This window comes from Cellulosimicrobium cellulans, from assembly GCF_042723955.1.
Classification (GTDB): Bacteria; Actinomycetota; Actinomycetes; order Actinomycetales; family Cellulomonadaceae; genus Cellulosimicrobium; species Cellulosimicrobium cellulans_H.
The window spans coordinates 1-56,929 of record NZ_JBHXIC010000009.1 but is presented as its reverse complement, the minus strand read 5'-3'; the positions used below and the strand labels follow the sequence as shown (position 1 = coordinate 56,929).

The window sequence follows — 56,929 nt, the reverse complement described above, 5'->3', positions numbered from 1 at the left end:
CGGACGGTGCAGCGGCGTGCTGGGTGGCTCACCACGGCGCACCCGCTCGCCGACGCCGTCCGTCGCGCCTGCACGCACGCAGAGGGGCGCGTGGTCGTGGGCGGTGTCGGGTGCGGGCAGTGCTGGGAGGACGCGATCCGTGGGGACGAGCTGGTGCGTCGCGCGGTTGGGCGGGCACAACCCGGACCAGCGGGCCTGGAGATGCAGGTTGCGGGCGCGAACCCGGACGACGGTGGGGCCGCGTGAACTACGACTCGGAGCCGACCTCGCGAAGGACCTCCCACGACCGTCGACCCATCGACGTCATCGACCAGAGCTGGTTCTGCCCACTCTTCACGTCCGCGAACGTCGGGTCCTCGCGAGGACGCTCGCGGATCAACCCTTCCCGCTCGAGACCTGCAAGTAGCCGTGGCAGCGCGTCTCGCCACCCGTCGTCCAGGTACGCCGCAATGTTGAGTTCCGTCTGTCGGCCCGGCCCGTCGGCCATCACCTGCAACACACGTACATGCGGCGGCGTGAGACTGGCGAGCGCCTCGATCACCATCCGGCTCTCTTCCAGCTTCGTGCCGTCAGCGAGAAGGCCGTTCGCGAGCGCTCGGCCCATGGCGATCACGGCCTCGGGGACGCGGGATTGGGCAGCGCGCTCGGCGGTGTCGAACGCGAGCTCCTGCGTCTCCTCGGATGCTGCGATCGCGTCGGCAAGGGTCTCTTCAGAGCCCGCCGCCTCGGTCGCTGCAGCGAGCATCGACCCGACGCGGCGAAGGCGGACACCGAAGAGTTCCCGCGCCGACGCGTCCAGAGCGCGGGCGGCGAACGGGGCGATCGCTGTGAGGAGTGCATGCGAGGGTGCGGCGCCGAAAGCCAGCGCAAGCGCGCCCTGCGTCAGCATCTCCGCGCCGACACCGCGCGTCTCGAGGGCTACTGGCTCGTCGTCGTGCTCGCGGGCGTCCTCATCCATGCGCGGATGTTCCCACGTCGGCGAGGTCGGGGCGCGGCCGCGCCGTCGTCCGCCGCCGTGACGTGTCCGGATGTCCCGACATGAGCCCGAGCCGGATATCCCGACATCTAACCGCCCACCTGGACGAACACGCATCAAGGGAGCCCCCGCCGTGACCCACCCCGACACCTGCGCCGCCCACGACTGGACCGCCACCGCTCCGCACGACGACGCCCACCCCATCTACGTCTGCACCAGCTGCGGCACGACGACGGCCGGGTGCCGAGACTGCGCCCGCCCCCTCGACGGCACCGCCCTCCCGGTCTGCGAACGCTGTCTCGACCGGGCGCGCGGCCTGCTCGACGACATCGCCGGGTACCTCGCCGAGATGACGGACGTCGCGAAGGTCGCCGTCGGGCTCCGCGCCATCCGGTACGACCTCACCGGCACCCCCTCCGCCGCGAACGCAGCCCGGCTGCCGCACGGCCTGGACGCCGCGTACCGCGAGGACGTCCCCGTCTCCGGCCCGGGGTCGATCCGCACGCGGGGCGGCGCCATGGACCTGCTGGAGGCGTGGGTCGACGACTGGGCGGAGCGCTGCGGCGACGACGAGGGCGCGTGGGACACGCTCGCGTACCTGCGCACGCACACGCTGTGGGCCGCCCTCAACCACCCCGCCTGGGACGACTACCTGTCCGAGTTACGCACCACCCGGGCCGTCGTGCGCCGCCTCGCCGGCCTCGCCCCGGAGCGCGAGCCGGCCCCGTGCGTGCACTGCGGCGGGACGATCGTGCGGGACTGGACGACGTGGGAGGGCCTGTCCGACGTCGCTCGCTGCACGGGGTGCGGGACGACGTGGGGGTCGCGTGCGCACCTCGCCCTGGCGGAGCGGTGGCACGTGCGGGCGTTGCCGGCGGAGCGGCCCGACGCGCTCGTGACGGCGGAGCAGGCGCGCGCGATCTGGCCCGGCCTCAACCCTGCGACGTGGCGGTCCTGGGTGCACCGCGGGGTCCTGGCCGCCGTCGGGACGGACGGCCGCGGCCGGGCGCTGTTCGAGCTGGGTGCGGTGGCCGCGCGGGTGGAGGCGGTCCCGGCCTGACGGGGCGTGGCCGACAGCACCGTGCCACGCTCGACGGCATGACCCGTAGACGCGTCGTCGAGTGGGCCCTCGTTGCCGTGCTGGTGTGCGCGTGGCTCGCCTGGATGATCGTCCGGATGGTGAACGGGGAGTCGTGGGGCTGGATGGCGGGCACCCTGGTCGGGACCGTCGCCGGGGCGCTGCTCGGGGCGTGGGCGAGGCGCCGGCAGGAACGGCGCGACCGCCCGTGGCCGAACGATGTGACCAGGCCATAGGTTGCGGCTATAGTCGGGTGCAACGCTTCCGGGGTTCCAGCACGCCCCGAACCAGGACCGCCCGGTCGAGCACACCGCTCCCGGGCGGTCCTGCCATGTACGCCCTGCCTCGTCGACGAGCCCGCGACCCCTCACACGCGAGCGCGGTGAGCCCGACCCGGCAGGGACCCACGTCCCCGGTACGCTCCCGGCCATGACAGGGTTCTGGGCCTGGTTTCACGACGGCTGGGAGATCGTCGGCGCGCTAGCTTCTGCGTTCGCTGCCGGCGTCGCGCTCTGGCTCGCATCGCGCGAACGCGCCGACCGACAAGCGGCGGAGAAGGATCGCGACGAGGCGCGTGAGGCGCAACGTCGGGCCGAGATGGCCGAGGCCCGCCGCGAGCGGGAAGCCCAGGCGCGGCAGGTCGTAGTCATGGTGGAGCGGTATCACGAGGGAAGCCAGCCCTCCTCCTTGCTGATCACTGTCGGCAACTACTCGGGGATCCCAGTGACCGACCTCAACGTTCGGATCCGAGTTGGCGACAGTTCTCACTCTGTCGGGTTCAACTTCGCGCTCAAGGCCCCGGTGACGGAATGGCCGATGCGCGTCGAGGCGCCGATTGCCACCATGCGCCCGTACAACTCACAGATCTACGTAGAGTTCACGGACGCCACGGGCACCCGTTGGAACCGCTTCGCTGATGGAGGGCTCGAAGAGCTCGCGCTCAAGGACGAGCATTCCGTGATCCGTCGATAGACCGCCCGGCGCGGTGAGGCATCCGCGAGGGCAGGTGAACACCACGTGCCCGCACCCCGCTATACGCCCGAAGACGACGCGCTCCTGCGCGAACGCCTCACCGCTGGCGTCTCGCAGCGGGCGGTCGCGGAGGAGCTCGGGCGGACGCCGGGGTCGGTGGCGTCGCGGGCGCACAAGCTCGGCATCCGGTCCGACCGCACGGCGACGGTCGCCGCGACGCAGGCCGTCGTGATCGACGCGAAGGCGCGCCGTGCCGGCCTCGAGGTCGCGCTCCTCGAGGACGCCGAACGGCTGCGCGCGCAGCTGTGGAAGCCGCACACGTACTTCGACTGGGGCGGCAAGGACCACGACTTCGACGAGCACACCGTCGACGAGCCGACGCCGTCGGACAAGCTGAAGCTCGTGCAGGCAGCGGGCGCGGCGATCGACCGGGCGCTCAAGCTCGCGCTGCACGACGCCGACGGCGGGCACACCGAGGCCGTCGGGATGCTCGACGGGATCGCCGCCGCGATCGCCGCGGCCGCGGACCGGATGCCGGCGCAGGACGAGTCGTGACCGCCGTCGTCGTCACTCAGGCCGTCATCGCCGCGGTCCTCGCCGGCCTGTCCCCCAGGCAGGTCTGGTCGATCGCCCGCGCGACCGCGCGCGTGAATCTGTGGACCGGGTCGATCCGGTCCGGGAAGACGATCGCATCCCTGCTCGCGTGGCTGATCTTCGTGGCGCACGCGCCGCGCGGCGGCGAGCTCGTCGTCGTCGGCCGCACCCGCGAGTCGATCGCGCGCAACGTATTCGGCCCGCTCAAGGACCCGTCGCTGTTCGGGCTGCTCGCCCGGCACGTGTCGTACACGGCCGGCGCCCCGACCGCGATCATCCTGGGCCGCACCGTGCACGTCCTCGGCGCGTCCGACTCCCGCGCCGAAGCCGTGCTCCGCGGCCTGACCGTCGCCGGCGCGTACGTCGACGAGGCGACCCTCGTCGCGGAAGCGTTCTGGACGCAGCTCATCGGCCGCATGAGCGTGCCCGGGGCGCGCCTGTTCGCGACGACGAACCCGGACGGGCCCGCGCACTGGCTGCGCAAGCAGGTCATCCTGCGCGCGACCGAGCTCGGCTACAAGATCTTCCAGTTCCGCCTCGCCGACAACACCCACCTCGACCCCGCGTACGTCGCCCAGATCACCCGCGAGTACGTCGGGCTCTGGTACCGCCGCTTCATCCTCGGCGACTGGGTCCAGGCCGCCGGCGCCGTGTACGAGCAGTGGGACCCCGACCGGCACGTCATGGCCGCGGGCGAGCTGCCGGCCATGGACCGGGTGCTCGCGCTCGGCATCGACTATGGCGACGTGCACGCCTCGCGCGGGTACCTGCTCGGCATCGGCCCGGACACCCGGGACGGGCACGCGGGCGAGGACCGGCTGTACGTGCTGGATGAGTGGCGGCCGGGGCACATGACCGTCGGGGAGCACTCGACGGACCTGCGCACGTGGCTCGCGGCCCGGCCGGTGGCGGCGTGGCGCACGCCGGAGTGGGTACCCGTCGACAGTGCGGCCGCGTCGTTCCGGCACCAGCTGTTCCACGACGGCGTGCCCGGCGTGACGAACGCGCACAAGGCCGTCCTGCCCGGCATCCAGACCGTCGCGTCCCTCCTCGCGGTGGACCGGCTCGTGGTGTCCGACGCGTGCACGGAGCTGGTCGACAAGATCCCCGGGTACGTGTGGGACGACAAGGCGACGAAGCGCGGCGAGACGGCGCCCGTGAAGGCGGACGACGACGAGGTCGACGCGCTGCGCTACGCGATCTACACGACCCGCCTGTCCTGGCGGGAGACCATCCCGATCGCCCCCGCCATGGACGGCGCGCCCGGCGACGACACCGACTGAGAGGAGGGCGTCGTGCCGCTGCCCACCGCACGTGACCTCGCCTGGCCGCCGAAGCAGCTCGCCGAGATCACGCCCGTCCTCGAGACGTGGTCGGCCTGGTACGAAGGCACCCCCGACGCGCTCGTCCGCGCCTACGGCGGCAACACCAGCACCTCGACGGAGCCGTCGACCCGGCCCGCGCAGCGCCGCGGCGGCGTCGTCGGGGCCCTGGCCCGGTTCTGGTGGGGCCGCCCCGTCGACGACGCGTCGCAGCGCCGCGACCAGCTGCACGTCCCGGTCGCCGCCGACCTGGCGCGCGTGTCCGCGGACCTGCTGTACGCCGAGCCGCCGACCCTCACCCTCGCCGCCGACGCGCAGCGAGAGCGTCAGGACGCACAGGCGGGCGGCGAGACGCAGACGCGGGAGCCGTCGGTCACGCAGCAGCGCCTGGACGAGTACGTCGACGACGGGTTCCACACGGTGCTCGCCACGGGCGCGGAGATCGGCGCGATCCTCGGCGGCCGGTACCAGCGCGTCACCTGGGACCCCGCGGTCATCGGGAAGCCGTTCCTCACGACCGTGGACGCGGACGCCGCGCTCCCGGAGTTCCGGTGGGGGCGCCTGGTCGCGGTCACGTTCTGGCACGTGGTCGACCGGCAGGGCGGCACCGTGTGGCGCCACCTCGAGCGGCACGAGCTCGACAACGATGGCCGCGGCCTGATCTTCCACGGCCTGTACGAGGGCACCGGGGCGACGCTCGGTGTGCAGCGCGAGCTGACCGCGCACAAGGCGACTGAGCCGCTGGCGGCCCAGGTCGACGACCAGGGCGCGCTCGTGACCGGGCGCACGCCGGGCCTGTGCGTGGAGTACATCCCGAACCAGCTACCGCAGCGACGGTGGCGCAAGGACCCGATCGGGCGCAACCTCGGCCGGTCCGACCTCGACGGCGTCGAGCAGCTCATGGACGCCCTGGACGAGGCGTACTCCTCGCTGTGGCGCGACATCCGCCTCGCGAAGGGCCGGATCGTCGTCGCCTCCCAGCTGCTCGAGTCCTCGGGCCCCGGGCAGGGCGCCGAGTTCAACCTCGACCGCGAGGTGTACGAGGCCGTGAAGGGCATGGCACCCGAGAACGGTGCCCTGCCGATCACGCCCCACCAGTTCGAGATCCGCGTCGATGAGCACCTGCGGGCGTGCGACGACGCGACGGCGCGCATCATCTCGACGGCCGGCTACTCGGCGCAGACCCTGTCCGACGGGGTCGAGGGCGGGCAGATGACCGCGACGGAGGTGCACGCGCGGGAGCGGCGGTCGTACTCGACGCGGGACCGGAAGATCCGTGCGGAGCGGCCCGCGATCGCGCGCCTGGCGGAGAAGATGCTCACGATCGACGCCGAGGTGTTCGGGACGCGCGGGCTCGAGCCGGGAACGGTGCACGTCGAGTTCGGTGAGACGGTGCAGGACGGGCTGATCACCCTCGCGTCGACGGCGCAGCTGCTGTCGGCGGCGCGGGCGGCGTCGACGCAGACGAAGGTCGAGCTGGTGCACCCGGACTGGTCGCCGGACCAGGTGAAGGCCGAGGTCGGGCGGATCCTCGCGGAGGATGCCGGCGAGGTCCTCGCGTCGCCGGACGACGTGCCGCCGACGGCTCAGGCCGACCCGACGAAGGTCAAGGCGCAGTTCGACGCGCTCGGTGTCGGCGTCCGTGCCGGCGTCGATCCGGCCGACGTTGCGGAGAAGGTCGGGCTCGCAGGCGTCGAGTTCACGGGCGCAGTGCCAACATCGCTGCGCCTGCCTGAGTCCGAGGCCGCGTCGCTCGAGCAGGCGTAGGCGTGTCGGTCTGACCTGGGAGGCTGGTTCGCGTGCCGATCGACCCCGGGTTCGGTGAGCGCCTCGCGCGCCGCGTCGCCGAGCTGTTCGCTGAGGCGGAGCTCGCCGTGCTGCGCCGTCTCGCGTCCGCGCTCGCGCGCGGCGTCGACGAGCCAACGTGGGCGACGTCCCGGCTGACGGAGCTGGAGTGGGTGCGTGCGCAGATCGCGCGCGACCTCGCGAGCCTGGACGAGCAGGCCGCGGCCGCGGTCGGGCAGGTGATCGGGCAGGCGTACACGGCCGGGCGCGCGCTCGCCGTACGCGACCTGGACAGGCTCGGCCTCGAGGTCGTGATGCCGCCGGCGACGCTGCGCGCGGTGGAGGCGATCGCCGCCGAGACCATCGAGCGCGTCGGGCTGTGGGCTCCGCGCATCCTCCGCGCCGCGCAGGACGTGTACCAGCGCACGGTGGCGGACGCGTCGGCGACGGTGTTGCTCGGGACGCAGACCCGGCGGGAGGCCGCGCAGCAGGTCCTAGATCGGCTGACCGAGCGTGGTATCGGGACGTTCCGGGATCGGTCGGGGCGCAGGTGGGCGCTGGAGTCGTACGTCGAGATGGCGGTGCGCACTGGGGCCGGGAAGGCCGCGGTCGACGGGCACACGACGCAGCTAGTCGCCGCCGGCGTGGACCTGGTCGTGGTGTCGGACGCGCCACGTGAGTGCCCGCTGTGTCGCCCGTGGGAGGGCAAGGTCTTGTCGATCACGGGCGGCGTCACCGGCGCCGTCGACGTGCCGTCCACGACCGGTGCCGGCACGGTGTCCGTGCGGGTCGCGGGGACGGTGGATGAGGCGCGCGCGGCAGGGTTCCAGCACCCGAACTGCCGACACTCCCTGTCGGCGTACCTGCCCGGCGCGACCCGCGTCGCCGCGGCGAAGGCCGAGCGGGCCGGTTACGAGGATCAGCAGCGGCAGCGCGCGATCGAGCGCGGGATCCGGAAGTGGAAGCTGCGCGAGGCCGCGGCCATGGACGACGAGGCCGCGGCCCGCGCGCGGGCGAAGGTCCGCGAGTGGCAGGGCGCGATGCGCGAGCACCTGGCCGAGCACCCGGCGCTGAAGCGGCAGACCGCTCGGGAGCAGGTCGGCCGAGCCCGCTAGCTCAGTGAGGCTGCGTCGCCGAGCCCAGCCACGCGTACGCCTCCGCGAGGTTGTTCGCCGCGCTGGCCCTCGCCTCGAGCGACGTCGCGTTGTTGCGCGTCGGGTCGACGTCCGTGGCGATCCGGTGGATCGCGTCCAGCAGCGCCTGCCTCGTCTCGTCCTCGCTCGCCATCAAGCACTCCCCTCGTCTTGCCGTCGCGCCTGGTGCGCGCCGGTACGCCGCGAACCGTAGCGGCACCCACCCACACGACCCGGACCCAGGAGGCCCAGTCATGACCACCGAGACCACCAGCACGGACACCACCACCACCACCACCCAGGACGCGCAGGCGACCGCCCAGGACGCGACCAGCACCCAGGACGCCCACACGTCCACGGGCGACGCGAACGGCGCTCAGAACGCCACCAGCGCGACCGGGACCGAGACGTCGCCGTGGGACGACCCCGCGAAGGCGAAGGCCGAGATCGAGCGCCTGCGCCGCGAGAACGCGTCCGCGCGCACCATCGCGAAGCAGACCGCCGCCGACGAGGCCCGCACCGCGCTCGTCCAGGACCTCGGCAAGGCCCTCGGCCTCGTCAAGGACGGCGACTCCGCACCGACCCCGGAGCAGCTCACCGAGCAGGCCACGGCCGCCCGGGACGAGGCCCGGGTCGCGCGCGTCGAGCTCGCCGTCTACCAGCGCGCCGGCACCCACCAGGGCGACCCGGCCGCGCTCCTCGACTCCCGCGCCTTCCTGGCGAAGGTCGCGGATCTCGACCCCACCGCCGACGACTTCGGCGACAAGGTCGACGCCGCCATCACGGCGGCCATCGACACCAACCCGAAGCTCAAGGCGGCCCCGGTCCAGGCGTCCGGCCCCTCGAGCGTGGACCACGCCGGCGGGACCGGCGAGGGCGCTGTCACCAAGGAGCAGTTCGCCGCCATGAGCCCGGCGGAGAAGAACGCGCTCTACGTCAAGAACCCGACCCTGTACCGCCAGCTCACCGGCCGCGAGTAGGCCGGAGAACGGAGACGCCATCATGGCGCAGACCCTGTCCAGCGACCTGTACCGCCCGGAGGTGTGGGCGGACCTGGCCGCCGAGTCGTTCGTCGGGAAGGCCGTCGTCGCGACGTCGTCCGCGACGGTGAACGACGACACGCTCGCCGGCCAGCCCGGCGACACCGTCAACTTCCCGAAGTGGATGACGCTCGGCGAGCTCGATGACCTCGCCGAGGGCACCGCGATCACGCCGGTGAAGCTCACGCAGAAGTCCTCGAAGGCCACCATCAAGGAGGCCGGGAAGGGCGTCGAGATCACCGACAAGGCGAAGCTGACCGGCATCGGCAACGCGCAGGACGAGGCGATCCGCCAGTTCGGCCAGCTCGCCGCGCGCAAGGTCGACGCCGACCTCATCACCGCCGCGGTGACGACGATCCCCAACGGGGTCACGTACGCCGACGGATCGACCGCGACGGCGTCCGCCCCGCTGTCGCACACGATCGTCGGGTCCGCGACGCTCACGCTCACGTGGGACGCGCTCGTGGACGCGTTCGAGAAGGCCGGCGACGACTTCGAGCCCGACGAGTGGGCCGGCCTGTACATCCGCGCCGAGCAGCGCTCCCAGGTGTGGAAGGACGACGACTTCATCCGCGCCTCGGAGATCTCCGCGGGCGGTGGCGGGTCGGTCGTCGGGCGCGGCTTCATCGGCACGATCGGCGGCCTGAACGTCTTCGTGACGAACCGGCTCGCGTCGAACAAGGCCGTCATCCTCAAGCGCAACGCGCTGGGGCTGCTGTGGAAGCGTCGTCCGATCGTCGAGCAGGACCGGGACATCCTGGCCCGCTCCACGATCGTCACGACGAACCTGCACTACGCGACGAAGCGCCTGGACGACAAGGGCGTCATCTACGTCCAGGCGTCGGCGTCCTGATGGGTATCGGGATGCTGCGCCGGCACTACCCGGAACGGGACGTCGCGGCGTTCCCCGACGGCGTGCCGGACGAGTCGTGGAAGGTCGACCAGCTGCGCGCGTTCGCGCGCGCACGCGACGTCGACCTGAAGGGCGCGACGAAGAAGGCCGACATCCTGGCCGCCCTCGCCGCCGCCAAGCCGGACCCGGTGCCGTTCGACCCGGGCGACCACGAGCCGGACGAGGTGCTCGAGTACCTCACCGGCCTGGATGACACGGACGCCGACGCGCGCGACGCGGAGGTGGCCCGGGTCGTCGAGGCCGAGAAGGCGGGGAAGAACCGGGCGGACGTCCTCGAGCTGATCGAGGGCACGCCCGCGGGCCCGCCGCCCCCGGCGGACTGACCGGTGCCAGGCGGGACGCGCCCCCGTCCTGCCCGGCACCCCTCGTACCCGTGGTGGGTGCGCCAACACGGGCCCGGCGACGGCCACCCGCACCGTGCTACGACCGTGAAGGCCGTTCGGGGCCGACAACGCCGGGTGCCTCCGGCCCTGCCATGAACGCGTCCTGCGCACCCACCACGCCCCCACCAGGAGGTGCCCACCGTGCTCGTCTACGCCACCGCCGCCGACCTCGCCGAACCGCCTTGGTCCATCCAGTCCCCACCCTCGAACGTCGACCAGCTGCTCGCGTCGGCGTCCCTGCTCGTGCTCGGCGCGACCCGGCCCGCCGTCTACGACACCAACCCGGAGGGTTACCCGACCGACGACGTCGTGCGGGAAGCGTTCCGGGACGCGACGTGCTCGCAGGTGACGACGTGGATCGCGCTCGGCATCGACCCGGCCGCGGCCGGCGCGGACGCCGCGACGTCGTCCGGGCGCGTCGCCGCGTCGAAGAGCTTCGGGCCGGCGTCGGTGTCGTACGTCGGCGTGGAGGGCGCCGTCGCCGCCCGTGCGCGCCTCGCGACGGGCCTCACGGACGCCGCGACGCTGATCCTGTCGACCGCGGGCCTGGACACTCGGGTGCGGGTGACGGGGTGAGCGCCGCGGACGAGCTCGACGACTTCCTTGTCCACGCCGTGACGGTCGTCCCGCTGGTCGGGTCGGGCGGCATGGGCGACGTCTACGGGCCCCCCGTCGCGGGCGTGCCGTGCCTGGTGGACGAGACGACGCGCATGGTGCGTGACCGGAGCGGGGCGCAGGTCGTGTCGTCCGCGACCGTGTACGCGCGCACGACCGCACCGGGCGCTCCCCCGGGGTCGTTGCTCACGCTGCCGTCCGGCCGGACCGCGGTCGTGCTCGCCGAGGCGCGCCGCACGTCGGGGCCGCTGGACCTTCCCGACCACGTGGAGTGGGCGGTCGAGTGACACGTCAGTGACGCGTCCGTGACACATCGAGACCGAGCGTTTCCGCAGGTCGTGACACGTTGTGACAGGTGTGACACGTTTTCTCGGGTTCCCCCTATACGCGCGCACGCGCATGCGCACGCAGGCGCGCATGGCCCACGAACCTCGCAGAACCTGTCACGTGTCACCACCTGCGGAAACGCACCCGACGATCCGTCACGGAGGGGGTGAACGCCGTGCCGATCCTCCCCCTCGCGCAGATCACCGCCCAGCTCCGCACCGGGGAGACCCGCGGCGCCGTCCTCGCCGCCGAACAGGTCCTCACGACCGCGCGCCAGCGCGTCCCGCACGAGGAGGGCACGCTCGAACGCTCCGGCGCCGTATCCGCGCCCCACGAGACCGGCGACGGCGTGGTCGTCGGGATCAGCTTCAACACCCCGTACGCGGTGCGCCAGCACGAGGAGCTCGACTGGCGGCACGACGACGGCCGGCAGGCGAAGTACCTCGAGACCGCGAAGGCCGACGACGCCGACACCGCCAAGGCGCTCATCGCGCAGGCGATCCGCGGCGCGCTCGGCTGACAGGAGGACCCCCGTGGGATGGACCACCGACCTGCTCGTCGGGCTCGCCGAGCACCTCGCCGACGTCGTGCCCAACCTCGAGTGGCGCCCGTCCGGGCCCGCGTACACCGCGGCCGAGGTCGGTGTCGTGTTCGGCGCGATGCCGGCCGACCCGGACCGGGTCGTCGTGCTCACCGCGTACCCGGTGTCCGGGTCGGGCCTGTCCGACGTCGTGCAGGGCGTGCAGGTGCGGTGCCGCGGCACCCGCGGCTCCCCCACCTCCCCGTGCGACCTCGACGACGCCGTGTACGCCGTCCTGCACGGGGCGGAGAACCTGCGCCTGGGCGGCGTCCTCGTCGCTCACACGCGACGCGCCAGCGCCGCACAGCTCGGGCCCGACGCGAACCGCCGGTCCGAGACCACCAGCAACTACTACCTCACGACGGCGCACCCCTCCGCGCACGTCACCGACTGACCGACGCACCGGAAGGAACACCCCATGTCCGTCGAGACCCTCAACCCGACCGTCAACAGCATCTGGCGCCTGGACGTCGACACGTCCGCCACCGGAACCCCCAGCTGGGTGCAGGCGCGCGCGATGCAGAACTTCGTGCCCGGCATCAACTCCACCGTGCAGGACTCCTCGGACTACGACTCCGAGGGGTGGGGCTCGGACGCCGTCACGCTCCGCAAGGCCCAGCCCACCGCGACGTTCCTGCGCAAGGAGTCCCCCACGACCGGGGCGTACGACCCGGGCCAGGAGGCGCTGCGCGAGGCCGCGTCGAACCTCGAGCTCGCGCACATCCGCTGGTACGAGCGCAAGGCCGGCGGCGAGGCGTGGGAGGGGTACGCGCTCGTGCAGTGGGCCCCACAGGGCGGCGCCGTCGAGGGCCTGCAGGCCGTGAACGTCACCCTGCTCGTGCAGGGCAAGCCGGAGGCGATCGCGAACCCGACCGTCGCAACCACGGTCCCGGTCGTGACGTCGGTCCTGCCCTCGGGTGCCGCGGCCGGGTCGCAGGTCACGATCAAGGGCGCCGGGTTCACCGGGGTCACGGGTGCGGCCGGGGTGAAGTTCGGTGCGACGAACGCGACCGCGTACACCGTCGTCGACAACTCGACGATCGTCGCGACCCTGCCCGCCGGGTCGGCCGGGTCCGCCGCCGTCGTCGTCACCAACGGGGTCGGCGCCTCCGCGGCGTTCCCGTACACGCGCGGCGCCTGATGCCCGAGCTCGAGGACCTCGGCGACCTGCTGTCACCGACCCTCGACCTGCCCGTGGCGGGGAAGGTCTACCACGTGCCTTCCCCGCCCGCGCTGGTCGGGCTCCGACTCCAGGCCGCCTGGGCCGTCACGCACGCACGCCGCGCCGGCACGACCCCGAAGTCCCGGTACCTCGAGCTCCTCGCCGACGACGACGGCGCGACGACGCTCGAGCAGGACGCGCTCGGGCCGGTGCACGACGAGCTGCTCGCCGACGGCGTCAGCGTGGACGTGCTGAACCACGCCGGGTTCACCGCGTACCTGTGGGTCGTCGCCGGTGAGCAGGCCGCCCGGGCGTACTGGGCGGCCCCGCTGGGAAAAGCCCTTACGCGCCCGCTGCCGTCGACATCGACCAGTACGGGCGCGGCGAGTACGACCCGGTCACGGGCCTCTTCGAGTGGTACGAGGTCCCGCCGGAGCAGCAAGCGCGGATCGAAGCCACCGGCGAACGGGTGACCTGGGGGCGCCTGCTCGACCTGTGGGGCCTCGTCGAGGCCGACCTGCAGGACCGCGGCATCGACGTCGACGACCCCGCGCTCATGGGTGCGCGGTCGTGGCGGTGGCTCCGGACCCGGATCCGGGGCCTGCTCTCGACGGACTCGCGCACCGCCCGCGCCCTGGCACCACGACGGAGGTGACCCCGTGACCGTTCTCGACCTGGGACCGCTGCGCGCGAGCGTCGAGCTCGACGACCGTGCGTTCACGAAGAAGTACGGCGAGGTCGAGAAGCTCGCGAAGAACCTCGAGCAGCTCGACCCGACCGTGCAGGTGGACGCCGACACGGCAACCGCGGAGCGGAAGGTCGAGCAGGTCGAGAACCGGCTCGAGCGGATCGTCGACGCGGACACCGTCGCGCAGGTCGACGCCGCGATCGGGAAGGCCGAGCAGAACCTCGCCCGGATCGAGGCCGACCTCGACGCGCTCGAGGCCATGGACCCGACCCCCGAGGTCGACGCCGACATCTCCAAGGCGCGGGCCGCGCTCGACCGGGCGGGGTCCGCGCTCGACGAGCTGCGCGGGGCGCGCGCCGAGATGGTCGTCGACGCGGACACGTCCGAGGCTGAGGACGCGATCGGGGACCTGCCCGCCGAGGGTTACAAGGCCGGCGCCGACGCGGGTGGGCGCCTGTCCGGGAAGATCATCGCGGCCCTGGCGACGATCCCGGTGGCGGGGGCGATCGTCGGGATCGGTGCCGCGATCGGCGAGGCGCTCATGTCCGGGCTGGAGAACGAGGTCCGGGAGGACCGGTTCGCCGCCCAGACCGGGCTGGACGCCGCGACGACGGCGAAGATCGGCCGGGCGGCCGGTGAGGCGTACGCGAACAACTTCGGCGAGTCCATCGCGTCGAACATCGACGTCGCGCGCACCGCGATCCAGGCGGGGCTGCTCGACCCGAACGCGACGAAGCGGGACGCGCAGCAGGTCATCCAGTCCCTGACCGGGGTCGCGGACGTCCTCGAGGAGGACGTCGCCGAGGTCGCGCGCACCGTCGGCGTCATGCTGCGCACCGGGGTCGCCCGGGACGCGCAGGCCGCGTTCGACGTGCTCGTGCGCGGCGCACAGACCGGCGCCAACGCGTCGGAGGACCTGCTCGACACGTTCACCGAGTACCCGGCCCTGTTCCAGCGGCTCGGGCTCGACGGGCAGACCGCGCTCGGACTCATCAACCAGGGCCTCGAGGGCGGCGCGCGCAACAGCGACCTCGTCGCGGACGCGCTCAAGGAGTTCCAGATCCGGGCGACCGACGCCTCGGAGGCCAGCGCGGCCGGGTTCCAGGCGATCGGTCTGTCCGCCGAGGACATGACGGCGAAGATCGCTGCCGGCGGCGAGGGCGCCCGTGAGGGCCTGGACCAGGTGCTCGACGGGCTGCGCGCCATGGAGGACCCGGTCGCGCGCAACGCGGCCGGCGTCGCGCTCTTCGGCACGCAGTGGGAGGACCTCGGCGACGCGATCCTCCAGCTCGACGTCACGACCGCGGTCGACAAGCTCGGCCAGGTCGAGGGCGCCGCCCAGTCCGCGCTCGACACGCTCGGCGACAACAGCGCCGGGAAGATCGAGTCCGCGAAGCGGAACATCGAGGTCGCCGCCGACGGCATCAAGGGCGCCCTCGCCACGGCGTTCTCCCCCCAGATCGAGGGGTTCGCGACCTTCGTCACCCAGAACCGGACCGCGGTGCTGACGTTCCTGTTCGACGCCGCGAACGGGGCCCTCGACTTCGGGCGCGCCCTCGTCGAAGGGACCGCCGCCGCCACCGAGGGGATCGGCGACTTCCTCGGCGGGCCCGCGGCGGACCTGATCGACGCCCTCGCCGACATCGCGATGGCCGTCGACAAGGCGACCCCCGGCGACCAGGGCGCGAAGGGCTTCCGGGAGTGGGCCGACGACGCGATCGCTGGCCTCAAGGCCACGGACGACCAGCTCGAGGGCGTCGCGGACACGATCCGGACGAACGTCATCGAGAACGGGCTCGACCCGGCGCAGGCGAAGCTGAACGAGCTCGCGATCCCGATGCTCGCCGAGGCGCAGCTGAACGATGCCACGACCCGTCTGGCGACGGGGATCGAGGGTGTCGGGTACGCCGCGGACGGGTCGAAGCTGGCCCTGTCGGAGTTGAACGGCACCGTCGACACGTCGACCCTCGCAGGGCAGCGGCTCGACGAGCAGATCCAGGCGGTTGTCGGGTCGCTCGACGAGCAGATCGTCGCGGCGGCCGGCGCCGGGGAGTCGCAGGACGCCCTGCGAGGACGGGTCGAGAACGCGCGCACGGCGTTTATCAACCAGATGACCGCGCTCGGCCTGACGAAGGACGCTGCCGCGCGGCTGGCGGATCAGTACGGGCTGATCCCGGACCGGGTCGAGACCGTCGTCACCGCCGACACCTCCAGCGCCTCGGCGGCGGTCGATACGTTCGTCCGCGTCGCCTCGCAGAAGACGATCACCATCCAGGCTCGGGTCGACAACTCAGCGATCAACGGCGGGAACTACTCGCCGGCGTCGTCGCCGTACCGGATCCGCCGGTCCGGCGGTGGGTGGATCCCTGGGGTTCCGTCGCCGTACGACTCTGTTCCGCTGCTCGGCGCGCCGGGCGAGTTCGTCGTCAAGACGAAGCAGGCGCAGAAGTACCCCGACCTGGTCGAGGCGATCAACAACGACACCCTCGCCGGGTACGTCGGGGACGTCACCGTGCCGGCCCCGCCCCAGCTCGCACCTCAGGCTGCGGCCCCGGTCGTGTCGGTTGCCGGCGGCGTCTCGCGTGCGGACCTGGCCGAACTCGCGGATCGGATCGTGGCGGGGATGCTCGCGGGTGCTGATGCGCGGGTGGCGGTGGCGGCGGCCCGGACGGTTCGTGATCTGCGATACGGGGGTGTGTGATGGCGACGTCCCCGGACGGGATCCTCGAGGCGAGCTTCGACCCGGCGCAGAACCTGGTGCGCCTGGTGGTGGATGGTGGGATGTGGCCGGTGCCGGGCGTGTTGCGCCGGAACCTGATCCCGAACCCTTCGTTCGAGGGCGCCTCGTCGGGAGCGCTGTGGGGGGTGACCGGCGGCACCGGTCTGGCGATCGCGACGTTCGGCCAGATGTGGTCTGGGCTCGGCGGCCGTGTCGGCGTGAACATCATGCAGGCCGCGTCCGACGGCGCGTCGAACTACCTGACGCTCGCGCAGTCGACGTCCACGGCGTTCCCGGTCACGGCCGGGAAGTGGGTGGGCATCACGGCCCTCATCGCGAACGACTCGGGTATCGGTGCCGGTGGTGGGTGTCGCGCTGACCTCCGCGTCGTCGACTCGGGCGGCTCCATCGTGAGCTACGTCGTCGGCGGGCCGTTCGTGAACTCGGTCTTCTACGCCGGACGCCGCATCGTCACCGCCGTCCAGATCCCCACCAGCGGAACCGCCGCGAGCATCCGCCTACAGATGTACTCCGGCAGCACCGCCAACCTCGCCGCGGGCGCCCGCCTGTGGGCCGACGCCGTCATGTGCACGGACTCCTACGACACGGAGGCTGAGGCGCTCGCGGCCGTCGCGACCTACCTTGACGGGGACACGCAGTCGTCGTCGGACTCGATCGCGTACTCGTGGACGGGGACGCCGAACGCGTCGGCGTCGGTCGAGGAGCTGGTCGTAGGTCCAGTGTCGCGCGTGCTGATCGAGCGGTCGTCGGCCGGTGTGCCGACCGAGCCCGTGCGCAACGCGAACAACGCGCCGGCCGCGGGTGGGTGGTTCCTGGGGTACGACGACGCGGCGCCGATGGACACGACGTGCACGTACACGGTGACGGGCCTGGACGCCTACGGCGGGATCGTCAGCACGGCATCGGTCACGATCGACACCTCGGGCGCGGCGCAGGGACTGTGGCTCAAGGCGCCGGGCCGCCCGCAGCTCACATGCCGTGTCCGTCTCATCGACCCTGGCGAGAACAGTGCCGCCACCCAGGGCACGGTCTTCCAGGTGCCGGGCGGATCTGCGATCCCGCAGTGGTCCGGTGTGGACGCCGACGCGCGACGTCTCGTCGTCGCCGCGACTACCGCGCAGGACGTCACGCGCCTGCGCGCACTCCTCGCGGCCGAGCGCACGCTGCTCGTCCAGTCCCGCCAGCCGGAGCAGTTCCCCTCGGGGTACTGGTTCGTCCACACGGAAGGGATCACGCGGCTCGGGCCTGCGACCGATCAGGCATGGTTCGGCCTCCCGGTCACCCGGACGTCCGCACCGGTCGGCGAGGGTCAGGGCTTCACCGGTACGACCTACGAGACGGTGCGCCAGACCTACGCGACCTACGCCGACCTCCTCGCGGGGAACGCGACGTACTTCGACGTGCTCGCGGGAGAGGGGACCTGACGTGTGGGTGGTGTCCGACGCCTACCTGGACGCGATCGCGCGCCCGCACCAGGTCATCACCCGCGCGACCGTCGCCCGCGGCGGGCAGCCCCTTTACGGGGGCCGCTCGCTCCCGGTGACGGGCGGGCAGGTGACGGTGCGGTCGCGCTCGATCGTGCGCCGCGCGTGCGACCTGGTGATCGCCCCGCGCCTGCCCGGCGCGGTCTTCCGCGACGAGCCCGCCTACCCGGCCACCCGGACCGGCGCGGAGCCGCTCGGCACGGACGGGCAGGAGATCACGCTCCGCTCCGGCCTCGTCTACGCCGGCGGCCGAACGGAGTGGGTCCCGCTCGGGGTGTTCCGCATCGACGACGTCGCCGGGTCCCTCCTGGACCGCACCGGCGTCCAGGTCTCCGGCGTCAGCAGGGAGTCGTGGGTGGTGGACGACCGGTTCCACTCGCCCCGGATGCTGCGCGGCCCGTCCGCGGTCGCGATCATCCGTGACCTGATCCTGGAGTCCCTGCCGGGCGCGGACGTCGCGATCCTCACCACCGCGGACCGGCGCGTCCCGGCGACCGTCGTCGACCGGGACCGGTGGGCCGACGGCGTGCAGGCCCTCGCCGAGTCCATCGGGTGCGTCGTCTACGCGGACCCGACGGGCAGGTTCGTCATCGCCAACGCTCCGACTCTGGACTCGGCCCCGGTGTTCCGGTTCCAGGCCGGGCCGGGCGGGATCCTGCTCGACGCGACGGGCACGACGTCGCGCGATCCCGTCTACAACGCCGCCGTCGTCACCGGGGACACCCCGGACGGCGCGGATGCCCCCGTGCAGGGCGTCGCGGTCGACGACCGCACCGGGTCGCTGACTCGGTACGGCGACCCGGACTCGGGCGCGTGGGGCAAGAAGCCGCACTTCCGCGCGGTCCCGTCCCTGACGTCGCGGGTGCAGTGCGAGCGGGTCGCGATCGCCGACGTCGCACAGCTCACCGGCGTCGGCACCTCCCTCGACCTCACGTCCGTGCCGTTGTTCCCGCTCGAGGGCGGGGACGTCGTCGACGTCGTCACCGACCATAGGTCCCCGGTGACGTCGATCTCGCGGCACATCGTCGACGAGCTCACGATCCCGCTCGTCGCCGGCGCCCGCTTCGGCGCGTCGACCAGGAACCTCGGGGAGGTGGCGGCGTGACGGACCCGACCAGGGCGACGCTCGAGCTCGCGCGCGCGACCCAGCGCACCGTCGGGGACGGCGCGGCACCGATGTCCCGGATCGGGGTCGTGCGCGAGGTCGGGGTCGGGACCGTCACGGTCGCGCTCGGCGACGGACCCCCGGTCCCCGACATGCGCCTCAACCCCGGGTACGCGCCGACCGTCGGGGACCACGTGCTGGTCATGCCGACGTCGTCGTCGTGGGTCGTGGTGTGCGAGGCCCCGCCGGCGGGGACCGCGGTGGAGGACGTCGAGCTCCGCGTCCGGTCGTCGTCGGGCTGGTTCCTGGACCGGCCCGTGAACTACGGGACGGGCGCGTGGTCGCGGTACGACAACGCGGGCCCGCTCATGGGCTGGGCGCAGGGTCGGCAGATCCTGCCGATCGGCGCCGTCGGGGAGACCGTCGCGCAGCAGATGATGGACCGCGCCACGATCGGGTACTACGGGGCGCTCGCGTCCCTGGTGCCGTCCGGGTCGACGATCACCGGCGTGTCGCTGCTGTGGGGGCGCGTCGGGACGGGCGCGCCCGAGCCGCCCCTGTCGTCCCCGGTGGTGTACGGGCACGCGTACACGCCCGGCTCCCCACCACCGGCCGCCGCCCCGTCCTTCCCGATGGGCCCGTACCGGTACCCGCCCGTCGCGATGGGCGAGACCACCCGGCTCCTGCTCCCGTCCACGCTCGTCACCGCGTGGCTGTCTGGCGCCATCACCGGCGTCGCGATCTGGTCCGACGCGCCCGCGGACGCGTTCAACGCGGACTCGCGCCAGCCCGACCTCGCGATCGCCCACATCCCCCCTGCGTAGAAGGGACCCGCCTCGTGTCCGAGACCCCGCCCGACCCGCTCCTCATCGAGCCCGCCCCGGACCGGTCACCCGACGCCGCGATCCGGGCGCTCGGGTTCGACCCTGCCGCCATCCAGTCCCTCGTCGTCACCCCGACCACGGTCGTCGCGGTCGCGGCGGACTACCCCGACCCGCACGTGGAGGTCTGACCCATGCCCACACCCGACACCGTCCAGGGCATCCAGCTGCCGACGTTCGACGACCCGCCCGCCGTCCCGAACGACCTGTCCCTTGTCTGGTACGCCGCGATCGGGCGCGCCGTCCCGCGGTTCTCCGGGACCGCTGCCCGCGATGCCGCGTTCCCGTCCCCGGTCGACGGGCAGATATGCGTCACGGGCACCGGCACGAACCTCCAGCTCTGGCTCGCCGTCGCCGGCGCGTGGCGCGCGATCACGACCGGTGCCGCGCTGCTCGAGCCCTGGACCCCGATCACGGCGTTCGGCACGAACATGGCCGCGAACTCCTTCGGCGTCTCCCCGCGCGTCAAGCGATTCGACGACGGGTTCACGCGGTGCGCCGGCGGGATCCGGATCACGACGGGCACGATCGCGAACGGCGCCGTGCTCGCGACCCTGCCGGCCCCCTACGTCCCGCCGGCCTACGTCGAGGTCGCGTGCGCGACGACGGCCGACACCCCCGAGTCGACCGTGCGCGTCGAGATCCGCACCGACGGCACGATCCGCCCCATGTGGTCCGGCTCGCGCTCGATCACCTGGGTCAGCCTCGACGGCATCCAGTGGTGGACGACCGCATGACCCCACCCCCTGCCGGCACCCCGTGGTGGGCATGGCTCATCGCGGTCGTCGCACTCGGCCTCATCACCACGGCCGGGACCGTGCTCGCGAACCGTCCCGTGCGCAAGAAGCTCGAGGCGGTCAAGCGCGCGACCGACGTCGCTGCTCACGAGGTCCGACCCAACTCCGGCGGCTCGATGGCAGACGCCGTGAACCGGATCGAGTCGAAGCTCACCGAGCACCTCACCGACGCAACGGAGCACAACGCGAAGGTCGACGCGCGCCTCGACCGCCTCGAACGCCGCGGCTGGCTCTCCCGCCTCCTCGGCCTCTGACCCACCCGAACCCTGGCCCCGGCCGCCCCACGGCGCCCGGGGCTTCGTCATGCCCGAAGGAGGCATCCGTGAGCACGTCACAGAACGGCTGGCCCGTCATCGCGAAGGGCACGGACCCCGCGCTCGTCGCGATCCCGAAGATCATCGGTCGCGTCCGCAAGGGCGACGTCGCGGCCGTCCTCGCCCACCTGGTCGACCGGTTCGACCGCGAGGTCGAGGACGTCGACGTCGGCCGCGACGACTGGGGGTACGCGAACCGGTCCGTGGTCGGCGGCACGTCGACGTCGAACCACGCCAGCGGAACGGCGATCGACCTGAACGCGACCCGTCACGTGCTGGGGCGCGTGGGCACGTTCTCCACGGCGCAGGTGCGCGCGCTGCGCAAGATCCTGGCCGACCTCGGCGGGGTCGTGCGCTGGGGCGGGGACTACGCCGGCCGCAAGGACGAGATGCACTTCGAGATCAACGCGGGCGCGTCCCGCGTGCGGGCCGTCGCCGCGGCGCTCGACGCGCGGCTCGTCGACAACCCGTGCCCGGGGCCGACGCCCCCGCCGGCGGTCACGAAGCGCAAGCCGAAGCCGCTGCCGCCCATGATCAAGGAGGGCTCCCGGGGCGGGTGGGTCGGGCTGTGGCAGTCGATCGCGCGCACGCAGGGCGAGACGATCCGCGTCGACGAGGACTTCGGCGACGCCACGACCGCCGCGACCAAGCGCATCCAGAAGCGCTGGGGCCTGGTGCCCGATGGCGTCGTCGGTCCCAAGACGTGGCTGCGCGCGCTCATCTCCGACCGGTCCGGCTCCCTCGCCTACGGCGACAACGGCCCGCAGGTCGAGCTCCTGCAGAACATCCTCGGGATCAAGCTCGACCGGAACTTCGGCCCAGCGACCCGCGACGCCGTCGCCCAGGTGCAGCGCTACCTCGGGATCCGCGACGACGGCGCCGCCGGCGGCGCCACGAACGCGGCCCTGCGCCGCCACTACCGCGCGTGAGCTCGCGCACCCGCCGACGCGCCGCACGCCTCGTGCGGCACGTCGCCACGGCCGCCGCCGTCGCGGCCGCGGCCCTCACCCTCGGCGTCGCGCTCGCGGTCGCCATCGTCCACGTGTTTGTCCTCGAGCTCCTGCGGGTGCTCGCCCGCCTGATCGGAGCCACCCCGTGACCACCACCCCGACCAGCCGCCTCGCGCTGATCCTCACCCTCGCGTTCTGGCGCGCCGCCGGCATCCGCGCGCTGCGCACCGCGCTCGTCGCCGCGGCGCCGCTCCTGCTCCCGCTCGTCGGCGGCGACTGGGGCGACGTCGCGCAGGCCGCCGGCGCGATCGCGCTCGTCGCCGTCCTGTCGCTCGCGACGTCGCTCTGGTCGCTGCCCGAGCTCGGCGCCGGCACCGGCCCGTGGGCGGCCGTCCTCGACCGCACCGCGCGCACGTTCGGGCAGACCCTCGCCGCATCCCTCGCCACCGCGACCCTGTGGTCCGACGTCGACTGGACGCTCGTCGTCGTGCAGGCGCTCGCGGCCGCGCTCACGACCGCCGTCCTCGCGGCCGCCGAGCAGCTCCCCGAGACGATCCCCGTCGTGGAGCCGGGCGACGCCGGCGTGTACGACATCACCTCACTGACGCCCGAGGAACGCGCCACCGTCAACGACATCCGCGCGATTCACGGGCGCGCCCCGCTCCCGCCGTCCTGACCCGCCGCGCACACGAACGCGCCCCCGTCCTCCTCTGGGAGGGCGGGGGCGCGTTCGCCGTTCTGTCAGCGAGCGTAGGCGCGGCTTCCGGTCGCGCTGGAGCGAGCGAGTCGTCGCCTCTGCTCTTCGCGCGCAGCTCGCTCCGCCTGCTTCTGGAGCTCCTGCCGGACCTTCGGGTCTCGCAAGTTGCGCGTAGCTACTGGTTTCTTGTCCGTCCATACGATTCTGCCCATGGACTTCACGCTCCCTCGTCCGAGCTAGATCCGGTCGTACTTGTGCGGGACCGGTCCGCGAGCACTACGGCGAGCATCGATGCAACCAACTCTACAAAGACAACGTCCGAGTCGCTGAACGTATTCGCCTTCGGCGCGTCGATGGAGAGTAGACCATACCCCGCGCTGCTGTCATAGATCGGCACGGTGATGAAGCAGGCGTACCCGTCCCCGCTACCCGCCCACTCTCGCGGACGTGTCTTCCCGAGGTCGCGGACGTGCACCGGCTTCTTCGCCTTGAGCGTCTTGAGCGCCTTGTTCGCTCGAGTGGTGCCGGAGGCGAAGCCCTCCGACGACTGTTCACGCCCCGTCCTCGCTACGCACTCGAGGCCAAGACCGTCGTCTGTCACGGCGAACACGAGCGCGCGGACCTGGGCGTCGTTCTCGAAGGGGAGGATGCACGAGCCGACTGCCTGCTGAAGTGCCCTCCCGACCGTGCCTGCGCGGTCCGCGCCATCTTGGCTCAGCAGTTCGGCTGTCAACCCCGCAAGTGGCTTGAGCGCGTCGCGGAAGAGTAGGTGCTGTCGCGCGAGAGCATTGCCATTCGTTCGCTCCTCTTCCCTCCGCCACCATGCCGCGCACGCCTCGGGGACAACGAAGACCAGCACGACGACCAGCGCCAGGAGGATCCGCCACCAGTTCGGGGCGGCGAGGAGCGCTCCCGCTCCGATCGAACCGACACCGGCGGATACGGGGCTGATCCAGGCGCGCCGATCGACCTCGGCGCCAATCCATGACCGGGTAGCGAGGATGGGGTTGTCCACGCTGGCCATGACGTCGGAGCGTACCGCAGCACCGTCGGCAGGCCGGATCGACGCCGCGCCCCGCCCGGCGTCAGCCGGTCGGCGATCTATCGAACGCATGTTCGAGCGGTGCGACACTGGACGGGTGGAAGGGGTGCGGTGGCCGGGGTGGCTTGAGGTGCGGCGCGGGCGGTGGCTCAAGATCCCGCCGCGTCAGTGTCCGGCGTGCGCGTCCGCGTGGGACGTCGTCCGGGACCGTCCGCGCGAGCGTTTCGTCCGGTGCGGGTGCGCCGAGCCGTGGTGGCACACGCTGTGGGATTGCCCAGTGTGCGGGGCGCTCGCCGCGGAGGGGTGCACCGACGTCGACCGGTGGCAGTCCCACACGACCCCGATCGGCGCGGACCCCTCGCGGCGGTGGTCGGTGTCGCCGCGAGGGTAGCGGTGGGCAGTCGTCAGCGGCAGTACTCGCAGCCGTCTTCATGGCGCTGGTCGGCTACCTCTGGAAGGAGCGTTACCGCCCGCACGACCGGCCTCAGTGCCTCGACCGTCAGGCGAACATTGAGCGTGTACGCCTTCTGGCTTCCGTGTTCGTAGACGTCGAGGCGGATCTCGTCGCCTCTGGTCCCGCCCGACATTCCCTCGACAGCCCACGGCTCGTGGTCCGGCTTCGCGGCCTGAGGCATGTCCTTCCGGGCCCGCTGGAAATACCCGGTGCCGGTGAAGTACTCGTCGTAGTGCTCGTACCGGTTGCGCATCTCCCGACACGCGGCCATGCCACGTTGCACGTAGGTCGGGTTTCCGAGGGACTGCGGGCACGGCAGGTAACCCGTCGCGCAAGACCCGCACGTCGCGAGCCCGCCGACCGCTGCGTCGTAGGTGCACTGGGTGTTCAGACCATGGGCGAAGTCGTGAGCCCACGCCATGCAGAACGGGTGCTTGTCCAGGGCGGCGAGCTCGGTACTGCCCGCGGCGAGCAGCTTCCGCGCGCCGTTGTGCACGCGTGCGGTCTTGGACAGGATGTCCAGGGCGTGGGACCACCGGCGACCTATCGTCATGAAGTCCTGCTCGGCGAGCCGGTCCATCTCTCGGCTGAGGGTGACGATGTCACAGAACTCTGAGTGGACGCGGCCCGCAAGGTCGCGCTCGACAGTCATGGAGTCATCGTAGGGGCGCACGAGCCGCGCGACGGCATGTGAGGCACCGTCGCCGCCCGTCTGACGGGTAGACGATCGTGTTCTCGGGCGTGTACTCGTGCCCGTGCGGGCAGTGCGTCTTCGCACGCTGGTGGTCCGCGCCCTCGAGCCGGTCCGTCGACCCGTGCCGGTCCCACCGGTTGTAGTGCATCCGGCACATCCCGCGTGCGACCGCGGTCCGGTCGCATTCGTCGACAGCGCATACGGCGGGCGCTCCGGCGCGCGCGGCCGCCGTCGCTGCGAAGTGCGCACGCACGCCCGCTGCGGCATCGTCGTCGAGCACCCACGTCGCGCCGGTGCGGACCTCGTGCTCGCGCAGCCATCTGCGCACGATCGACGCGGAGACGCCGAGCTCGACCGCGAGGAGAGCCGGGGTCGTCGACTCAGCCACGACCGACGACGGCACGCACGTGCGCGACCTGCTCGTCCGTCAGGTGCCAGCGCGACTCCCCCGCCGGCAACGTCCCGTCCTTCGCGCGCAGGATGTCGCGCACGCGCTTCGGCGTGACGCGCAGCTCGCGCGCGAGGTCGGCGGGCGTCACAGTGGCGTCGTCGCTCATGCGGGCGAGCCTACGACGCGCGCCCACACGACTGCCTGCCCTATGCCCAGCACGGGAGAACGTCAGGGATCACGACATGGAGCCGCTCGCCGCCGGGCAGCGAGGCGTCGACGAACGGGCTCGACAGGTCAAGCCGACGGCCGGACGAGCGCAGCATCTGCTCGACGAGGTCGCGCACCTGCTCCGCGGTGAGCATCGTCGTCGTGAGCTCCGACCGGCCGCCCCGCGCGACGAACACCTGCGAGGGCGCGTTGATCCAGATCTCCTCGATCTCCGGGTCGTCGAGGTACGGCTGGAGCGGTCCGAGGCCGGCCACGGAGTCGACCACCGCACGACCGGCGGCCGTCGGGTCGGCGAGCGGCGCGACGGCGCCGAGCGCGCTCCGCGTCTCGTAGTCGGCGACCGCCTCGCGGACGAGCTCGTCGACTGCCGCCCGGTCTCGCACGGGATCCACCCCGCGCCGCCGGACGAGCTCGCGCACCTCGCCCTCGAGCACGCCGACGGCGTGCGTGTCCGTAGACATGTCGAGCATTCCCCCTGCTCCGCTGGCCGGCTGCCCCGCCGGACCGAAAGACCTGACCGAGAGAGTAGGGCATCCGCGCCTCTCGCGGCAGTGCCCTGTGGACATCGCCGGCGGGAGCTACGGGAACACGCTGCGCACCCGCGGGGAAGCCGCTCGCGGCGTCCCACATCGTGGGCGCGGGCACGGCTAGGGTCGGGTCATGACCGACCTCCCGCCCGGCCGCTGGCAGGCCGCCGCACGCGCTACCGGCCTCCTCGGGGCGGACGGCGCGGTGGCGGCGACGGTCTTCGCCGAGATGACCGCCCTCGCGCACCGCACGGGGGCGATCAACCTGGGGCAGGGCTTCCCGGACGTCGACGGCCCGGCGACGGTCAAGCACGCCGCGGTCCGCGCGATCGAGGAGGGCCACAACCAGTACGCGCCGGGTCCGGGCATCCTCGAGCTGCGCAACGCCGTCGCGAGCCACCAGTACCGGCACTACGGGCTGGACCCCGACCCGGAGACCGAGGTCCTGGTGACCACGGGCGCGACCGAAGCCCTCGCCGCGACGATCCTCGCGTTGGCCGGTCCCGGTGACGACGTCGTGACGCTCGAGCCGTTCTACGACTCCCACGCCGCGTGCATCGCGCTCGCGGGGGCGAACCACGTCACCGTCCCCCTCGTGCCCGGCCCGGACCGCTTCCGCCTCGACCTCGACGCCCTGCGCGTGGCCGTCACCGACCGCACGCGCCTCATCCTCGTGAACTCGCCCCACAACCCGACGGGCACGGTGCTCGACCTCGACGAGCGCGACGCGATCGCGGCCGTCGCGCGTCGCCACGACGCGGTCGTCGTCACGGACGAGGTCTACGAGCACCTGACGTTCGACGACGCCCGGCACGTGCCGATCGCGACCCACCCCGGGATGCGGCAGCGCACGATCACGATCTCCTCGGCCGGCAAGACGTTCTCCTTCACCGGCTGGAAGATCGGCTGGCTGCACGGGCCGGAGCCGCTCGTTACCGCGGTGCGCACGGTCAAGCAGTTCCTCACCTACACGTCGGGCGCGCCGTTCCAGCCCGCGATCGCCGACGCGCTGTCCGACGACGAGACCCCGCGCGCGCTCGCCGACTCGCTCGAGTCGCGACGCGACCTCCTGTGCGAGGGTCTGGTCCGGACCGGGTTCGACGTCGTCGTGCCGCAGGGCACGTACTTCGTCATCGCCGACGGCGCCCCGCTCGGCTTCGAGGACGGGACCGTCCTGTGCCGCGAGCTGCCCGCCCTCGCGGGCGTCGTCGCCGTCCCCGTGAGCGCGTTCTGCACCCCGGGGTCGACGACGGCCCGCGCGCTGGCCTCGCGCGTGCGGTTCACGTTCGTCAAGCGCGAGGACGTGCTGCGCGAGGCGGTGGACCGCCTGGCCCGGCTCGGCACGACGCCGCGCTCCTGAACGAGAACCTCTGCGGCCTCGTCGCCCCGATCGAGACCGCGTCCGGGCCCGCGAGGTCGTCGGCTAGGGGCACACCCCGGGCTGCAGCTCCTCCTCGACCGGCGTCTCGGGCGTCGTTCCCGGGTCGGTCGTGCCGGGATCCGTCGTGCCGGGGTCGGTCGTGCCGGGATCGGTCGTCCCCGGATCCGCCCCGGTCGCCGGGTCGGTCGTGCCGTCCGCGGGCGCCGTCGCGTCGTCGCGCGGATCGACGGGCTCCTGACCGGGCGCGGGCGCGTCGTCGATGAGCCGCTGCCAGATGGCGTCCGCCTCCGACGTCCACTCGACGCGGTTGCGGTCGCTCGCCGCCTCGACGACGGGCACCTGCGTGAAGACGACCTCGGAGGGCTTGATGGCCCGCAGGCTGAACGCGATGCCTGCGAGCGCCGTCGGGTCCGCGATGGTGGGGTCCGCGCTGATCGAGCCGAGCACGGCCTCGATGACCCCGTAGAGCTGGGGCGAGTTGGTGATGATGTTCTGGGACAGCAGCTCGCGCACGGCCGAGTCGATGAACGCCTGCTGGCGAGTGATCCGCGTGAGGTCGGACCCCATCTCGAGGCCCATGCCCGTGCCGTGCCGGGCACGCAGGAACCCGATGGCCTCGTGGCCGGTGAGCGTGTGCTGGCCCGCCGGGAGGTTCAGCGTGCCGTAGTCGGGGTCCTCGACGACGGGTTCCGGGAAGCACATGGTCACGCCGTCGATCGCGTCGACCACGCCGATGACCCCGGTCATCTTGACGACGACGTGGTTGGTGATGGGCACGCCCGTGAGGCTGTAGACGGACGAGATCGTGCAGCCGGCGGCGGCGTCCATGTCGTCGACACCGCCCGAACCGATCTGGAACGCCTCGTTGAACATCACGTTGCGCCGGGGCGAGGACATGGAGCCGTCCGGGAGCTTGCACTCCGGCAGGTCGACCAGCGAGTCGCGCGGGATCGAGACGACCTCCATGCGCGTGCGGTCACCGGACACGTGCACGATGAACGTGGTGTCCGACCGCATGCCCTCCTCCTTGCCGGCGATCGCCTCGTTCGCGGCGTCGCGGTAGTCGGTGCCCATGACGAGGATGTTGAGCGCCTTGCCCGCGAACGGGTCGGACGGGTCCTTCGGTGGTTCCTCCGTCGGCATGCCGACGACGAAGTCCGTCGCGTCGCTCACGGTGATCTTCGACTTGAGGTCGAGGTACACGGCTCCGGCACCGACCGCGACGAAGACGAGGGCCCCGGTGAGGACGAGCCCGACGGCCCGCGCGACGCGGTGCGAGCGCAGCGCACGCGCGTGGTGCGGGCCGCCGGAGGGCTTGTCCTCGCCGCCCTTCCGGGAGTGCGTCGTCTGCGGCGCGCGGGGCCGCGAGCGCGGGGACGACGAGGCGGGGGCGGTCGTTGGCACGGTCCGAGGGTAAAGGGTGCGGCGTGGATGCGTGCGCCGAACCAGCGGGAGGACGTGTGAAAGGGCGGCGAAGGACGGACCTGCGCGGGTGTCAGCGGTCGCGGACGGCGGCGACCCCGAGGTCGGGCTGGTCGGTGAAGAACCCGTCCATGCCCGCGTCGAGGAAGACGCGGACCTCGCCGGCGAGGTCGCCGTGCGCGGCCGGGTCGGCGCTCGAGCGGTACTCCGCGGGCAGGAACTGGTTCTCTGCACGGAAGGTCCACCCGTGGACCTCGAGACCCGCGCGGTGCGCGTCGCGGATGACGGGCGTCGGCGTGCCGAGCGTCCCGTCGGCGCGGCGCGGGATCATGACGTTCTTCTCGAGCCCGACGCCGTCGGCGTACCGCGCGATCTCCCGCAGGCCGGTGCGCGTGACCAGGTCGGCGTACGTGCGCGGGTCGCCCGCGGCCACGAGGTCGTAGGGGGCGCCGGAGCTGCTGACGAGCTGCGCGAGGTCGACCTTCGTCAGGCGGTCGAGCTCCCGCAGGTTGCCCATCTCGAACGACTGCACGATGACGGGAGCCTTGCGCGAGTCGAGCCCGGCGTCGCGCAGCGCGGCGACGAGCGGTTCCTCGAGCGACAGCCCGACCGAGTCGAAGTAGGTCGGGTGCTTGGTCTCGGGGTACACCCCGACCTGCTTCCCGTCGCACGTCTCGGAGTGCCGCGCGAGGTCGAGGACCTCGGCGAGGGTCGGGACCGGGTAGAGGCCGTCGAACGCCGTGTTCTGCGGGCGGACGGCGGGGATGCGCTCCTTGGCGCGCAGGGTGCGCAGCTCGGCGAGCGTGAAGTCCTCGGTGAACCACCCGGTGACGGCGGTGCCGTCGATCGTCTTCGTCGTTCGGCGGTCGGCGAACTCGGGGTGCTGCGCGACGTTCGTCGTGCCCCCGATCTCGTTCTCGTGCCGGGCGACGAGCACGCCGTCCCGGGTGGAGACGACGTCGGGCTCGATGAAGTCGGCGCACTGGAGGATCGCCTGCTCGTACGCCGCGAGCGTGTGCTCGGGGCGGTAGCCGCTCGCGCCGCGGTGCCCGACGACGGTCACGTCGTCGGTCGCGACGCGCTCGCGCCGCAGGTCGACGAGGACCATCTCGGTGTCGTCCGGGGTCCCGGGCACGCGCGCGTCGTTGCCCGGGTAGTTGTTGTCGTTCGCGAGCAGGAGGCGGCCGTCGCGGAGCTGGACGACGGTCTCGAACGACTGCACGGGCAGCGAGAACGGGTCGCCGGTGCCGTAGCCGTCGCCCGCGCCGAGTCCGTGCGGGTTCGCGATCTTCAGCGCGTCGAGCACGAGCTCCTTCTCGAGCCGGCCGGACCGGTCGGCCTCGTCGAGGTCGACGCGGTAGACCCGCTTGGTCACCGACTGCTCGCCGTCGAAGTCGTCGCGCTCGACGAGCAGGAGCTCGTCGCCGCGGACCAGGAACGCGTCGCCCACGACGTTGGCGTCGGTGTCCACGCGGTAGGTCCAGGTGCGGTCGGTGTACCGGCCCGCGCGCGTGTCGAACTGGCGCACGACGCGGTCGCGCGGGTCGTCGCCGACGAGCGCGCCCTCGAGCACGGGGTACAGGTAGCGGCCGTCGCGCGAGCCCGCGAGCGCCTCGAACCCGCGGCTTGACCCGACGAGCGGCGTCTCGCCGGGCGCGAGGTGCGGGTTGGCGGGCGACTTGCCGTCGGGGAACGGCACGGGCGGGGCGAGGAGCGCGCCGGTCCGGTCGACGTGCAGGAGGAAGGGCCCGAACTCCTCCCCGATCCAGAAGGTGCCGTCCTTCGCGCGCACGACGGACTCGATGTCGAAGTCGGCCCCGGTGAGGAGCCGCTCCTCGGTGTCCTCGTGGACGATCGGGAAGTCGACGTGGCGGTCCGGGTCGCGCAGCGAGAGATGCTCGCCGACCTCGATCTCGCCGGCGCCACCACGCGCCGCCTCCCAGCGGGGCGTGACGCGGTAGAGACGCAGGAGGAAGTCGGCCGAGTTGCCCTTCGCGCCGAACCCGTTGTCCGGCTGGGCCCAGAACGTCCCGTCGCCGTTGTCGATCATGGCCGAGAAGCCGGGAATCACCTGGCCGTCGAACGGCCCCTGGCGACCGTTGGCGGGGGTCACGAGGGCGCCGGACGGCGGGCCCTCCTCGAGGTGGTCGGCGGAGAGGGTCGCGCGCGCGACGAGCGTGGGGACGACGACGCCTCCACGCTCCTCCGACGGGCGGTGGGCGGGTCCGTGCGCGGACGACGCGACGGCGGCGGACGCGGCCGGCAGCGTCAGCGCCGCGGCGACCAGGGCGGCGGTGGCCCGGTGTGCTCCTGTGAGTCTCATGTGGTCCAGCAAAGTCCCGGACCGGGACGCACGCATGCACACGAGCAGACGGTCGGGTGTCCGTCGCGTGAACGCCCGCCGCCCTCAGACGGGCGTGTGCCACCCGCCGCGGCGGAACGCCGGCGTCGCGAGGGCGAGCACGAGCAGCGACGCGACGACGGCGCCGAGCATGACGGTGGCCATCGCGACGGCGTCGCCCCCGAGCACACCCACGAGCGGGCTCACGAGCCCGGCGACGCCGGACTGGAACGCCCCGATCACGGCCGCGGCCGTGCCCGCGATCTCGCCGTGCCGGGTGAGCGCGAGCGCCGAGGCGTTCGCGGGGATCATGCCCTGCATCGACAGAACGAGGAACAGGGCCGCGACGATGCCCACGATGCCGCCCGCGCCGGTCAGGGCGACCACGAGCAACCCCACCGTGAACACTCCCTGCACGACGAGCGCGACCCGCAGCAGGCGCATGGGCGCCACGCGGCGCACGAGCGCCGCGTTGGCCTGCGCGGAGAGCACGAGGCCGACGCCGTTGACCGCGAAGAGCAGCGCGAACTGTCCGTGGCTGAGCCCGTACCCCTCCTGGAGCACGAACGGCGAGCCGACGACGTAGCTCATGAGCACGGCCTGGCCGAGCCCGGGCAGGACGGCGAGCGCGACGAAGTGGCGGTCGCGCAGGAGGCTCGCATAGCCGCGCAGGACGGTGCGCGCCCCGGCGGGGCGCCGCCGCTCGACCGGGAGCGACTCCGGCATCCAGAGCAGGACGACGGCGGCGAGCGCCAGCCCGGCGGCCGCGAGCACCCAGAACACCGCGTGCCACGAGGCGTGCGCGCCGATGAACGACCCGAGCGACGGCGCGAGGAGAGGCGCGAGCCCGATGACGAGCATGAGCCGCGAGAGGATGCGCGCGGCGTCGGAGCCGGTGAAGCGGTCGCGGATGGCGGCGATCGCGACGACCGACGCGGACGCGTTGAAGAAGCCCTGGAGCACGCGCAGCCCGATGAGGATCCCGATGTTGGGTGCCATCGCGCACAGGATCGAGGTCACGACGTGCAGCGACAGGCCGACGAGGACGGGCAGGCGGCGGCCGTACCGGTCCGAGAGGGGACCGATGACGAGCTGCCCGACGGCCCCGCCGACGAGCATGGCGGAGAGCGTGAGCTGCGCGAGGGAGTCCGGGGCCCCGAGGTCCGCGCCGACCTCGGGCAGCAGCGGGAGGTACATGTCGACCGTGAGCGCGGGGAGCGTGGCGAGCGCGCCGAGGAGCAGCACCCAGCGGGCGGACGATCTCGGTCGGGGCACGGCGGGGTCGACCGAGGAAGAGGGCATGGCGTCCATCGTATCGATTCGATCGCACAGGACGCGGCGCTTCGGGCGTGAGCCTGCTCTCCCTCACGGCCCGTGCGTGGGTGGCGTGCGGCAGGCTGGGGGCATGTGCGGACGCTATGCCTCCTTCCGGGACGCGCAGGACCTCGCGGACGAGTTCGCGATCGCGGACGTGGCCGACGACGCGCGGCTCCTGCCGCCGTCGTGGAACCTCGCGCCGACGGACCCCGTGCGGATCGTCGTCGAGCGCGCGGCCAAGGACACGGGCGAGGTCCGGCGCTCGCTGCGCCTCGCGCGCTGGGGCCTCGTGCCGTCGTGGTCCAAGGACCCGAAGGGCGGCGCGCGCATGATCAACGCGCGCGCGGAGTCGATCCTCGACAAGCCGGCGTTCGCCAAGCCGTTCGGCGTCCGCCGCTGCCTCGTGCCCGCGGACGGGTACTACGAGTGGCGCGTCCTGCCCGACGGCGCGTCCCTGGCCGGGTCCGCGGGCGCGACCGCGCGCCGGGGCAAGACGCCCAAGCAGCCGTACTGGATCGCGCCGGGCGACGGCGAGAGCGCCGCGTTCGCCGGGCTCTACGAGTTCTGGCGCGACCGGACCAAGGCGGACGACGACCCCGACCGCTGGCTCGTCTCGACGACGATCATCACGACGGACGCGGCGCCGTACCTCGCCGAGATCCACGACCGCATGCCGCTCGCCCTGCCGTCCGACGCGTGGGACGCGTGGCTCGACCCGGCGGTCGACGCCCGCGGTGCGGCCGACCTGCTCGGCCTCGGCGGCCCGCACGACGACGTCCCGATGGTCGCGCGCGAGATCTCGACCCTGGTCAACTCGGTGACGAACGACGGGCCCGGCCTGCTCGAGGCCGTCTGACCCGGTCGCCGCGTCGGCAGGCCGTCAGCCGCGGTAGGCCCACTGGAGGCGCACGGGCTCGATCGTCCCGAGCCCCTGCACCTCGGTCTCGGGCTGCGCCGTGAGCGCGAAGCGCTGGTCGCCCGCGAGCAGGCCCGCGGTGTCGCGGTCGACGAGGACCGTCGTCGGCTCGGCGATGTCGACGAGACGGGCCGCGAGGTTGACGCTCGGCCCGAACACGTCGCCGAAACGCGAGAGCACCCGGCCCCACACGAGGCTCACGCGGACGGGCGGGACGTCGACGTCCTCCTCCCGCCCGCCGGCCTCGGCCAGGCCGAGCGCGACGCGCGCCCCGGTCGCGACGTCGTCGGCGACGTAGAGCACCGCGTCGCCGATCGTCTTGACGACACGCCCGCCCGCGGCGGTGATGACGTCGCGCGCGCTCGTCTCGAAGAGCTGGACGAACTCCGCGAGCTCGCTCGACCCCAGCCCGCGCGTGCGCTGCGTGAAGGAGACGATGTCCGCGAACCCGACCGCGCGCGGGAGCGGGAGCTCGTGCTCGTCGACCGCGGCGGCGCGCGCGTCCGAGAACTCGACGGCGAACCTCCCGGCGACCGCGGCGAGCTGGCGGCGCCAGGCGTGCAGGAGCTGCTCCTCGAGGACGGGCGCGAGCTCGGGCAGGCGGTCGAGGACGAGCAGGCGCGCGCTCGTGTCGTCGAGGTCGAACCGGCGCGTCAGGTGCTCGACGAGCGCCTCGACCTGCCACAGCACGAGCCGCTCCGTCGTGTGCCCGGTGGACCGGATGAGGGTCGTCAGCGCGCGCTCGTCGAGCCGCTCCGTCTCGGCGAAGGCGAACACGTCCGCGAGCGCCTGCGCGTCCTTCTCGGTGAACGCGTGCTCCTCGCCCTCGGTGAGAGGGAGGCCCAGCGCCTGCCAGTAGGCGCGGACCCGGTCCTCGCCGACGCCGGCGCGCTCGGCGAGCCGCTCGACGGTGAGGGTGCGGGGGCCGCCCAGCAGCGCCTCGTCGAGCACCGCCTCCGTCGCCTCGGTGGCGGGAGCCACGGCGTCCGGTCCCGGCTCGGTACCCGCCTCGGGCGTCACGGGCGGGGTGGTGAGGGGCTCGTCCTGCTCAGGGTCCACGGGCACCCGGCGATCCTATTCCTCGGCCGCGGCCGAGGAGGTCGCACTGTCAGTCGTGCGGGCGCAGGTGGTGGACGTCGCCGCTGTGGTGGACGCTCGACGTCCCGTCGTCCTCGCGCACCACCAGGCCGCCGTCGGGGGCGAGCCCGGTCGCGAGCCCGACGACGTCGCCGCCCGCCACGCGCTCGACGCGCACGCGCGTGCCGAGCGTGGCGCTGACCTCGGCGCAGTCGGCGTCGAGCCCGGCCGCGTGGGCGTCGCCCCCGGCGTCCTGCCAGCGCACGAGGACCTCGCCGAACGCCTCGTGGAGGGCCACGAGCACGATCTCCCGGTCGGTCGTCGCGGCGCCCGCGAGGGCGAGCGACGTGGCCGTGGGGACGGGCAGCTCCTCGCGCCGCTGCGAGACGTTGAGGCCCACCCCGACGACGACGCCGCCGTCGGGCAGCACCTCCGCGAGGATGCCGGCCACCTTGCGCAGCGGGGCAGGGTCGCCCTCGCCTGGGTCGGGCACGAGCACGTCGTTCGGCCACTTGACGACCGCGTCGACCCCGGCGGTGGCGCGCAGCGCGCGAGCGGTCGCGAGCCCGGCCAGGAGCGGGAGCCAGCTGAGCGTCTCGCGTGGCACGTCGGGGCGCAGGAGGAGGGAGCCGAGGAGCGCGGCGCGCGGCGGGGTCGTCCACGAGCGGCCCAGCCGGCCGCGCCCTCCGGGCTGGTGCTCGGCGACGAGGAGCGCCGGCGCCGGCCAGGCGCCCGGGTCGGCGGCGACCGCGCGGGCGAGCTCGGCGTTCGTCGAGGCCGACTCGGGCACGACCTCGAGCCGGGCGAGCGGCCCCGCAGGCGTCACGAGCAGCTCCCGCAGGAACTCCGCCCGGAGCGGGGCCCGCCCCTCGCCGTCGGGCCTGGTCTCGTCCTCGCGCGTGCTCGCCATGCCCGTCATCCTCCCGCACGCGGACGGTCCGGCACGAGGGCGGGCCGACGGTCCGGGCACCCGGCGGCACGCCCCCGGCGCCTGCGTCGGGTTTGTCGACACCCACCAAGACCCGCCCCGGCCGTGCTGGCGTCGCCCGCATCGAGTTGGCGCCACCCGCCAACTAGGCTCGGGTCCGTGACGGACTCTGCGACCACCTCGCCCGCGACGCCCGAGGCACCCCCGACATCGCCCGACGCGCCCCACCTCGTGGGCACCGCGGCCAAGCTCGCCGACCTCGACCGTCGCCGCGCCGAGGCGACCGAGCTGCCCGAGGAGGCGGCGCGGACCAAGCAGCACGCGCGCGGCAAGAAGACGGCGCGCGAGCGCATCGAGGCCTTGCTCGACGAGGGCAGCTTCGTCGAGCTCGACGCCTTCGCCAAGCACCGCTCGCACAACTTCGGGCTCGAGAAGAAGCGCCTGGCGGGTGACGGCGTCGTCGTCGGACACGGCACGATCGACGGCCGCCAGGTGTGCGTGTACTCCCAGGACTTCACCGTGTTCGGCGGGAGCCTGGGCGAGGTGCACGGCCAGAAGATCACCAAGGTCCAGGACCTCGCGCTGCGCACGGGCGTCCCGCTCGTCGGCATCTCCGACGGCGGCGGGGCGCGCATCCAGGAGGGCGTCGCGGCGCTCACGCAGTTCGCGGAGATCTTCCGCCGCAACGTCGCGTCGTCGGGCGTGATCCCGCAGATCTCGCTCATCCTCGGCCCCAGCGCGGGCGGCGCGGTGTACTCCCCCGCGCTGACCGACTTCATCGTCATGGCGGACAAGACGTCGAACATGTTCATCACCGGCCCGGACGTGATCCGCGCGGTGACGGGCGAGGACGTGGGCTTCGAGGAGCTCGGCGGCGGGCTGACGCACAACGAGAAGTCGGGCGTCGCGCACTACCTCGGCGCGGACGAGGACGACGCGATCGACTACGTGCGCCACCTCGTGTCCTACCTGCCGCAGAACAACCTCTCGGACGCGCCGTCGTTCCCGCCCGACGACGTCGAGCTCGACGTCACGGAGGAGGACCTCGAGCTCGACGCGCTCGTGCCCGACTCGGACTCGCAGCCGTACGACATGCGCTCGGTGATCGAGCACGTGCTCGACGAGGGCGCGTTCCTCGAGGTGCAGCCGCTGTTCGCGAAGAACGTGCTCGTCGGGTTCGGGCACGTGGAGGGCCAGTCGGTCGGCGTCGTCGCGAACCAGCCGCTCGCGATGGCGGGCACGCTCGACATCGACGCCGCGGAGAAGGCGGCCCGGTTCGTGCGCACGTGCGACGCGTTCAACATCCCCGTGCTCACGCTCGTGGACGTCCCGGGCTTCCTGCCGGGCGTCGACCAGGAGCACCAGGGCATCATCCGGCGCGGCGCGAAGCTCATCTACGCCTACGCCGAGGCGACGGTCCCGCTCGTCACCGTCATCACGCGCAAGGCGTACGGCGGGGCGTACATCGTCATGGGCTCCAAGCAGCTCGGCGCCGACGTCAACCTCGCGTGGCCGACGGCGCAGGTCGCCGTGATGGGCGCGGGCGGTGCGGTGAACATCCTCCAGCGGGCGGCGCTCAAGCGTGCGGCGGACGCGGGTGACGACGTCGAGGCGGAGCGCGCCCGGCTCGTCGCCGAGTACGAGGACGCGATCGTCAACCCGTGGGACGCCGCCGAGCGCGGGTACGTCGACGCGGTCATCCGTCCGTCGGAGACGCGCGTGCAGGTCGTGCGCGCGCTGCGGGCGCTGCGCACCAAGCGTGCGACCCTGCCGCCCAAGAAGCACGGCAACATCCCGCTGTGACCGCGAGCGAGCACCAGCGCCCGACGAACCTCGCGAGGAAGGACCACGCATGAGCCACGACGACGCCACGCACGGACCCGTGCCGCTCGGGTCGGTGGACCCGGCGCCGCTGCACGCCGCGGTCGACGCGCTCACGGCGGCGCTGCACGAGTACGTCGAGACGGCCGTCGGGGTGCGGGCCGAGTTCGGGGCGTCCGAGGCGGACGAGGACCCGCGCGTCCTCGCGCTCGAGGGCCGCATCGGCGCGCTCAACGCCCGGCTGTTCGACGAGCTGCACGGCGCGCTCGGCATCCACGCCGACCTCACGACGTCGGTGTGGGACCCGGGCGCCGACGAGGAGGTCGACGACGACGCCTCGCCGGCCGACGTGCAGGACGACACCTTCACCCTCGACTACGTCGTCATGACGCACCCCGGCGGGCCGGACCTCGACGACGTCGTAGGGCTGCTCGACCGGTGGGGCCACGAGGCGCGCGAGCGGCTCGTCGAGGCGGGCTACGCCGTCCCCGAGTGGGGCGTGGGACGCGGGGCGGACGACGACCACGACCACGACGAGGACGACGAGTGAGCACGTCGCGGCCCGACGCCCCGAGCGTCCGCGTCGTGCGCGGGGCGCCGGACGAGCTGGAGGTCGCCGCGCTCGTGGCCGGCCTCGCTGCGGCCGCCGCCGCGAGCGGACTGCCCGACGACGTCGCGCCCGTCGACGAGTGGACCAACCGGGCGCGCGGGCTGCGCGGGACCGGGGACGGCGCGACGGCCAAGAGCTTCGGCGGGCGTTCCGGGCGGCACAACGCTGACTCGTGGCGCTGGAGCCTGCGATCGTGACCGCGCCGAGCGCGTCGCCCCGCGTGCGCCGTCTGCCCGAGCGGGGCGTGCTCGTCGAGCTTCCCGCCACGGCCGACGAGGTCGAGGCGGACCCCACCGGCCTGCCGTCGGTGGAGCCCGTGCCGGGCTGGCGCCGCTGGGCCTGGGCCGTGGCGTTCGTGCCGACCGTCGCGCTGCTCGTCTACCAGCGCCTCGGGTCCGACCGCGGCTGGGCCGTGCCCGACGCCGTCGTGGTGGTCGCGACGCTGGGCCTCCTCGTCACGGCCCTGCTCGCGCTCGTGCGCTACCAGGACGACCGGGTGGTGGCGGGGCTCGCCCGCGGCCGCGACGCGCTGCTTGCCGCCCCGGTCCGGGCGACAGGGACGCTCGTGCTCCCCGCTGTCGGTCCCGTGGACTCGACCGCGGGCACTGCCGAGGGCACGGCTGCGGGCGGCGCGCAGGGCTCGGCGACGCGCACCGGGACGGCGGGTCCCTCGGTCGTGCGGGCGACGCTGGTCGTGACCACCGCGTCCGGCGCGAGGACCGCACGCCCGGCGCGCGTCGTCGTGCCCGACGGCGTCGCGGGCCCGCGCCCGGGCGACCCGGTCGCCGTCTGGCACGCCGCGGACGACACGGACGCGACCGGGGTGGTCCTCGTGCGCTACCACCGCACCTGGGCGGACGACCTCGCGGCCGCGCTGCAGGCCCTGTCCGACGAGGCTCTCCCCGCGGATCCGGCCCAGGACCCGACCGAGCACGACCGCGGGCAGACCCCGGGGAATCCGGCAGACCCGCGACCGGGCGCCGAGTAGTCTCGTCCGGGTGAGCGACACCACCACACCTGCCGGCGCATCCGCCGGGACCCCCGACCGCACACCCACGCCGATCGACGCCGTCGCCGAGGCCTACGTCACGCGGATCGCCGAGCTCGACCCGATCTCCGCGACCGCGATGGGGCTGTCCGGCTACGACCACCTCGTCTCCGACCTCTCGCCCGCCGGGCACGACGCGCGGGCCGACGCCGACCGCGCGGTGCTGCGCGAGCTCGAGGGCCTGGAGCCGGTCGACGACGTCGACCGGGTCACCCTGGCGGCGATGCGCGAGCGCATCGGCCTCCAGCTCGAGCTGCACGAGGCGGGCGAGCCGCTCGCGAGCCTCAACAACATCGCGTCGCCGGTGCAGGAGCTGCGCGACGTCTTCGACATCATGCCGACCGGGACGGTCGAGGCGTGGGAGAACATCGCCTCGCGCCTCAACGCGCTCCCCACCGCGATCGACGGGTACATGGCGTCGCTCGCGGAGGCGGCCTCGCGCGGCAACGTCGCCGCGATCCGCCAGGTGCGGATCGGCGTGCAGCAGTCGCGCGAGCTCGCGGACGCGAAGTCCTCGTTCTTCACCACGTTCGTCGCCGGCCCCGAGGCCGACGCCGTCCTCGACGACTCCTCGGCGTGCTCGCTCGTGCGCAAGGAGCTCGAGCACGGTGCCGCCGCGGCGCGCGAGGCCTACGGGCGCCTCGCGGACTTCCTCGAGACGACGCTCGCCCCGCAGGCTCCCGAGCAGGACGCCGTGGGTCGCGAGCGCTACGCGCTCTTCTCGCGCACGTTCCTCGGCGCCCAGGTCGACCTGGACGAGACGTACGCGTGGGGGCTCGAGGAGCTCGCGCGCGTCGTCGCCGAGCAGGAGGAGATCGCGCGCCGCATCGCCGGTCCGGGCGCGAGCGTCGAGGACGCCGTCGCCGCGCTCGACGCCGACCCGGCCCGCACGCTGCACGGGACCGACGCCCTGAAGTCGTGGATGCAGGAGACGTCGGACGCCGCGATCAGCGCGCTGAACGGCGTGCACTTCGACGTCCCGACGCCGGTGCTCGACCTCGAGTGCATGATCGCGCCGACGCAGACGGGCGGGATCTACTACACGCCCCCGAGCGACGACTTCTCCCGGCCGGGCCGCATGTGGTGGTCGGTGCCCTCGGACGTCACGGAGTTCAACACGTGGCGCGAGAAGACGACGGTCTACCACGAGGGCGTCCCCGGCCACCACCTGCAGTGCGGCCAGGCCGTGTACGCGCGCGCGACGCTCAACACGTGGCGCCGGCTCGCGTGCTGGGTCTCGGGCCACGGCGAGGGCTGGGCCCTGTACGCGGAGCGCCTCATGGCGGACCTCGGGTTCCTCGACGACGACGGCGACCGCCTCGGCATGCTCGACGCGCAGCGCATGCGCGCGGCGCGCGTCGTGCTCGACATCGGCGTGCACCTCGGCCTGCCGGCGCCCGAGGAATGGCGCGGCGGCGCTGCGGACCCCCGATGGGATGCCGACAAGGCGCTCACGTTCCTGCGCGCGAACGTCAACATGCCCGACTCGTTCGTGCGCTTCGAGCTCGACCGCTACCTCGGCTGGCCGGGCCAGGCGCCGTCGTACAAGGTCGGGCAGCGCCTATGGGAGGCCACGCGCGACGACGCGCGCGCGGCAGCCACCGCGCGCGGCGAGGCGTTCGACGCCAAGGCGTTCCACGCACGCGCGCTGAACCTCGGCTCGGTGGGCCTGGACGTGCTGCGCGACGCGCTCTCCTCGTGACCCGGTCGTCGGCCCGGCCCGGACCGGCCTCGCGCCGGCCCGGGCCGACCGGCGTCGGTCCCGCCCTGGGGACCTGACGCGTGGGCGCCGTCCTCACCGGTTTCGCCATCATCGCCGTGGTCGTCGCGGCCGGGTACGTCACCGCGCGCCTCGGCATCGGCGGGCCCGACGCGCGGACGGCGCTCAACCGCATCGGGTTCTTCGTCGCGAGCCCCGCGCTGCTCTTCACGGTCCTCGCTCAGGCGGACGTCGGAGCGCTCTTCCAGGCGCCGCTCGCGGTCGCGGCGGCGGCGGCCGTCGTCACCGCGGGCGTGTTCGTGCTCGTCGACCGGCTGTGGCTCCGGCTCCCCGCCCCCGAGGTGACCATCGGCGCCGTCGGCTCGGGCTACGTGAACGCGAACAACATCGGCCTGCCCGTCGCGGTGTACGTGCTCGGGGACGCGACCGCCGTCGTGCCGGTGATCCTGCTCCAGCTCCTCGTGCTCGCGCCCGTCGCGCTGCTCGTCCTCGACGCGACGACGAGCGGACGGCTGTCCTGGCGCTTCGTCCTCGCCCAGCCCGTGCGCAACCCGATCATCCTCGGGTCGCTCGCGGGCGCCGTCGTCTCGGTGACCGGCTGGACCCCTCCCGTCGCGGTCATGGCGCCGCTCGAGATCCTCGGCGGCGCCGCGATCCCCATGATCCTGCTCGCGTTCGGCATGTCGCTGCACGGCACGAGGCCGCTCCGGCGCGGCGAGCCCCGCGCGGCCGTGGGCGTCGCGAGCGTCGCGAAGCTCCTCGTGATGCCCGTCGTGGCGTTCGTCGTCGCCCGGCTCGTCCTGCGGCTCGACGACGCCGCGGTCGCCTCCGCCGTCACGCTCGCCGCACTGCCGACCGCCCAGAACGTCTACAACTACGCGGCGCGGTTCGGGCGGGGCGAGATCCTCGCGCGCGACACGATCCTCGTGACGACGATCGGCTCGCCCGTCGTGCTGCTCGTCGCGGCGCTCCTGGTCGCGTAGCGGGATCGTCGAGCCGCCGGCGCAGCCGGTCCCGCCGATGCGCGGCGGGTAGTCTGCGCGGGTGCTCCGACTCGTGCTCGCCTCCCGCTCCCCCGCCCGCCTCGCGACGCTGCGCGCGGCCGGCGTCGAACCCCTCGTGCGCGTCTCGGGGGTCGACGAGGACGCGGTCCTGCGCGCGGCGGCCGCGGAGCGCGACGGGCTCGACCCCGTGGACGCGGTGCTCGTCCTCGCCCGCGCGAAGGCGGAGGAGATCGTGCGCACGCTCGCCGACGACGGTTCCGGGGCGCCGATCGACGACCCCGCGCTGCTCGTCGGCTGCGACTCGATGCTCGAGCTCGACGGCGAGGTGCTCGGCAAGCCCGCCGACGCCGACGACGCCCGCGCCCGCTGGCACGCGATGCGCGGCCGGGCCGGCGTCCTGCACACCGGCCACTGGCTCGTCGACCTGCGTGCTTCGTCCGACGGCGGGACGGGCACCGCGGCAGGTGCCACGAGCTCGACGACCGTGCACTTCGCGGACCTCACCGACGACGAGATCGACGCGTACGTCGCCACGGGCGAGCCGCTGCACGTCGCGGGCGCGTTCACGGTCGACGGCCTCGGCGGGCCCTACGTCGAGCGCATCGAGGGCGACCACCACGGCGTCGTCGGCATCAGCCTCCCGCTGCTGCGCGCGCTGCTCCGCGAGGCCGGGGTCGCCTGGCACGAGCTGCGCTCCTGAGGCCGGGCGGCCGGCGCCCGACGTCGGCGCTCGTTGTGGGTGCCGGACAACCCCACGGGACGAGCGAGGCCCAGGAGCGCGCCGCTATGGAGGTTTCCTCCAACCGCCCCGCATGCGCCTTGGCATGTTCTCCAATCTTGTCCGGTACCCGGCCCGGGAGCGTGATCGGCGCGGCGCGCACGCGTTACCGTGAGCCGTGCCCGCGAACCCCACCCGCCCCCTGAGCAAGGTCCTCGTCGCCAACCGTGGCGAGATCGCCGTCCGGATCGTCCGCGCCTGCGCCGACGCCGGCATCGCGTCCGTCGCGGTCTACGCCGACCCCGACCGGCCGGCGCCGCACGTGCACCTCGCCGACGAGGCGTTCGCGCTCGGCGGCTCCCGTGCGGCCGAGACGTACCTCGACATCGCGAAGCTGCTCGACGTCGCGCGCCGCTCCGGCGCGGACGCGGTGCACCCCGGGTACGGCTTCCTCGCCGAGAACGCGGAGTTCGCCCAGGCCGTGCTCGACGCGGGCCTCGTCTGGATCGGCCCGCCGCCGGCCGCGATCGACGCGCTCGGCGACAAGGTGAGCGCGCGCCACATCGCCCAGCGCGCCGGCGCCCCGCTGGTCCCCGGCACGCCCGACCCGGTCGCCGACGCGAGCGAGGTGCACGCGTTCGCCGCCGAGCACGGGCTGCCCATCGCGATCAAGGCGGCGTTCGGCGGCGGCGGTCGCGGGCTCAAGGTCGCGCGCACTGCGGACGAGATCGACGAGCTCTACGAGTCCGCGGTCCGCGAGGCCACGGCCGCGTTCGGGCGCGGCGAGTGCTTCGTCGAGCGGTACCTCGACACGCCCCGGCACGTGGAGACCCAGTGCCTCGCGGACGAGCACGGCACGGTCGTCGTCGTCTCGACGCGCGACTGCTCCCTCCAGCGCCGCCACCAGAAGCTCGTCGAGGAGGCGCCGGCGCCGTACCTCAGCGCCGCCCAGGAGGCCGAGCTGTACAAGGCGTCCGAGGCGATCCTGCGCGAGGCCGGCTACGTCGGCGCGGGCACGTGCGAGTTCCTCGTCGGCGCCGACGGGACCATCTCCTTCCTCGAGGTCAACACGCGCCTGCAGGTCGAGCACCCCGTGTCCGAGGAGGTCACCGGCATCGACCTCGTCCGCGAGCAGCTGCGCATCGCCGCGGGCGAGCCGCTCGGCTACACGTCGACGCAGGTGCGCGGCCACTCGATCGAGTTCCGCATCAACGGCGAGGACCCCGCCGCGAACTTCCTCCCCGCCCCCGGCCGCATCACGCGCTTGCGCTTCCCGTCCGGCCCCGGCGTGCGCGTCGACTCCGGCGTCGCCGAGGGCGACACGATCTCCGGCGCGTTCGACTCGATGATCGCCAAGGTCATCGTCACGGGCGCCACGCGCGAGCAGGCCGTCCAGCGGGCCCGCCGCGCGCTGCGCGAGCTCGAGGTCGAGGGCATTCCGACCGTCGTGCCGTTCCACCGCGCCGTGCTCGACGCCGAGGCGTTCGTCCCCACCGACGACGAGCCGTTCCGGGTGCACACCCGCTGGATCGAGACCGAGTTCGCCGACCAGCTCGCCGCGCTCGCGCCCGCCCCGGCCGCGTCCGCCGACGAGGACGACGAGCCCCTCGCGACCGAGCGCGTCGTCGTCGAGGTGGGCGGCAAGCGCCTCGAGGTCGTCCTCCCGGCCGGCCTCGGCATGGCCGCAGGTCGCGCCCGCACCGCCAACGCCGCGCGTCGCCCCGCTCGCCGCAGCGCCACCAAGGCCAACGGCGGCGCCTCCGGCACCACGCTCGCCTCCCCCATGCAGGGCACGATCGTCAAGGTCGCCGTCGCGGACGGCACCCAGGTCGCCGAGGGCGACCTCGTCGTCGTGCTCGAGGCCATGAAGATGGAGCAGCCGCTCCTCGCGCACCGCGCCGGCACCGTCCGCTCCCTCTCCGCCACCGCCGGCGCGAGCGTCAGCTCCGGCACGGCCATCTGCGAGATCGTCGACTGACCCTCCGCGCCACCGTCGAGCTCGGTGCACGGCCCGCGTGGTCGAGGCGCCGGGCTGGGCCGAGGTGGTGCGGTGACGGGCAGGACGAGCGGTGGGGTCGGACCGTGTGCGAAGGACGTCAAAGGCGCACTCCCAGAACTCCGCCAGACCGACCAGGGTGACGGTGCGCAAGTCCGAGCACACGGTCCGACCCCACCGCGGACCCGACAGCGCGGGCCGTGGACCCGACCCGACCACGCGGACCGTCGACCCGGCTCACCGCGGACGAGGTGAGTGCTAGTCGTGCTGGGCGGCGGCGCGGATCGCGCGGCGGCCCGAGGGGAGGGCGACGGCGACGGTGATGACGAGGAACATGAGGATCCCGGAGACGACGAGGAGCGACTCGACGGTGAAGCGGTCGGCGAGCGGGCCGAAGACGACCATGCCGAGCGGCATCGAGACGGCCATGACGATGCCGACGAAGCCGAAGACGCGGCCCTGACGCTCGGGCTCGACGGTCTCCTGGAGGACGGTCATGGAGGTCGTCGAGAACGGCGGGACGGACAGCCCGAGCAGGAACATGAAGGCGAAGAAGACCCACATGTTCGTGGAGAGTCCCATCGCGACGGACAGCACGCCGAAGACGAACGTCGAGCCGACGATCATGGCGATGCGGTTCTTGAGCCCGCCCCAGGTCGCGAGGAGCACGCCGCCGAGCAGCATGCCGACGGAGAAGGCGACCTCGTTGACGGTGAGCTTCCAGACCTCCTCGCCGAAGGTCCGCGCGACCATGAGCGGGGTGAGGTACGACGGCGCGACGATGAGGAGGAACACGACGGCGTAGAGGCCGAGGACCCAGCGCACGAACGGGTGGGAGCCGAGGTAGCGGAAGCCCTCGACGAGGTCGTCGAAGTACCCGGCCCGCTCTCCCGCGGCGGCGTGCGCGAGCGTGGGGACGGAGACGAGCAGGAGGAGCCCGATGCCGATCACGGCGGTGACGACGTCGATGAAGAAGACGGACACGATGGACGTGCTGGCGTACACGGCCGCCGCGACCGCCGGCGCGAGGAGCATCATCGCGGACTGGATCGACTGGTTGATCCCGTTGACGCGCAGCAGCTTGCTGGTCGGGACGATCTGCGGGAGCAGGGCGGCGACGGCTGGGGTCTGGATGCCGGCACCCGTGGAGCGGATCGCGAGCGCGGCGTAGATGAGCCAGAGGTCGTCCGCGCCGCCGAGCATGAGCAGCGCGAGCGCGAGGGTCGTCACGGCGATCGTGCCGTCCGCGGCGATGACGAGCGCCTTGCGGTTCACGCGGTCCGCCCACACGCCGCCGAAGATCGACACGATCGCCTGCGGCAGGAACCCGAAGAGGGTGCTCAGCGCGAGCACGGCACCGGACTTCGTCTCGATCGTCAGGTGCCACATGACGGCGTACTGCACGAGCATCGAGCCGAACAGGGAGACGGTCTGTCCGGAGAGGAAGATCGCGGTGTCCCGCCGCCACCGGGGCTTGGCGAGCGTGTCGTCGACGGGGGCGTCGGCCTCCGCGCCGTCCGCGACGTCGGCGATGGGGGCGTCGCTGTTCTCGTACGGCGTATGGCTCACCCGCACATCCTGACGGCCGCCACCCACACCGTCCACGGAATTCGCCGACGGCGGACGACCGTCAGTCGGCAGCCGGGACCTCTCCGGCATGAGCGATGTGACCGAGCTGGCGCCACACGAGCGCGAGCGTGACGCCCGCGCCGACGAATGCGAACCAGAACGGCGCGGTGATCCCCCACGCCTCGGCGAGGACGCCGCCGAGCGCCTGCCCGACGACGCTGCCGCCGAACACGCAGACCATGTAGACCGAGCCGACGCGACCCTGGAACTCCGTCGGGACGGCGCGCTGGCGGATCGTGTTGGACACGGTGCCCCACACGAACGCGTACGCCCCGAACACGACCATGATCGCGAGCGCGACCCAGCCGGTCGTGGTGAGCGCGAGCGCGAGGTGCATGAGGACCTCGAGCGAGAGGCACACGCGCATGAGTGTCGACAGGCGCGCGTGGCGCTCGAGCCAGCCGAACGACACGATGCCCACGACGCCGCCGACGGCGGACGCCGTCGTGAGCAGCCCGAAGCCGACCTCACCCATGTCGAGGTGGTCGAGCGCGTACTTGACGAGGACGCCCCACGGCGCCGCCCAGGTCACGTTGAAGGCGAGGATGACGAGCGCGAGCGTCCGCACCGGGGCGTTCCCGAGGATCCACCGCACACCCTCGGCGATGTCCTGGCGGATGTGCGTCTGCGTCTCGCGCACGCCGCCCGGCGTGGTCGCGATCCGTCCCACGAGCACGACGGCGAGCGCGACGCACACGATCTGGACGACGAACGGCCAGACCATCCCGAGCGCGAAGAGGAAGGCGCCCACCGGCGGTCCGAGCAGCTGGTTGGCGGTGAGGAAGCCTGCCTGGAGCCGCGCGTTGCCCGTGCCGAGGTCGCGCGGCTCGACGAGCATCGGCAGCAGGGTCTGGGACGCGGAGTCGGCGAACACCTCGGCGACGCCGTAGAGGAACATCACGGCGAGCACGACACCGATGCTCACGTGACCGGTGACGATGAGGACGCACAGCGCGACGACGACGAACGCGCGGAGGGCGTTGGCGACCATGACGACGACGCGCCGGTCGAGGCGGTCGGCGAGCGCGCCGGCCCAGAGCCCGAACAGGAGCCAGGGCAGCCGCTGGAGCAGCGCGGCGAGCGCGACGAGGAACGCGGAGTCGGTCTGGGACGCGACGAGCAGGGGACCCGCCGCCAGGGCGATGCCGTCGCCGACGTTGCTGGTCCACGACGACGACAGCAACCAGCGGAAGCCGGTGCCCATGCGCCGGGGCGCGACGATCTCTCCGAGCCTGCTCACAAGCGGACCAGCGTACGCGGCGACGACGCCACCGCGGTCACCCTTTTCCGGGCGCGTGCGCCGAGCACCGCACGGGCCTGGCAGCATGGCCCCGTGACGATCCCCACCGCGCCGCGCGACCCCGGCGAGCCGCCCCCGCGGCTCCCCCGCCACCTCCAGCCAGGCGACGGCTGGGTGGAGTGCGAGTGCGGGAGGCGGCACTGGGGGCTGTTCGGCGCGGCCGGGCTGCTGCTCGCGCGGCGTGACGGCGCGGGCCGGCTGACCGACGTCGTGCTCCAGCACCGCGCCCCGTGGTCCGACCAGGGCGGGACGTGGGGAGTGCCGGGCGGCGCCGTCGGGCCGGACGAGACGCCCGCCCAGGGAGCCCTGCGCGAGGCGGAGGAGGAGGCGGGCATCGACCCCGCGCACGTGCGCGTCGTGGGCGAGCGCGTGCTCGACCACGGCCCGTGGCGGTACACGACCGTCCTCGCGGAGGTCGCGGACGGCGCGACCGTCGACGCGCACGCGACCGACGCCGAGAGCGTCGAGGTCCGGTGGGTCCCGGTCGACGACGTCGCGGGCCTCGACCTGCTGCCCGCGTTCGCCGACGCGTGGCCGACGCTGCGCGCGACGCTCGAGCAGGGGGCGGCCGAAGCCTGACGGCCCGCGCGCTCGGGACCTTGGTCACCGATCCGCGCAGGACCCGCCCCGGGACCGGTCCGACGACGGCGCGCCGGGGCACGATGGCGTCGTGCCCGAGGACACGTCGACCACCTACCGCGCGCTCGCGTCGTCGAGCCGGCTGACCCTGCTGCACGCCCTCCAGGAGCACGGCCGGATGACGGTCGCCGACCTCTCGCGCGAGGCGGAGCTGTGTCCGAGCGCGACGCGCGAGCACCTCCAACGGCTCGCGGACGCGGGGTTCGTGCGCAGCGCCCCGGAGGTCCGCACGACGCGGGGTCGCCCGCGCATCCTCTACGAGGCCATCGCGGGCGAGCACCCGCCCCGGGACGACGGCGCGGCACGGCGCCTCGGCGAGTCCCTCGTCCGGGCGGCGCTGACCCGCGCGGTCCTCGGGGCCCACGAACCCCGGGACGACGGCCCCCGGCACGCCGCCTCGCAGGACACGCGCGACGACCTCACCGGGCCGGCGCGCGCGGCGGGGCGACGGCTCGTCGACGTGCTCCGCACGTCGGGCGACGCCACGCCCGAGCCCACACCGGAGAACCAGCTCGCCGCGCTCGACGACCACCTGCACCAGCTCGGGCTCGACCCCGAGCTCGAGGAGGGCAGCCTGCGGTTTCACCTCTACCGGTGCCCGTTCCTCGCGCTCGCCGCGGACCGCGAGGACGTGGTCTGCGCGGTCCACCTCGGCCTCGTCCAGGGCGTGCTCGCGGGCGTCGGGGGGCCTGTCCGGGCGGAGGCGCTGCTCCCGTTCGTCGAGCCGCACCACTGCGTGCTGCAGCTCTCGCGCGCGAGCTGATTTTTCACGGTCCGCGGCCCGCCGCGGAACCTGTCCGTCCGGTCATGCTGACGGCGCACCGGGTACCGACCCGGCGTCACGACGTCGGTGGTCGTGACCTGCGACGACGGGAGGACGACATGACCGCCCCTGCCACCACCAGGCCCCCCTCGCTGCTGCGGGCGGTGCGCACGCCGTCGACCGTGGACCTGTCGACGTGGGACCCCGAGGACGAGTCTCGCTGGGACCGCCGGTTCGCGTGGCGCACGCTGTGGATCACGACGTACAACCTCACGCTCGCGTTCTGCGCGTGGTACCTCGTGAGTGCGGTCGCGCCCCGGCTCAACGACGTCGGGTTCGACCTCACGACGGCGCAGCTCTACTGGCTCACCGCCGTCCCGGGCCTCGCCGGCGGGCTGTTCCGCATGGTCTACATGTTCCTGCCGCCCGTCGTCGGCACCCGCACGCTCGTGGGCGGCACGGCGACGCTCATCCTGCTGCCGATGCTCGGCTGGACGTTCGCCGTGCGCGACGCGAGCACGCCGTACTCGGTGCTCATGCTGCTCGCGGTCGCCGCGGGGATCGGCGGGGGCGCGTTCTCCGGCTTCATGCCCTCGACGAGCTACTTCTTCCCCAAGCGCATGGCGGGGACGGCGCTCGGTCTCCAGGCCGGGATCGGCAACTTCGGCGTGAGCCTCATCCAGTTCCTCACGCCGTGGGTCGTCGGCTTCGGCCTCCTGGGCACCGCGGTCCTCACGCCCCAGCAGACGGAGACCGGCAGCCACCTGTGGCTGCACAACGCGGGGCTCGTGCTCGTGCCGTGGACCGTGCTCGGCGCGGTGCTCGCGGGCCTCTACCTCCGCCGGGTCCCGGTCAGCGCGAACTTCCGTGAGCAGCTCGACATCTTCGGCAACAAGCACACGTGGATCATGACCGCGATCTACCTCATGACCTTCGGGGCGTTCAGCGGGTTCGCGGCGCAGCTCGGCCTGCTCATCGTCGCGCAGTACGGCGGGTTCGAGAACGCGCCCGACCCGCTGCGCTACGCGTTCCTCGGCCCCCTGCTCGGGTCGGCCGCGCGCGCCGGGTTCGGGCCGCTGTGCGACCGGTTCGGCGGCGCGATCTGGACCCTGGTCGCCGGGATCGGCATGACGGTCTCGACGGTGTTCTCGCTGTTCTTCCTCGACCCGCACGACGTCGGGCAGTTCGGCTGGTTCCTCGCGGGGATGCTCGCGGTGTTCACGTTCGCGGGCATCGGCAACGCCGGCACCTTCAAGCAGATGCCGATGATCTTCCCGCGCCGCCAGGCGGGCGGGGTCATCGGCTGGACCGCGTCGATCGCCGCCTTCGGCCCGTTCCTCGTCGGCATCGGCCTCTCGCTCGTCCCCGCGCGGTCGTTCTTCGTCGGGTGCGCCGTGTTCTTCGCCCTGTGCACGTGGCTCACGTGGCACTACTACGCCCGGCCGGGCGCCCCGAACCCCTCCTGACCCCGCCGACGGCGTCGCCCCCGCTGTCGATCGTGACGAGTCGACCCCGAGAACCGAGGAGCTGTCGTGCCCCCACTCGACGAGCGCACCCCCCGCGACCCCGCGGACACCTTGCTGCGACTGGGCAGCCGCCTGCGACGCGGGCAGGTGTCGGACGACCTGCGGCAGGTGTTCCTGACCGGCGGACGCCAGGGCGACGTGTTCTACCGCGACCGCTGGTCCCACGACAAGGTCGTACGCTCCACCCACGGCGTGAACTGCACCGGGTCCTGCTCCTGGAAGGTCTACGTCAAGGACGGCATCATCACCTGGGAGACCCAGCAGACCGACTACCCCTCCGTCGGCCCCGACTCCCCCGAGTACGAACCCCGCGGCTGCCCCCGCGGCGCCGCGTTCTCCTGGTACACCTACTCCCCCACCCGCGTGCGCTACCCCTACGTCCGCGGCGTGCTCCTGGACCTGTACCGGCAGGCGAAGAAGGACGTGGGCGGGGACCCCGTGCTCGCCTGGGCGAAGGTCACGTCCGACCCGGAGTCGGCCCGTGCGTACAAGAGCGCACGCGGCAAAGGCGGCCTCGTGCGCGCCACGTGGGACGAGGCGGCCGAGATCGTCGCCGCCGCGCACGTGCACACCATCAAGGCCTACGGCCCCGACCGCGTCGCCGGGTTCTCGCCCATCCCCGCGATGTCGATGGTGTCCCACGGGGTGGGGTCGCGATTCGTCCAGCTCCTGGGCGGGAGCATGCTGTCGTTCTACGACTGGTACGCCGACCTCCCGGTCGCCTCCCCCCAGGTCTTCGGCGACCAGACCGACGTCCCCGAGTCCGCGGACTGGTGGAACTCCACCTACTGCATCATGTGGGGCTCCAACGTCCCGGTGACCCGCACCCCGGACGCCCACTTCATGACCGAGGCCCGCTACCGCGGGCAGAAGGTCATCGTCGTGTCGCCCGACTACGCCGACAACACCAAGTTCGCCGACGAGTGGCTCGCCCCCCACCCCGGCACCGACGGCGCCCTCGCCCAGGCCATGGGACACGTCATCCTCAACGAGTTTCACGTGCGCGACCGCGCGCCCCGGTTCCTCGACTACATGGCGCGGTTCACCGACGCGCCGTACCTCGTGACGCTCGAGCGCCGCGAGGACGCGTACGTGCCGGGGCGCTTCCTCACGGCGGACCGGCTCGCCGGCACGCCCACCGCCGACCAGGCCGGCACCGCGAACGCGGCGTCGAAGACGGTGATCCTGTCCCGCGAGGGTGACGTCGTCGTCCCCAACGGGTCGCTCGGCCACCGCTACGGCGACCCCGGGCGGTGGAACCTCGACCTCGAAGGTGTCGAGCCGGCGCTCTCCGTCGCGGACCTGACGGGCGGCGCGTCGGGCGGGCCGGTCGCCGTCGATCTCCCGCGCTTCGACCTCGCCCCCGAGGAGGGCGCCGAGCACCAGGGCGGCGCGGGCTCGGTGCGGCGCGGCGTGCCGACGCACCGCGTGGGCGAGCACCTCGTCACGACGGTCTACGACCTGCTGCTCGCGCAGTACGGCGTGGACCGCCCCGACCTCGACCTGCCGGGCCAGTGGCCGACGGGCTACGACGACCCCGCGACCCCGGGCACCCCCGCCTGGCAAGAGGAGATCACCGGCGTCCCCGCCGTCGCCGCGGCGCGCATCGGGCGCGAGTTCGCGCAGAACGCGCTCGACTCGGACGGCCGGTCGATGATCATCATGGGTGCGGGCACCAACCACTGGTTCCACTCCGACACGATCTACCGCACGTTCCTCGCCCTCGTGACGATGACCGGCTGCCAGGGCGTCAACGGCGGCGGGTGGGCGCACTACGTGGGTCAGGAGAAGGTCCGCCCCATCACGGGCTTCCAGCAGTACGCCAACGCGCTCGACTGGGTCCGACCCCCGCGCCTCATGATCAGCACGGCCTTCTGGTACCTCGCGACGGACCAGTGGCGCTACGACGGCCTGCCCGCGGACGCACTCGCGTCCGCGCTGGCCCCGGGGAAGCTCTCCGGTCGCACGACGGCGGACACGCTGGTGGAGTCCGTCCGGCGCGGCTGGACGCCGAGCTACCCGACGTTCGACCGCAACCCCCTCGACCTCGTGGACGAGGCGGAGGCGGCGGGCAAGGACCCGGTGCGCCACGTCGTCGACCAGCTCTCCTCCGGCGAGCTGGACTACGCGTGCGCCGACCCCGACGACCCGGCGAACTTCCCGCGCGTCCTCACCGTGTGGCGCGCGAACCTGCTCGGGTCGTCGGGCAAGGGCAACGAGTACTTCCTCAAGCACCTGCTGGGGACCGACGCCGCGGTGCGCGCGCCCGAATCCGGGCCGGACCGCCGGCCGCGGGACATCGCGTGGCACGACGAGGCGCCCCGGGGAAAGCTCGACCTGCTGGTCACCGCTGACTTCCGGATGACGTCGACGACGCTCTTCTCCGACGTCGTGCTGCCGGCCGCGACCTGGTACGAGAAGCACGACCTGTCGTCGACCGACATGCACCCGTTCGTGCACTCGTTCAACCCCGCGATCAGCCCGCCGTGGCAGACGCGCACCGACTTCGACATCTTCCACACGATCGCGCGGCGCATCTCGGAGATGTCGGTGGCGCACCTGGGCGTGCGCAAGGACGTCGTGGCCGTCCCCCTCGCGCACGACACGCCCGACGCCATGGCGACGCCCCACGGCGAGGTCCTGCCGCAGGACGAGCTCGTGACCGGGGTGACCATGTCGAAGCTCGTCGTCGTCGAGCGCGACTACCCGGCGTTCGCCGACCGGCTCGCCGCCCTCGGCCCGCTCACCCAGGAGGTGGGCATGGTCACCAAGGGCGTCGCGTTCGACCCGACGCCGGAGGTCGAGCGGCTCGCCGTCGCGAACGGCGTCGTCGCCGACGGCCCGACGGCGGGGCGCCCGCGCCTGGACCGGGACACCCACGTGTGCGAGATGATCCTCGCGCTCTCGGGGACGACGAACGGGCGGCTCGCGGTGCAGGGGTTCGAGGACCTGGAGCGCCGCACTGGGCAGCGACTGGCCGACCTCGCGCGGGACGAGCAGGGCAAGCGCATCACGTTCCCGGACGTGCAGTCGCGCCCGACGGCGGTCATCACCTCTCCCGAGTGGTCCGGCTCGGAGCACGGCGGACGGCGCTACAGCGCCTTCGTCATCAACGTCGAGCGGCTCAAGCCCTGGCACACCCTCACCGGCCGTCAGCACTTCTTCCTCGACCACGACTGGATGACCGAGCTCGGCGAGCAGCTCCCCGTCTACCGACCGCCGCTCGACATGCACCGCCTGTTCGGCGACTCGCGCGTCGGCGACACGTCCCCCACGGGGGCGCAGGGGTCGGAGGGCTACGCGGAGGTCGCGGTGCGGTACCTGACGCCGCACTCGAAGTGGTCGATCCACTCCGAGTACCAGGACAACCTCTTCATGCTGTCGCTCTCGCGCGGCGGCCCCACGATCTGGATGAGCCCGCAGGACGCGGAGAAGATCGGCGTCGCGGACAACGACTGGATCGAGTCCTACAACCGCAACGGCGTCGTGGTCGCGCGAGCCGTCGTCTCGCACCGCATGCCCGAGGGCACGGTCTTCATGTACCACGCGAAGGACCGGACCGTGGACGTGCCGCGGTCGGAGACGTCCGGGCTGCGGGGAGGCATCCACAACTCCCTGACCCGCGTGCTGCTCAAGCCCACCCACCTCATCGGCGGCTACGCCCAGCTGTCGTACGGCTTCAACTACATCGGCCCGACGGGCAACCAGCGTGACGAGGTCACGGTGATCCGCCGGAGGTCTCAGGAGGTGACCTACTGACATGAAGGTCATGGCGCAGATGTCGATGGTGATGAACCTGGACAAGTGCATCGGGTGTCACACGTGCTCGGTCACGTGCAAGCAGGCCTGGACCAACCGCACCGGGGTCGAGTACGTGTGGTTCAACAACGTCGAGACCCGCCCCGGACTGGGGTACCCCCGCACCTACCAGGACCAGGACCGCTGGCAGGGCGGGTGGGTACGCACCAAGAAGGGCAAGCTCAAGCTGCGCGCCGGGGGCCGGTTGAAGAAGCTCGCCACGATCTTCTCCAACCCCGTGCTGCCCTCCATCCACGACTACTACGAACCGTGGACCTACGAGTACGACATGCTGCTCTCGGCTCCCCAGGGCCAGCACACCCCCGTCGCGCGCCCCAAGTCGCTGCTCACGGGCAAGGACATCAACATCTCCTGGTCGGCGAACTGGGACGACGACCTCGGCGGCTCCACCGCGACCATGGACCAGGACCCGATCCTGGCCCACATGTCCGAGCACGTCGCGACCGAGCTCGACAAGACGTTCATGTTCTACCTGCCCCGCATCTGCGAGCACTGCCTCAACCCCGCCTGCGTCGCGTCCTGCCCCTCAGGAGCCATGTACAAGCGGGCCGAGGACGGCATCGTGCTCGTCGACCAGGACCAGTGCCGCGGGTGGCGCATGTGCGTCACCGGCTGCCCCTACAAGAAGGTCTACTTCAACCACAAGACCGGCAAGGCCGAGAAGTGCACCCTGTGCTACCCCCGCATCGAGGTCGGCCTACCCACCGTGTGCTCCGAGACCTGCGTCGGACGCCTGCGCTACCTCGGCCTGGTCCTGTACGACGCCGACAAGGTCACCGAAGCCGCCGCCGTCCAGGACGAGCACGAGCTCCTGGCCTCCCAACGCGCCGTCTTCCTCGACCCGAACGACCCCCAGGTCATCGCCGCAGCACGCCAAGAGGGCATCCCCGAGGACTGGATCACCGCCGCCCAACGCTCCCCGATCTGGGACCTCATCACCAAGTACGAGGTCGCCCTCCCCCTGCACCCCGAGTACCGCACCCTGCCCATGGTCTGGTACATCCCACCCCTGTCCCCCGTCGTGGACGTCGTGGCCGCCTCCGGCAACGACGGCGAAGACGGACGCACCCTGTTCGCCGCCATCTCCCAGCTGCGCATCCCGCTCGAATACCTCGCCGGACTGTTCACCGCCGGCGACACCGCCCCCGTCGAGAAGGTCCTGCGCCGCCTGGCCGCCATGCGCTCCTACATGCGCGACATCAACCTCGGCCGGGAGGCCGACGAACGCACCGCGGCCGCGGTCGGGATGACCGGCGCCCAGGTCCAGGAGATGTACCGCCTGCTCGCCATCGCGAAGTACGAAGACCGGTACGTCATCCCCACCGCCCACACCGAGATCGCCCGCGAGCTCACGGACATGGCGTGCTCGCTGGACTACGACGGCGGGCCGGGGATGAGTGGCGCGGGGCCGACGACGGGCGAGCCGTTCCACGCGGTCGGCACGCAGGAGCGCGCCACGAGCCCGTACACGCCGTCCACGTCGGGCCGCGTCAACCTGCTCAACTGGGACGGCAGCGGCGCGCCGGGCGGGCTCTTCCCGCCGTCGCGACCGGCGGGTGGCCCCGAGCCCTCGGGGGGTGCGGCATGAGGCGCGCGACGCGGACCCGGCCGCCGCGCGCCGCCGTGACCGCGACGACGTCGGGCACCCTGCCGGACGACCAGCGCCGCGCCGCGCACACCGTCATCTCGCTCCTGCTGGACTACCCCACCGCGGAGACCGCCGCGCACCGCGCGGACGTCGAGGACGTGGTCGCCGGACTGCCCGCCGACGTGCGCCGGCCCCTGCGCGCGTTCCTCGACGCCACGGCGTCCATGCCCCTCCGCGAGCTCCAGGCCGCCTACGTCACGACGTTCGACCTCAAGCGCCGGTGCTCGCTCTACCTGTCGTACTACGCGGCCGGGGACACCCGGAAGCGCGGCGCCGCGCTGGTCACGTTCGTCGAGGCGTTCCGCGCGGCCGGCTGGGAGACGGACGGCTCGGAGCTGCCCGACCACCTGCCCACGGTGCTCGAGCTCTCCGCGCGCACTGACGGTGAGATCGCCGGCATGGTGCTCGACGCGCACCGCGACGGCATCGAGGTCCTGCGCGCCGCGCTCGAGACCGTCCGCAGCCCGTACGCGCACGTCGTCGCCGCGCTCGTCGCGACGCTGCCCGCGATGCAGTCCGAGACGGCGGCGCGCTTCCGCGAGCTCGTCGCCGCAGGACCGCCCACCGAGCTCGTCGGCCTGAGCGACCTGTCCCACCTCACGCCGTTCGCCACCATCCCGAGCCTGACCGAGGAGACCCGACGATGAGCCCGCTCGACGTCCTGCTGTGGGTCGCCGTCCCGTACGCGGTGGCGGCGGTGTTCGTCGTCGGCCACGTGTGGCGGTACCGCTACGACCAGTTCGGCTGGACCACGCGCTCGTCGCAGCTCTACGAGAACCGCTGGCTGCGCCTCGGCTCGCCGCTGTTCCACGTCGGCATCCTCATGGTCATCGGCGGCCACGTCGTCGGCATCCTCGTGCCGCGCCCGTGGCTCGAGGCCGTCGGCGTCGACGAGCACGCCTACCACCTCGTCGCGACGATCGCCGGGACGGTCGCGGCCGTGCTCACCGTGGTCGGGCTCGTGATCCTCGTCCTGCGCCGCCGCCTCTCGGGGGCCGTGTTCCGCGTGACCACCCGCACGGACAAGCTCATGTACGTCGTGCTCGGTGCCGCGATCGGGTTCGGCACGCTCGCGACGGTGCAGCACCAGATCTTCGGCGGCGGCTACGACTACCGCGGCTCCATCTCACCGTGGTTCCGCTCGCTGCTCACGTTCCAGCCGGACCCGTCGCTCATGGCCGACGTCCCGCTTGCGTTCCAGCTCCACGTCCTGTGCGGCCTCGCCCTGTTCGCCCTGTGGCCGTTCACGCGCCTCGTGCACGTGTTCTCCGCGCCGCTCGGCTACCTCACGCGCCCGTACGTGGTCTACCGGCGCCGCGCCGTCGCGACGACGTCGCGCGCCCCGCGCCGCGGCTGGGAACCCCCGACGGCCCCGTAGCGAGGACGTCGTCGCCGGCAGATGCGTCCGCGCCCGAGCGCTGCGTCCCGACACGC

Annotated in this window: 58 protein-coding genes and 1 pseudogene (1 of these 59 cut by a window edge); 45 read left to right on the top strand and 14 right to left on the bottom strand. The window is 73.1% G+C overall.

Annotated elements, in window-relative coordinates; translation table 11 throughout:
• Positions 1-246, top strand: partial view of a ParB/RepB/Spo0J family partition protein gene (locus ACFWH7_RS04495; protein WP_378215247.1) — the 3' end only. The gene continues 510 nt to the left of window position 1, outside the view; the window shows 246 of its 756 coding nt (coding positions 511-756); the start codon falls outside the window, past its left edge; its stop codon occupies positions 244-246.
• A 1-nt stretch (position 247) separates the two neighbouring features.
• Here ACFWH7_RS04495 and ACFWH7_RS04490 read toward each other — a convergent pair whose 3' ends face one another.
• Positions 248-958 (bottom strand): hypothetical protein, encoded by a 711-nt coding sequence (locus ACFWH7_RS04490; protein WP_378215245.1) that lies wholly within the window; start codon positions 956-958, stop codon positions 248-250.
• Between the two features lie 151 nt (positions 959-1,109).
• Here ACFWH7_RS04490 and ACFWH7_RS04485 point away from each other — a divergent pair, with 151 nt between their 5' ends.
• The 7 genes from ACFWH7_RS04485 to ACFWH7_RS04455 all read left to right on the top strand — a co-directional run bounded on the left by ACFWH7_RS04485 (position 1,110) and on the right by ACFWH7_RS04455 (position 7,842).
• Entirely contained in the window at positions 1,110-2,036 is a 927-nt protein-coding gene (locus ACFWH7_RS04485; protein ID WP_378215244.1) for a DUF1062 domain-containing protein, read from the top strand.
• Positions 2,037-2,074: 38 nt separating this feature from the next.
• The gene (locus ACFWH7_RS04480; protein ID WP_378215243.1) at positions 2,075-2,290 is read left to right on the top strand and encodes a hypothetical protein; all 216 of its coding nucleotides are present in this window, start codon (positions 2,075-2,077) and stop codon (positions 2,288-2,290) included.
• 193 nt (positions 2,291-2,483) lie between these two features.
• The gene (locus ACFWH7_RS04475) at positions 2,484-3,026 is read left to right on the top strand and encodes a hypothetical protein (RefSeq protein WP_378215242.1); all 543 of its coding nucleotides are present in this window, start codon (positions 2,484-2,486) and stop codon (positions 3,024-3,026) included.
• Between the two features lie 45 nt (positions 3,027-3,071).
• Positions 3,072-3,581: a hypothetical protein gene (locus ACFWH7_RS04470; RefSeq protein ID WP_378215241.1), complete on the top strand. Its 510-nt coding sequence runs from the start codon at positions 3,072-3,074 to the stop codon at positions 3,579-3,581.
• Positions 3,578-4,903, top strand: a complete 1,326-nt coding sequence (locus ACFWH7_RS04465) for a PBSX family phage terminase large subunit (protein WP_378215240.1) — start codon at positions 3,578-3,580, stop codon at positions 4,901-4,903. Before ACFWH7_RS04470 ends, ACFWH7_RS04465 begins: the two co-directional genes overlap by 4 nt.
• 12 nt (positions 4,904-4,915) lie before the next feature.
• Positions 4,916-6,709: a hypothetical protein gene (locus ACFWH7_RS04460; RefSeq protein ID WP_378215239.1), complete on the top strand. Its 1,794-nt coding sequence runs from the start codon at positions 4,916-4,918 to the stop codon at positions 6,707-6,709.
• 32 nt (positions 6,710-6,741) lie between these two features.
• The gene (locus ACFWH7_RS04455; protein WP_378215238.1) at positions 6,742-7,842 is read left to right on the top strand and encodes a phage minor capsid protein; all 1,101 of its coding nucleotides are present in this window, start codon (positions 6,742-6,744) and stop codon (positions 7,840-7,842) included.
• Position 7,843: 1 nt separating this feature from the next.
• On the opposite strand, the gene ACFWH7_RS04450 is transcribed toward ACFWH7_RS04455, so the two are convergent.
• Positions 7,844-8,014, bottom strand: a complete 171-nt coding sequence (locus tag ACFWH7_RS04450; RefSeq protein ID WP_378215237.1) for a hypothetical protein — start codon at positions 8,012-8,014, stop codon at positions 7,844-7,846.
• A gap of 100 nt (positions 8,015-8,114) precedes the next feature.
• Between ACFWH7_RS04450 and ACFWH7_RS04445 the strand changes: the two genes are divergently transcribed.
• The 20 genes from ACFWH7_RS04445 (at position 8,115) to ACFWH7_RS04350 (ending at position 22,515) form a co-directional block, all read left to right on the top strand.
• Positions 8,115-8,840: a hypothetical protein gene (locus ACFWH7_RS04445; RefSeq protein WP_378215236.1), complete on the top strand. Its 726-nt coding sequence runs from the start codon at positions 8,115-8,117 to the stop codon at positions 8,838-8,840.
• Positions 8,841-8,862: 22 nt separating this feature from the next.
• Positions 8,863-9,753 (top strand): N4-gp56 family major capsid protein, encoded by an 891-nt coding sequence (locus ACFWH7_RS04440; RefSeq protein WP_378215235.1) that lies wholly within the window; start codon positions 8,863-8,865, stop codon positions 9,751-9,753.
• Positions 9,753-10,136, top strand: coding sequence for a hypothetical protein (locus ACFWH7_RS04435; RefSeq protein ID WP_378215234.1), 384 nt, complete (start codon positions 9,753-9,755; stop codon positions 10,134-10,136). Before ACFWH7_RS04440 ends, ACFWH7_RS04435 begins: the two co-directional genes overlap by 1 nt.
• A 201-nt stretch (positions 10,137-10,337) precedes the next feature.
• The gene (locus tag ACFWH7_RS04430) at positions 10,338-10,772 is read left to right on the top strand and encodes a hypothetical protein (RefSeq protein WP_378215233.1); all 435 of its coding nucleotides are present in this window, start codon (positions 10,338-10,340) and stop codon (positions 10,770-10,772) included.
• Positions 10,769-11,098: a hypothetical protein gene (locus ACFWH7_RS04425; RefSeq protein WP_378215232.1), complete on the top strand. Its 330-nt coding sequence runs from the start codon at positions 10,769-10,771 to the stop codon at positions 11,096-11,098. Before ACFWH7_RS04430 ends, ACFWH7_RS04425 begins: the two co-directional genes overlap by 4 nt.
• Positions 11,099-11,313: 215 nt before the next feature.
• Positions 11,314-11,658: a hypothetical protein gene (locus tag ACFWH7_RS04420; RefSeq protein WP_378215231.1), complete on the top strand. Its 345-nt coding sequence runs from the start codon at positions 11,314-11,316 to the stop codon at positions 11,656-11,658.
• A gap of 13 nt (positions 11,659-11,671) precedes the next feature.
• On the top strand, positions 11,672-12,112 hold the full coding sequence (locus tag ACFWH7_RS04415; RefSeq protein WP_378215230.1) for a phage tail terminator protein: 441 nt from the start codon (positions 11,672-11,674) through the stop codon (positions 12,110-12,112).
• Between the two features lie 24 nt (positions 12,113-12,136).
• A complete protein-coding gene (locus tag ACFWH7_RS04410) occupies positions 12,137-12,859 on the top strand; it encodes a phage tail tube protein (RefSeq protein WP_378215229.1) in 723 nt (240 codons plus the stop codon).
• Positions 12,859-13,353 (top strand): DUF7426 family protein, encoded by a 495-nt coding sequence (locus ACFWH7_RS04405; RefSeq protein ID WP_378215228.1) that lies wholly within the window; start codon positions 12,859-12,861, stop codon positions 13,351-13,353. Before ACFWH7_RS04410 ends, ACFWH7_RS04405 begins: the two co-directional genes overlap by 1 nt.
• Positions 13,350-13,535, top strand: coding sequence for a hypothetical protein (locus ACFWH7_RS04400; RefSeq protein WP_108048118.1), 186 nt, complete (start codon positions 13,350-13,352; stop codon positions 13,533-13,535). Before ACFWH7_RS04405 ends, ACFWH7_RS04400 begins: the two co-directional genes overlap by 4 nt.
• Positions 13,536-13,539: 4 nt before the next feature.
• Positions 13,540-16,269, top strand: a complete 2,730-nt coding sequence (locus ACFWH7_RS04395; RefSeq protein WP_378215227.1) for a phage tail tape measure protein — start codon at positions 13,540-13,542, stop codon at positions 16,267-16,269.
• Entirely contained in the window at positions 16,269-17,732 is a 1,464-nt protein-coding gene (locus ACFWH7_RS04390; RefSeq protein ID WP_378215226.1) for a hypothetical protein, read from the top strand. Before ACFWH7_RS04395 ends, ACFWH7_RS04390 begins: the two co-directional genes overlap by 1 nt.
• A gap of 10 nt (positions 17,733-17,742) precedes the next feature.
• Positions 17,743-18,897, top strand: a complete 1,155-nt coding sequence (locus ACFWH7_RS04385; protein WP_378215225.1) for a DUF5047 domain-containing protein — start codon at positions 17,743-17,745, stop codon at positions 18,895-18,897.
• Positions 18,894-19,721 (top strand): hypothetical protein, encoded by an 828-nt coding sequence (locus ACFWH7_RS04380; RefSeq protein WP_378215224.1) that lies wholly within the window; start codon positions 18,894-18,896, stop codon positions 19,719-19,721. Before ACFWH7_RS04385 ends, ACFWH7_RS04380 begins: the two co-directional genes overlap by 4 nt.
• Positions 19,722-19,735: 14 nt before the next feature.
• The gene (locus ACFWH7_RS04375) at positions 19,736-19,909 is read left to right on the top strand and encodes a hypothetical protein (RefSeq protein WP_378215223.1); all 174 of its coding nucleotides are present in this window, start codon (positions 19,736-19,738) and stop codon (positions 19,907-19,909) included.
• A gap of 3 nt (positions 19,910-19,912) precedes the next feature.
• Positions 19,913-20,515, top strand: coding sequence for a hypothetical protein (locus ACFWH7_RS04370; RefSeq protein ID WP_378215222.1), 603 nt, complete (start codon positions 19,913-19,915; stop codon positions 20,513-20,515).
• On the top strand, positions 20,512-20,829 hold the full coding sequence (locus tag ACFWH7_RS04365) for a hypothetical protein (RefSeq protein WP_378215221.1): 318 nt from the start codon (positions 20,512-20,514) through the stop codon (positions 20,827-20,829). Before ACFWH7_RS04370 ends, ACFWH7_RS04365 begins: the two co-directional genes overlap by 4 nt.
• Before the next feature lie 68 nt (positions 20,830-20,897).
• A complete protein-coding gene (locus tag ACFWH7_RS04360) occupies positions 20,898-21,818 on the top strand; it encodes a peptidoglycan-binding protein (RefSeq protein ID WP_378215220.1) in 921 nt (306 codons plus the stop codon).
• Positions 21,815-21,988 carry a hypothetical protein gene (locus ACFWH7_RS04355; protein ID WP_378215219.1) on the top strand — a complete coding sequence of 58 codons (174 nt, stop codon included), beginning with the start codon at positions 21,815-21,817 and terminating at the stop codon, positions 21,986-21,988. Before ACFWH7_RS04360 ends, ACFWH7_RS04355 begins: the two co-directional genes overlap by 4 nt.
• Positions 21,985-22,515, top strand: a complete 531-nt coding sequence (locus tag ACFWH7_RS04350; protein WP_378215218.1) for a hypothetical protein — start codon at positions 21,985-21,987, stop codon at positions 22,513-22,515. Before ACFWH7_RS04355 ends, ACFWH7_RS04350 begins: the two co-directional genes overlap by 4 nt.
• 238 nt (positions 22,516-22,753) lie before the next feature.
• Here ACFWH7_RS04350 and ACFWH7_RS04345 read toward each other — a convergent pair whose 3' ends face one another.
• From ACFWH7_RS04345 to ACFWH7_RS04325, 5 genes and pseudogenes are all read right to left on the bottom strand, one after another.
• Complete coding sequence (locus ACFWH7_RS04345; protein WP_378215217.1) at positions 22,754-23,560, bottom strand: GAF domain-containing protein; 807 nt, start codon at positions 23,558-23,560, stop codon at positions 22,754-22,756.
• Positions 23,561-23,982: 422 nt separating this feature from the next.
• Entirely contained in the window at positions 23,983-24,684 is a 702-nt protein-coding gene (locus ACFWH7_RS04340; RefSeq protein ID WP_378215215.1) for a hypothetical protein, read from the bottom strand.
• A 4-nt stretch (positions 24,685-24,688) separates the two neighbouring features.
• Positions 24,689-25,114, bottom strand: a complete 426-nt coding sequence (locus ACFWH7_RS04335; protein ID WP_378215214.1) for a hypothetical protein — start codon at positions 25,112-25,114, stop codon at positions 24,689-24,691.
• On the bottom strand, positions 25,107-25,283 hold the full coding sequence (locus tag ACFWH7_RS04330) for a hypothetical protein (protein ID WP_186008881.1): 177 nt from the start codon (positions 25,281-25,283) through the stop codon (positions 25,107-25,109). The genes ACFWH7_RS04335 and ACFWH7_RS04330 overlap by 8 nt, the downstream gene beginning before the upstream one ends.
• A 58-nt stretch (positions 25,284-25,341) precedes the next feature.
• A pseudogene (locus ACFWH7_RS04325) lies at positions 25,342-25,806 on the bottom strand (CpaF family protein); the annotation flags it as partial.
• Between the two features lie 199 nt (positions 25,807-26,005).
• On the opposite strand from ACFWH7_RS04325, the gene ACFWH7_RS04320 reads away from it, so the two are divergent.
• The gene (locus ACFWH7_RS04320) at positions 26,006-27,232 is read left to right on the top strand and encodes a pyridoxal phosphate-dependent aminotransferase (RefSeq protein WP_378215213.1); all 1,227 of its coding nucleotides are present in this window, start codon (positions 26,006-26,008) and stop codon (positions 27,230-27,232) included.
• A 63-nt stretch (positions 27,233-27,295) separates the two neighbouring features.
• Here ACFWH7_RS04320 and ACFWH7_RS04315 read toward each other — a convergent pair whose 3' ends face one another.
• The 3 genes from ACFWH7_RS04315 to ACFWH7_RS04305 all read right to left on the bottom strand — a co-directional run bounded on the left by ACFWH7_RS04315 (position 27,296) and on the right by ACFWH7_RS04305 (position 32,318).
• Positions 27,296-28,657 (bottom strand): LCP family protein, encoded by a 1,362-nt coding sequence (locus ACFWH7_RS04315; RefSeq protein WP_378215212.1) that lies wholly within the window; start codon positions 28,655-28,657, stop codon positions 27,296-27,298.
• Positions 28,658-28,748: 91 nt separating this feature from the next.
• Entirely contained in the window at positions 28,749-30,998 is a 2,250-nt protein-coding gene (locus tag ACFWH7_RS04310) for an esterase-like activity of phytase family protein (protein WP_378215211.1), read from the bottom strand.
• 84 nt (positions 30,999-31,082) lie between these two features.
• On the bottom strand, positions 31,083-32,318 hold the full coding sequence (locus ACFWH7_RS04305) for a multidrug effflux MFS transporter (RefSeq protein WP_047234053.1): 1,236 nt from the start codon (positions 32,316-32,318) through the stop codon (positions 31,083-31,085).
• Between the two features lie 103 nt (positions 32,319-32,421).
• On the opposite strand from ACFWH7_RS04305, the gene ACFWH7_RS04300 reads away from it, so the two are divergent.
• Positions 32,422-33,189: an SOS response-associated peptidase gene (locus ACFWH7_RS04300; protein WP_378215210.1), complete on the top strand. Its 768-nt coding sequence runs from the start codon at positions 32,422-32,424 to the stop codon at positions 33,187-33,189.
• A gap of 24 nt (positions 33,190-33,213) precedes the next feature.
• Here the strand turns inward: ACFWH7_RS04300 and ACFWH7_RS04295 are convergent, their stop codons facing one another.
• Both ACFWH7_RS04295 and ACFWH7_RS04290 read right to left on the bottom strand, forming a co-directional pair.
• Positions 33,214-34,314, bottom strand: coding sequence for an adenylate/guanylate cyclase domain-containing protein (locus ACFWH7_RS04295; protein WP_378215208.1), 1,101 nt, complete (start codon positions 34,312-34,314; stop codon positions 33,214-33,216).
• Between the two features lie 43 nt (positions 34,315-34,357).
• Positions 34,358-35,236 (bottom strand): biotin--[acetyl-CoA-carboxylase] ligase, encoded by an 879-nt coding sequence (locus tag ACFWH7_RS04290; protein WP_378215207.1) that lies wholly within the window; start codon positions 35,234-35,236, stop codon positions 34,358-34,360.
• Positions 35,237-35,485: 249 nt separating this feature from the next.
• Here ACFWH7_RS04290 and ACFWH7_RS04285 point away from each other — a divergent pair, with 249 nt between their 5' ends.
• From ACFWH7_RS04285 to ACFWH7_RS04250, 8 genes are all read left to right on the top strand, one after another.
• Positions 35,486-37,057, top strand: coding sequence for an acyl-CoA carboxylase subunit beta (locus tag ACFWH7_RS04285; protein WP_463054448.1), 1,572 nt, complete (start codon positions 35,486-35,488; stop codon positions 37,055-37,057).
• Positions 37,058-37,106: 49 nt separating this feature from the next.
• Positions 37,107-37,625, top strand: a complete 519-nt coding sequence (locus tag ACFWH7_RS04280; protein ID WP_141388698.1) for a hypothetical protein — start codon at positions 37,107-37,109, stop codon at positions 37,623-37,625.
• Positions 37,622-37,882 (top strand): acyl-CoA carboxylase epsilon subunit, encoded by a 261-nt coding sequence (locus tag ACFWH7_RS04275; protein ID WP_378215205.1) that lies wholly within the window; start codon positions 37,622-37,624, stop codon positions 37,880-37,882. The genes ACFWH7_RS04280 and ACFWH7_RS04275 overlap by 4 nt, the downstream gene beginning before the upstream one ends.
• Complete coding sequence (locus tag ACFWH7_RS04270; protein ID WP_378215204.1) at positions 37,879-38,673, top strand: hypothetical protein; 795 nt, start codon at positions 37,879-37,881, stop codon at positions 38,671-38,673. Before ACFWH7_RS04275 ends, ACFWH7_RS04270 begins: the two co-directional genes overlap by 4 nt.
• A 10-nt stretch (positions 38,674-38,683) precedes the next feature.
• A complete protein-coding gene (locus ACFWH7_RS04265; RefSeq protein WP_378215203.1) occupies positions 38,684-40,435 on the top strand; it encodes a DUF885 domain-containing protein in 1,752 nt (583 codons plus the stop codon).
• An 80-nt stretch (positions 40,436-40,515) separates the two neighbouring features.
• On the top strand, positions 40,516-41,436 hold the full coding sequence (locus tag ACFWH7_RS04260) for an AEC family transporter (RefSeq protein WP_378215202.1): 921 nt from the start codon (positions 40,516-40,518) through the stop codon (positions 41,434-41,436).
• A gap of 61 nt (positions 41,437-41,497) precedes the next feature.
• Positions 41,498-42,157, top strand: a complete 660-nt coding sequence (locus ACFWH7_RS04255) for a Maf family protein (RefSeq protein WP_378215201.1) — start codon at positions 41,498-41,500, stop codon at positions 42,155-42,157.
• A gap of 196 nt (positions 42,158-42,353) precedes the next feature.
• Entirely contained in the window at positions 42,354-44,153 is a 1,800-nt protein-coding gene (locus tag ACFWH7_RS04250) for an acetyl/propionyl/methylcrotonyl-CoA carboxylase subunit alpha (RefSeq protein WP_378215200.1), read from the top strand.
• 276 nt (positions 44,154-44,429) lie between these two features.
• Here ACFWH7_RS04250 and ACFWH7_RS04245 read toward each other — a convergent pair whose 3' ends face one another.
• Positions 44,430-45,740, bottom strand: coding sequence for an MFS transporter (locus ACFWH7_RS04245; RefSeq protein WP_378215198.1), 1,311 nt, complete (start codon positions 45,738-45,740; stop codon positions 44,430-44,432).
• A gap of 61 nt (positions 45,741-45,801) precedes the next feature.
• Complete coding sequence (locus ACFWH7_RS04240; RefSeq protein ID WP_378215279.1) at positions 45,802-47,004, bottom strand: MFS transporter; 1,203 nt, start codon at positions 47,002-47,004, stop codon at positions 45,802-45,804.
• Between the two features lie 135 nt (positions 47,005-47,139).
• Between ACFWH7_RS04240 and ACFWH7_RS04235 the strand changes: the two genes are divergently transcribed.
• The 7 genes from ACFWH7_RS04235 to narI all read left to right on the top strand — a co-directional run bounded on the left by ACFWH7_RS04235 (position 47,140) and on the right by narI (position 56,873).
• Positions 47,140-47,679, top strand: coding sequence for an NUDIX hydrolase (locus tag ACFWH7_RS04235; RefSeq protein ID WP_378215278.1), 540 nt, complete (start codon positions 47,140-47,142; stop codon positions 47,677-47,679).
• Between the two features lie 91 nt (positions 47,680-47,770).
• Positions 47,771-48,502, top strand: coding sequence for a helix-turn-helix transcriptional regulator (locus ACFWH7_RS04230; protein WP_378215197.1), 732 nt, complete (start codon positions 47,771-47,773; stop codon positions 48,500-48,502).
• Positions 48,503-48,621: 119 nt separating this feature from the next.
• Positions 48,622-49,968, top strand: a complete 1,347-nt coding sequence (locus ACFWH7_RS04225; RefSeq protein ID WP_378215196.1) for an MFS transporter — start codon at positions 48,622-48,624, stop codon at positions 49,966-49,968.
• A gap of 66 nt (positions 49,969-50,034) precedes the next feature.
• Positions 50,035-53,787, top strand: coding sequence for a nitrate reductase subunit alpha (locus ACFWH7_RS04220; protein ID WP_378215195.1), 3,753 nt, complete (start codon positions 50,035-50,037; stop codon positions 53,785-53,787).
• Position 53,788: 1 nt separating this feature from the next.
• Positions 53,789-55,435, top strand: coding sequence for a nitrate reductase subunit beta (gene narH, locus ACFWH7_RS04215; protein ID WP_378215194.1), 1,647 nt, complete (start codon positions 53,789-53,791; stop codon positions 55,433-55,435).
• The gene (gene narJ, locus ACFWH7_RS04210) at positions 55,432-56,142 is read left to right on the top strand and encodes a nitrate reductase molybdenum cofactor assembly chaperone (RefSeq protein WP_378215193.1); all 711 of its coding nucleotides are present in this window, start codon (positions 55,432-55,434) and stop codon (positions 56,140-56,142) included. The genes narH and narJ overlap by 4 nt, the downstream gene beginning before the upstream one ends.
• The gene (narI, locus tag ACFWH7_RS04205) at positions 56,139-56,873 is read left to right on the top strand and encodes a respiratory nitrate reductase subunit gamma (RefSeq protein WP_378215192.1); all 735 of its coding nucleotides are present in this window, start codon (positions 56,139-56,141) and stop codon (positions 56,871-56,873) included. Before narJ ends, narI begins: the two co-directional genes overlap by 4 nt.
• Positions 56,874-56,929: the final 56 nt, after the last annotated feature.

Excerpts from the sequence above, each read along its gene's own strand:
- narH (WP_378215194.1), top strand. The coding sequence starts at position 53,789 with ATGAAGGTCATGGCGCAGATGTCGATGGTGATGAACCTGGACAAGTGC.
- ACFWH7_RS04435 (WP_378215234.1), top strand. The coding sequence starts at position 9,753 with ATGGGTATCGGGATGCTGCGCCGGCACTACCCGGAACGGGACGTCGCG.
- ACFWH7_RS04480 (WP_378215243.1), top strand. The coding sequence starts at position 2,075 with ATGACCCGTAGACGCGTCGTCGAGTGGGCCCTCGTTGCCGTGCTGGTG.
- ACFWH7_RS04290 (WP_378215207.1), bottom strand. The coding sequence starts at position 35,236 with ATGGCGAGCACGCGCGAGGACGAGACCAGGCCCGACGGCGAGGGGCGG.
- ACFWH7_RS04450 (WP_378215237.1), bottom strand. The coding sequence starts at position 8,014 with ATGGCGAGCGAGGACGAGACGAGGCAGGCGCTGCTGGACGCGATCCAC.
- ACFWH7_RS04475 (WP_378215242.1), top strand. The coding sequence starts at position 2,484 with ATGACAGGGTTCTGGGCCTGGTTTCACGACGGCTGGGAGATCGTCGGC.
- ACFWH7_RS04440 (WP_378215235.1), top strand. The coding sequence starts at position 8,863 with ATGGCGCAGACCCTGTCCAGCGACCTGTACCGCCCGGAGGTGTGGGCG.
- ACFWH7_RS04280 (WP_141388698.1), top strand. The coding sequence starts at position 37,107 with ATGAGCCACGACGACGCCACGCACGGACCCGTGCCGCTCGGGTCGGTG.
- ACFWH7_RS04300 (WP_378215210.1), top strand. The coding sequence starts at position 32,422 with ATGTGCGGACGCTATGCCTCCTTCCGGGACGCGCAGGACCTCGCGGAC.
- ACFWH7_RS04340 (WP_378215215.1), bottom strand. The coding sequence starts at position 24,684 with ATGACTGTCGAGCGCGACCTTGCGGGCCGCGTCCACTCAGAGTTCTGT.
- ACFWH7_RS04240 (WP_378215279.1), bottom strand. The coding sequence starts at position 47,004 with ATGGGCACCGGCTTCCGCTGGTTGCTGTCGTCGTCGTGGACCAGCAAC.
- ACFWH7_RS04365 (WP_378215221.1), top strand. The coding sequence starts at position 20,512 with ATGACCCCACCCCCTGCCGGCACCCCGTGGTGGGCATGGCTCATCGCG.
- ACFWH7_RS04345 (WP_378215217.1), bottom strand. The coding sequence starts at position 23,560 with ATGGCCAGCGTGGACAACCCCATCCTCGCTACCCGGTCATGGATTGGC.
- narJ (WP_378215193.1), top strand. The coding sequence starts at position 55,432 with ATGAGGCGCGCGACGCGGACCCGGCCGCCGCGCGCCGCCGTGACCGCG.
- ACFWH7_RS04490 (WP_378215245.1), bottom strand. The coding sequence starts at position 958 with ATGGATGAGGACGCCCGCGAGCACGACGACGAGCCAGTAGCCCTCGAG.
- ACFWH7_RS04225 (WP_378215196.1), top strand. The coding sequence starts at position 48,622 with ATGACCGCCCCTGCCACCACCAGGCCCCCCTCGCTGCTGCGGGCGGTG.
- ACFWH7_RS04370 (WP_378215222.1), top strand. The coding sequence starts at position 19,913 with ATGCCCACACCCGACACCGTCCAGGGCATCCAGCTGCCGACGTTCGAC.
- ACFWH7_RS04330 (WP_186008881.1), bottom strand. The coding sequence starts at position 25,283 with ATGAGCGACGACGCCACTGTGACGCCCGCCGACCTCGCGCGCGAGCTG.
- ACFWH7_RS04390 (WP_378215226.1), top strand. The coding sequence starts at position 16,269 with ATGGCGACGTCCCCGGACGGGATCCTCGAGGCGAGCTTCGACCCGGCG.
- ACFWH7_RS04410 (WP_378215229.1), top strand. The coding sequence starts at position 12,137 with ATGTCCGTCGAGACCCTCAACCCGACCGTCAACAGCATCTGGCGCCTG.
- ACFWH7_RS04305 (WP_047234053.1), bottom strand. The coding sequence starts at position 32,318 with ATGCCCTCTTCCTCGGTCGACCCCGCCGTGCCCCGACCGAGATCGTCC.
- ACFWH7_RS04445 (WP_378215236.1), top strand. The coding sequence starts at position 8,115 with ATGACCACCGAGACCACCAGCACGGACACCACCACCACCACCACCCAG.
- narI (WP_378215192.1), top strand. The coding sequence starts at position 56,139 with ATGAGCCCGCTCGACGTCCTGCTGTGGGTCGCCGTCCCGTACGCGGTG.
- ACFWH7_RS04405 (WP_378215228.1), top strand. The coding sequence starts at position 12,859 with ATGCCCGAGCTCGAGGACCTCGGCGACCTGCTGTCACCGACCCTCGAC.
- ACFWH7_RS04320 (WP_378215213.1), top strand. The coding sequence starts at position 26,006 with ATGACCGACCTCCCGCCCGGCCGCTGGCAGGCCGCCGCACGCGCTACC.
- ACFWH7_RS04310 (WP_378215211.1), bottom strand. The coding sequence starts at position 30,998 with ATGAGACTCACAGGAGCACACCGGGCCACCGCCGCCCTGGTCGCCGCG.